Genomic DNA, 56,601 nt, shown 5'->3' with positions numbered 1-56,601 from the left:
GCGAGGGAATGCCGACGCCGAAGCCCTGCGCATGGAACTGCAGGATCGTCACGGCGCCAAAGAGATAACCGCCGGCCAGAACGCGCATCGGCCGCCAGGATGCGAAGACGACCAAGGCCAGCGTCACCCAGCCGCGGCCGGCGGACATGTTCTCCACCCATTGCGGTGTGTAGACGAGCGACAGCTGAGCGCCTGCAAGCCCAGCGCAGGCGCCGCCGAACATGACGGCGAGATAGCGCGTGCGGATGACGTCGATGCCGAGAGCATGGGCCGAACCATGGCTATCGCCGACGGCGCGCAGCTTCAGGCCGGCACGGCTGCGGAAGAGGAACCAGTTGACGCCGACGAGCAGCGCGATCGACAGATAAAAAGTCAGGTCCTGCTTGAACAGCACCGGGCCGAGGAACGGTATATCTGACAGAAACGGGAAGACGATCTCGTGCAGCTGCACGCCCGGCACACTGACATAGCCTTCGCCGATCATGCCGGAAAGGCCGAGCCCCAGAATGGTCAGCGCCAGACCGGTCGCCACCTGGTTCGTCACCAGCGTCAGGGTCAGGAAGCCGAACAGCAGCGAAAACAGACCGCCCGCGACGATACCGGTCAGCAGGCCGAGATAGGGCGATCCGCTCATCTGCGCCCCGACGAAGGCGGCAACGGCACCGATGATCATCATGCCTTCGACACCAAGGTTCAGGACGCCGGAGCGTTCCACCACCAGTTCGCCCAGGCCGGCAATGACGAGCGGCGTCGACGCAGTGATGACCGTCAGGAGGATTGCTTCAAACACACTCATGCCGCGCCTCCCCGAACCCGCGACCAGACCAGGCGGATTTTGTAATAGATCAGCGTGTCGCAGGAAAGCACGAAGAACAAAAGCAAGCCCTGAAAGACGCTGGCCGCCTTGGCGGAAATGCCGGGTGATAATTGCGCCGCCTCACCGCCGAGATAGGTCAGCGCCAGCACCAGACCGGAGAGGATGGCACCGAGCGGATTGAGGCGCGCGAGGAAGGCGACGATGATGGCAGTGAAGCCGTAACCCGGCGAGATCGCGGGTTGCAGGTGGCCGATGGAGCCCGAAACTTCGGATATGCCGGCCAACCCCGAGAGCGCTCCCGAAACGAGGAAGGCGAACCAGACCATTTTCCGCGAGGAAAAGCCGGCAAAGCGCCCTGCCCGCGCCGACTGGCCGAGCACGCTTATCTCAAAGCCCTTCAGCGTATATTTCATAACGAACCAGGCAAGGATCGCCGCGATCACGGCAAAGACGATGCCCCAATGCGCACGCCCGGAATCCTCCCAGATGGCCGGCAGAACCGCTTCTGGCGGAAAATCGATACTCTGCGGGAAGTTATGGCCCTGCGGATCGCGCCATGGTCCGCGCGACAACCAATCGAGGAAAAGCTGCGCGATATAGACGAGCATCAGGCTCGTCAGGATCTCGTTGGTATTGAAATGCGCCTTCAGAAGCGCCGGAATGGCGGCATAGAGCGCGCCGCCGATGGCGCCGGCGATCAGCATCAAAGGCAGGATTATCGGCGAATGCCAGTCGGTGAAGACGATCGGGATGAATGATCCGACGACAGCTCCCATCGTGAACTGGCCTTCGGCACCAATATTCCAATTGTTGGAACGGTAGCAGAGGCACAGGCCGACGGCGATCAGGATCAGTGGTCCGGCCTTGATCGCCAGTTCGTGCAGTGACCAGACTTCCAGCAGAGGCTCGACAAAGAAGGCATCGAGCGCCTCGACAGGATCCTTGCCCATGACAGCGAACATGATGGTGCCAGCGACAAGCGCCAATGCGAGGGCAAGCAGAGGTGAAAGCAAACCGAACAGCTTTGAGACCTGCGGGCGCTTTTCGAGTTCAATGCGCATGGGCAGGCTCCGAATGCGTCTTCGATTCATGCAGACCGCCCATCAGCAGGCCGATCTTTTCGCGCGTCAGCTCACCGGCGGGATAGGATGGCGACAGCCGCCCTTCCGAAATGACGGCAATATCGGTCGCGACTTCGAAAATCTCATCCAGGTCCTGGCTGATGACGAGCACGGCAGAGCCGTCGCGGGCAAGATCGACCAATGCCTGACGGATACGGCTTGCCGCACCTGCATCGACGCCCCAGGTCGGCTGGTTGACGACGAGCACGCTCGGCTGGCGATCTAATTCGCGGCCGACGATGAACTTCTGTAGATTGCCGCCGGACAGCGCGCCGGCAGCAGGGTCCTCGCCGCTCTTGCGCACATCCATTGCCTCACAAATCCGCTTCGTCGCCTGCTTGACTGCACCATGCCTGATGACATTGAAGAAGCCACCGCCCAGGAACGATTTGCGGTCCGACTGATGCCTGGCGAGCACGAGGTTATCCGACAGCTTCAATGCGGATACTGCAGCATGGCCGTGGCGCTCCTCGGGCACGAAACCAGCGCCGATCAGTCGGCGCGCATTAATGCCCTTGGTACCGACGGACTTGCCGCGCAATTGGACAAGATCATCCGCTGCGACCGTGTACTCGCCGGAAATGACATCGAACAACTCGCCCTGGCCGTTACCGGCAACCCCGGCAATCGCCAGGATCTCGCCGGCGCGCACACGCAGGGAAACTTCCTTCAGTGCCATGGCAAACGGGGTTCGTGCCGGTGCCGAAAGGCCGGCAATCTCCAGGAGAATATCTCCCTTCGCACCAAGGCCCTCGTGCTGCACGCTGGCGACATCGTTGCCGACCATCATACGAGCGAGCGAACCGGTCGTTTCCTGGCGCGGATCGCAGGCGCCAGTGACCTTGCCGTGGCGCAGGACAGTGGCGCGCGAGCAGATGCGCTGCACTTCCTCAAGCCGATGGCTGATGTAGAGCACCGAGCGCCCCTCGTCTCTCAACTTAAACAGGGTCTCGAAGAGACGATCGGCTTCCTGCGGTGTCAAAACGGAGGTGGGCTCGTCGAGAATGATCAGCTTAGGGTTTTGCAGGAGCGCACGGACGATCTCGATACGCTGACGTTCGCCGACCGAAAGGTCGGCCACATGCGCATTCGGATCGAGCGGCAGGCCATAGGCGTGAGAGAGCTTTGCGGCTTCCTCGGAAATTTTTGCGAGCGGGATATTGCTGTCGAGCGAGAGCGCTATATTTTCCGCAACAGTCAGCGCTTCAAACAAAGAAAAATGCTGGAATACCATGCCGATGCCGAGCTTGCGCGCGATGCCCGGCGCATCGATCGCCACAGGCTGCCCCTGCCAGACGATCTGCCCATGCGACGGTTCGAGCACGCCGAACAGCATCTTGACGAGCGTGGATTTACCTGCGCCGTTTTCTCCGAGGAGAGCGTGAATTTCTCCCGGCTGGATTTCAAGATCGATTTCGTTGCAAGCAGTAAAACTGCCGAACAGTTTCGTCAGTTTGCGAACCGACAATAGTGCACCGGTTGCCGGCGCATCGGATGACGACACGTTCCCCTCATTTCCTTCCCACCGTCCTGCCCTTTACGGATCTATGGGATCAGTAGTGTAGTTCCACTCGTTTTCCTGGCTTCCAAATCCGCGTGCGCGCGCCCTGCATCAGCAAGCGGATAAGTTTGATGAATATTGATACGCACTTTGCTGCTTTGCACAACAGCAAATAACGCCTTTGCACTGGCTCTCAACTCCTCAGGTGTGCCGACATAGGCAAAAAGGCTCGGCCGCGTGGCAAAGAGCGAGCCTTTCTGATTGAGGATGGCGAGATTGAAATTCTCGATCGGACCGGACGACTGACCGAAGGTCACCCACATCCCGCGTGGCTTCAGGCAATCGAGCGACTGTGGAAACGTGTCCTTGCCGACTGAGTCGTAGACGACGTCGACACCCTTGCCGCCGGTAATCTCGCGGACGCGCTCGGCAAAATTCTCCCTGCCGTAATCGATGACATGGTCGTAGCCGTGAGCCAGCGCCAGTTCGACCTTTTCGGCAGAACCGGCAGTGCCGATGACGGTACCGGCTCCCAGTGCCTTGGCCCATTGGCCGGCAATCAGGCCAACGCCACCGGCAGCCGCGTGGAACAACAACATCGCTCCGGGACCGACCTTGAAGGTGCGGTTCAGCAGATATTCTGCCGTCATGCCCTTCAGCATCATCGATGCCGCGGTTTCGAGCGTGATATCATCGGGCACCTTGACCAGATGACGCGTCTCGATGTTGCGCTCGACGCTGTAGGCACCGTCGCTGCCGACATAGGCGACGCGGTCGCCTACGGCAAAATCGGTCACGCCAGGCCCGACTTCAGTGATCGTGCCTGCAGCTTCCTTGCCGAGCGGCAATGGAAACTGAGGTGCCTTGTAGAGGCCCGAGCGAAAATAGACATCGATGAAGTTGAGGCCGATCGCGGCGTGACGAAGCTGCACCTCGCCTGCGCCGGGAGGCGGCAGATCCACCTCCTCCAGCTTCATGACCTCCGGACCGCCATTTTCATGAATGCGGATAACCTTGGTCTTCTTCATGATGCACAATCCTTATTGACGTCCGAGGGACGGGAAAAACTGCAGCACGGCGCCGATGCAATAAAGATAGATGCCGCTGATGATGAAGAGGGCAACGGCCCATTGCGGCATGACGAAATGCATCAGCAGCGAATAGATGCCAAGCGCCGACCAGAAGAGAAATATGCCAAGGTTCAGCGGCCGCAAGCGCTTGACGCGCACGGGATGAAGAAAATTGATCGGCAGGAAGGTCAGGACGACGGAAACGCCGACGAGGATCATGGCCGTCGTGGCGCTGGCGCCGATGACGAAAAGCGTAAAGATCACCATGTTCCAGACGACCGGAAAGCCGGAGAAGAAATATTCGTCCGTCTTCATGCCGGTATCGGCGTAATAGATGGCACTGGAAACGACGATCATGCCGGCGGCGACAAAGGACCAGGGTTCGCCGATCATGCCGCTCTCATAGAGCGCGAATGCCGGCAGCAGCACATAGGTGACGTAATCGATGATGTTGTCGAGCGTGTCGCCGGACCAGTTTGGCAGAACTTCCTTGACGCGAACCTTGCGTGCGATCGGCCCGTCTATGCCATCGACCAGCAGCGCCAGACCAAGCCACCAGAACATATCGACAAAGCGATGTTCCGACGCTGCAACGACGCCGAGAAAGGCGAGAAACGATCCGGATGCCGTCAGTATATGAACGGAGAACGCACGCATCTCCGCATAAGGCACCCGCTTGTAATTGAAGATTTTCATCCGCCCCACGACTCGTCAGCTTATTCACCTGCCCCGGCAGGCGGTTTTTCTTGCTAATATGCATCCTTTGGTCGGCATCGCCAGCGCAAAAGCGTTCATTGCGGCAAGCTAGCGCGACTTACTGTCATTTTCACCCGTTGCGATGTTTCATCCCATGGATTTCAACAGGCTAAGCGCTTATTTTCAGAACCAAAGGCAATTGAGGCATCGATATGAAGCAGATTGAAGTGGCCGTTATCGGCGGTGGACTCGCCGGCATGATCACGGCTTTCGCGCTGGCACGCGGCGGGAGATCCGTCGCCCTTGTCGCCGCGCCGCACAACAAGGCCGACAAGCGGACGACGGCGCTGATGGATCAATCGATCCGCTTTCTGGAGCGCCTGACGCTATGGGACAGGATCGTACCTTCGGCCGCGCCGCTGACGACGATGCGCATCATAGACGGCACATCGCGACTATTGCGGGCGCCGACCGTCTCGTTCCGATCGTCCGAAATCGGCCTGGATGCCTTCGGCTACAATATTCCGAATGCCGTGTTGCTCGACAATCTCAGCGAAGCGATCGATGCGGAAGGCAATATCAGCCGCATCGCAGCCACGGCTTCCGATATCACCTTCGGCGATGATGGCGTATCGATCACCCTCGACAATGGCGATTCGATCGATGCGGCATTCGTCGTCGGCGCGGACGGCCGCAATTCGATGGTGCGAGAGACGCTCGGAATCAAGACCAAGGGCTGGTCCTATCCGCAATCGGCGATGGTTCTGAATTTTTCGCATAGCCTGCCGCATCAGAACATCTCTAGCGAATTCCATACCGAAAGCGGCCCCTTTACGCAGGTGCCTCTGCCCGGCCGGCGCTCCAGCCTCGTCTGGGTTCAGAAGCCGGCCGAAGCGGCAGCCAATGCGGAGAAGTCGCTCGAAGAACTCGGCCGGCTGGTCGAGGAGCGGATGCAATCGATGCTCGGCCAGGTCACGATCGAGGACAGCGTGCAGGTCTGGCCCCTTTCAGGCATGACAGCCTATCGCTTCGGCAAGGGCCGCGCCGCGCTGATCGGCGAAGCAGCCCATGTCTTCCCCCCAATCGGCGCGCAAGGCCTCAATCTCAGCCTTCGCGATATATTGGCGTTGTCGGACATTCTCTGCTCGCGCGCCGACTTGCCGATCCCTGTAGCAGCGGGCGACAGTTTCCACCGCAAGAGACGTGCTGATATCATCAGCCGCACGGCAAGCGTCGATCTTCTCAACCGTTCACTGCTGTCGGACTTCCTGCCGGTACAGATGCTGCGCGCGGCAGGTCTGCATGTGCTTTCGGCCATCGCTCCGCTCCGCAACATCGTCATGCGCGAGGGTATCGAGCCGGGTGGCGGCCTGCGAAATTTTTCGTCGGCATTACGTGAAAAGCTGCGCCGGTAAGGTGCCGGACTTTATCAGATAGAGCACCAGCGAAACCGTCACCACGGAACAGGCCGTGGTGACCAGGATGGTGGCGGAGGCCCTCTCCTGCCAGACACCATATTGCTGGCCGATGACGAAGACGTTCGTTGCCGTCGGCAACGCCGCCAGCAATACGGCCGCCTCGATCCAGATCGGATCGAAGCCGCCGACAGCTTTCAGAACGACATAGACGACCAATGGATGCAGGATGAGCTTTGCCGGGACGATATAGCCGATCTCGACTGGAACCCGCCTCAGCGGACGCAGCGCGAGCGTTACTCCCATGGCGAATAGGGCACAAGGCGCAGCCGCTTGCGCGAGATAATTGACAAATCGCTCGAAGGCGATCGGTTGATGCAGCGATAACGCAGCTACGACAAAACCCAGCGCTGTCGACAGGATGAAAGGGTGCAGCAGCACCTTCCGGGCGATATCGGCGGCAACGCGCCATGGCGAGCGCTTATCGCCGCCTTCCAGCGCCATCAGGGCGGGCGCGACGATGAAATGCAGTGCGTTTTCAAAGCATACGATCAGCGCTACCGGAACAGCCGCCTTTTCGCCAAGCGCCAGCAGCGCAAGGCCCGGTCCCATATAGCCGATATTGCCGTAGGCGCCAGCAAAGGCCTGGATGGTGCTGTCGGCAAGCGAATTGCGGCGCAGGAAACGGCCGATCAGGAACAGGAGCAGGAAAATCGAATAGGTCGCAGCGATATCGGTGGCGATGAAGTCTATCCGAGTCAGCTGCTCGATCGGCGTCTGCGAAACGAGCTTGAAGAACAGCGCCGGCAATGCCGCGTAGATGATGAACGTATTCAGCCAGCCGAGCGCTTCTGCCGGCTGCTTTGTAACACGTGCGGCGACATAACCGATCAGGATCAGGCCGAAAAATGGCAGCAGCAGATTAACAATATCAGCCATGGGGGTCAGCCATCGGGCATGTTCCATTTGCCGGGGAAAATGAAGGCGAAAGGTATCGCCCGGCTTAGCCGATTTTCATCAGGATTGGAAAGGTCTGCTGAAACCAGATCGCCATACCGCTGACATAGCCGAAGGTGAAAGCGAGACCGGTCAGCACCAAAAGCGCGCCCATAACCTTCTCAACCGTGCCGAGATGGCGGCGGAAGCGGGAGAGAAACCGCATGAAGGCGCCGGAAAAGCCGGCGGCGATCCAGAAGGGAATGGCAAGGCCCAGCGAATAGACGGCAAGCAGGCCGGCGCCGGCACCGACCGTTTCGCGCGAGGCGGCAATGCCGAGGATGGCGCCGAGAACGGGACCGATGCAGGGGGTCCAGCCAAAGGCGAAGGCCAGACCCATGATATAGGCGCCCGTCAGCGTCGCCGGCTTGCCGCCGCTCTGGAAGCGCGCCTCCCGGGCCAGAAGGCCGATGCGGAAGACGCCGAGGAAGTTCAGCCCCATGATGACGATGATCAAACCGCCGATTTTGGCGAGAATATCGAGATGCTGGCGTAAAAGCATGCCGATCGAGGACGCACCGGCGCCGAGCGCGACAAATACGGTGGCAAATCCCAAGGTGAAGAACAGTGCCGACATCAGCACATTGCCGCGAACGCTCGGGCCAGGAACACTCGGGCCTCCCGCTACGGCCGCACCGCCGCCGCGAAACTGCTCGACCGAGATTCCCGCCATGTAGCAGAGATAGGGTGGCACGAGCGGCAGCACGCAGGGCGAAAGAAACGAAAGCGCTCCGGCGAGTAAGGCACTCAGAAGCGAGATATCGGCAAGCGACACGATGGACTCCGGCTATGTCATTCCGGTTCCCTTCCTAGCGACGCGGGTGTCGGAAAGCCAATCACCTTTTCGAGCGGGCTGGCCATCTTGCCTTAAAGTTGACGGAATTGGGATAGCTGCAGTCGGGCGCAAAACCCCGATTTTCCCCGGTTTTCCGGGCGCGACCAACGGTCACGAAGCTGGCCGATGAACGAATTGCTTTTGTAAAAATATTGGTTCAAGCTGTTGATGTTCGTCGAACAACGTACATTCCACCCCAGCTACTCAGCGGAGGAAAAGCCCCCATGCGTATTGCTACTATGTTCACGACTGCAGCCTTTGTCGCACTCTTCAGCGTAAGTGCCATGGCACAAACGGCGACCACCCCCAGTACGACCACAACAACCCCGAGCGCAACGACGACGCCCGCCCCATCGACGACCAATACGATGAAGCCGAAGGCAACGAAGCCGGCGCAGACCGCCGTTTCCAAGGCATGTTCGACTCAGGCTGACGCCAAGGGTCTGCATGGAAAGGCACGTGCCAAGTTCCGAAGCGATTGCAAGAAGAACGGCGGCAAGGCCTAAAACTCGTTTCATTCTCGAATCGTGGTCAACTTTGCCGTCCAGCTGACGGTAGAGTTGACCATCACGGCGCTCCCATCAAATAATCCCGACGGAAAGACCGAGCTGCGGCATCTGAATGCTGTTTGCTTGCGATGATAGCTTGTGCTGCCATCCTCTGGTCGGACATATCCTGTTTTCTTGCGGAATTCCGGACGGAAAACCGTTGCCACCTTTTCTGAGATGACCCTGCAGGTCGGCGCCATTGATGCCGGGAGAGCAAATGTGCGTTATCCGGATTTACCCACTCACTGTCGACATCGATTGCGGGCTTGGCTCTGTCGCAGCCGTAGCAACGTTCTGCAATAAACGAGACAAACCCGGGAAACCGGCTGACATTACAGTCCATCCCTATCCGGTCAAATCAATAGACGGAGCAGGAAGTTGAGACCCGCCATAAACCCTCCCCCTTCAGAAGCATCACAGACTAACTATCTGACAGCCTGCCTTTTCGCCCTGGAGCCCTCCATGGAGAGCCTAGTTGCTGCGGCGATGAAATCTGGCTGGAAGCGCGAATATGTTCTTCTTGCCATCATGGCCATCGCGCTGAACAACGGCAGCACAAACCGATCGTCCCCTAAGTCATTGCATTCATGAATGATGGAGAATGAAGTCGGTGACGCAAACAGCACCGTCGCTACCGAAACGATGATCGCGTCGCGATCGTCGTTGCGCTACTTTTGCCGGACTGCGCGATTATCTTTCCATGAGAAACGGCGCATGACGCGCACGAGCAGCCATCCGACATCGGTGTATTGCTCAGACGCCGCTAGGGCTCATGCGTTCCTGGGCTTACGCTCTTTTGTCACCGGATCGACTTTACCCTCAGCGAGCCTGTTGCGAGGATCGGCAACGAGGGAAGCCCCGTCCTTTTCTTTATGCAGCCGGTCGTCCTTACGAATCTCGCTATGCTGTATCTTCGCCAGGGCTTGCTTCTTCTCACGTCCGCCATGCGATTCACTTTGTCGATCCTGTGCCAAGATTCGCCTCCTGTGTTTTGAAAAGGGAACTCAATTGATGCGATTAGGTTCCGATGGAAATAACGACACCACCATAATCGGCGATCTCTCATTCGACTGCCGAGCGAGTTTCGGAGGATTTTCGTCTCTGGAAGCGGCAAAGCGCCACCTCACTGTACTTTTAGCGACACATAATATAATAATGCGACGATAGACGTGAAACGAATCATGAATTTCATGCGTTTAAGCTTCACTGCCATGTGAGGAAGCTGATCATGACGTCGGTCGAAAGGAAAAAGCTCGCGCGGCTTGTTATGCTGAAGCTGCTACCGATCTTCGGTGGCCTCACTGCGGTCGCCGTCGTCGCACTTTCGACAATCGCATAGACCCACAATCGTATAGATATTGGCCACAGACCCTGCATCGTCTTGCCCGTCCGAATGTCAGGAGCAGTCGGTGCTGTCGACTGAAAATGAATAGTCCCTTCCCTTCAGCTGATAGATGTAATTTGCCAGAGATGCTTCGCCGGAACTGAACTTCGGCAGCAGGAAGTCGCAGAGGTCCGTCAGCTGCGCGGATTTGACGAGAGGCGGATCGAAATCGTCATCATCGTCGTCAAGATCGTAGAAATAGCTATAGATATGATCGGTAAGGTCTATCTTCGTCAGCGTGGTTTTCTGATCGATCTTCCTGGGCAGATCCTTATTGGCAAAGATCACGGGATAGCGCTCCGTCAGGTAAGGGATCACAATTCGCTCCGTTACCGGTGTCGTGATCGCAATGCCCATCAGTGGCAGAACGCGTAAGGCTATCGAAAACTTCCTGCCTGCGATCAACCCAAACAAAAGCCCCAGAGAACCCAACAACCCGCAAACGATTGCATAGATTTCCCATAGGGACAGCTCTGCCACGAATTCCATCATTCGCCCGTCGTCTTCGCCAACCATTTTATTGATGAGATTATGGTACTATCGAATCCGCATTTTTCGCCAGTTAATTTGCACCAGATGTCATCAACAACCTGTGCGTTACGGCAGGCCAGAAAAATCGGCACCCAGGGTCGCGCAATCAACGAGATTCAACAATGCAGACATAGCCGAGAAAGTTGCACGTTTTTATCGCTTCGTTCGAAACTGAAGGACAGGCGCTGACCTACTCCCAGCCGCACTGGGAGCCAGAACCGAGCGAGGAAGATTCTGACGAGGAATATCAAGCCTGGGAGGATCGCAACCCTTTATGGCTATGAAACGGGAACTCGGAGACGCCGAGTTCGATGAAGATCATCGAAACCATTTGGGCAGTCGACGACGACCTAACCGGCCCAGATTGGAAATATCTATCCGGGGCCTCTCGAAACGGCTGACGTCGAAGCGTGTAAAGCCATTGCACCATTAAGGAGCAGCACATTGATATTGATCGATGAGCTGGCGCTGGGCGCGCTCGATTTCAAACCCTCTTCGACGTCGACGATCACCTATTGCGGAAGCTACCCGCAGCGATCCTAAATATCGCTTATGGCTATTGTTTCCGTATCGCCAGCAAAAAGCGGCAATATCCCGCAGTTCAGCTTTCCGATCTAGGCCACACATCAAAGCGAGGATTGCTGACTTCCGTTCGATTGGATCGGTCCTTGGCCGAGCCAACTATTCCGATTCAATGAACCAGCTTCGCAATCGGTGGGACAGTTTGCATCCCGCTCTCGTGCCGCCCCGAAGTCGCCCCGATGATAACCGCAACGACAGCAACCATTATGTAAATAATGGCTCCTTTAGGCTTTCGGTCCGATACGCAATGCCTTGTCGACTCTAGTGAACGCAGATGCTCAGACATCATGATCCTTTAGGTATTGAAGTGCACTCATTTAGTCGATCAGTGGTCCCTAATGAATATCCCGATTCGCGCATCTCCCTTGCAGCAGGCGAATACCGGGTCTTTTCTCGGATCCAAATTGTCCGGAGAAAAAGCCAACCTCATTCCCGCACCCGGCAAATAGGGTCGAAACCAAGACCAGAAAAACTGCGGAATCGATGAAGCTAATGGTGAGAGCGATGGGATTCGAACCCATGACCTACTGATTAAAAGTCAGTTGCTCTACCGACTGAGCTACGCTCTCCCTCTCCGCAGGCAGAGACCGCCTCGGCTGGAAGTGCGCGGAACATATGCAGACGCCCTATTGTGGTCAACCCATAAAATGGTGGTTGCGAGCGACCGAAGATGCTTTTCCTCAGCTGGCTGCCGCGAAATGACGGCCTCGAGCCGAAGAAATCGCCTACTATTAAGGAAAATCAGAAATCCGACACAGCACGCGGATGAGCTTCAACAAGGCAAACGATTCTCAAAGACACAAACAACCGTAACAATTTCCCATAATAATCAGGGTTGCAATGAACGGATCGATCGGCTCGCCATCCGCAACAGTTGGGGTGCGAATCGTTTTTGGTGTATATCAGCTATTGTTAACAACCTGTCGGGCCCTCAGGAGGTTCTTTTATGGAAGACGCAAACGTCGGTTGGATTGCAGCAATTATCATCGGCGGCCTAGCTGGCTGGTTCGCCGAGATGATCATGAAAAGCAACACGGGCATCATCATGAACATCATCCTCGGCATTGTCGGCGCGCTCGTTGCCAGCTGGCTTTTCCGTACGCTCGGCATCGTCCTGCCGTTCCATGTATGGCTGAACTACCTGATCACAGGTTTCATCGGCGCCTGCATCCTGATTTTCGTCGGCCGACTGATCAGACGTTAGCAGCGCATCGGGCTGCGAAAGCCCGAATTGGGAAGAGGAAAAAAAGGGAAGGCGGGCCACACCGCCTTCCCTTTTTTGTTGTGCTCACCAGGTGAGATGCAAGACCGCGAAAATGCGCCGTGGCCTTTTTAGGTCTTTCCAAGCGTGACCTCGACGCTATGTACCAAAAGGGAACCGAAAGGAGGTTGGAAACATGACGGAAAACGCCAATCGGACAACCACCCGCAAAGTCATCCGCGGCCGCCCCTACAGTATTGCCGAGTTTGCACGGAAATATCGCCTCGATGATGCCGAGGCAAAACGCCTCTTCTACAAGTTCGGCCCGTCATCCACCGAATTGGACCTGCTCATGGCTGCCAAACGAAGGCCGCCCAGTCTTGCAACCGCAATCGGTCGATAACGCGCGGCTTTTCAAGCCAGGCTTGCGAAATGCCGCTGAGATCGGCGACCGCAAAGCGACGATCCGGCACACACGATAGTCAGGCACCGCTGCATGGCCATGATACATGGCTTTGCAATATACTGATATATCACATCCGATTGCCTTCGGAGATGCTAAATGACACTGTGTGCCACTCAAGCATAAGCCGGATGCAGCCCCGAATGCAGAATTCGCTTAGCCACCTTGCCTATCTCGCGTTGGAATACGCGATCGTGACGCTTGCGCTGAAGCCAGGCTCCCTCGTCACCGAAAAGCAGCTGATTGAAGTGGCCGAGCATGGGCGAACACCGGTGCGCGAAGCAATCCAGAAACTTGCATGGCAGGGATTGATCCATGTGCGGCCACGCGTCGGCCTGCAAATCGCGGAGATTCGCCGCGAAGACCATCAATATGTCATGCAAGTGAGACGTGAATTGGAGCCGATTGCAGCCGCGCTCGCCGCCACCCATGCCGATCAGCAGCAGCGCGAGCAGTTGGAGGAATGCGCTCGCCTGATGACGGAATGTGCCGTTACAGGCAACCTTCCCGGCTTTTTTGCTGCCGATAAGGCCTTCGACGAAATTCTCGAAGCCGCCTGCCCCAACAATTTCATCACAACAGCGCTCGCAACCGTGCAGACGCACGCACGCCGGCTATGGTATTCCACTGGAACACATGATCGCATGGGCCTGGCGATCACTATGCATGTCCAAGCCATCGAAGCCATTCGGGGCGGTGATGCCAAGGCGGCCGAGACTGCAATGGCCTCGCTCATCGATTACCTCAGCGGCGCATGAAAAAAGGCGGCCCCGTTACCAAAGCCGCCTTTAAATCTGGATTTTGGGTTCGATTAGCCGACGAAAGCGCGTTCGATGACGAACTCGGCCGGATTGTTGTTGGCACCTTCGTTCAGGCCGGCCTTTTCGAGCAGCGACTTGGTGTCCTTCAGCATGGCGGAGGAGCCGCAGATCATGCCGCGATCGATCGCGGGATCAAGCGGCGGCACGCCGAGATCGCTGAAAAGCTTGCCGTTTTCGATGAGATCGGTAATGCGGCCCTTGAAGGGAAACTCCTCGCGGGTCACGGTCGCATAATGACGTAGCTTGTCGCCGACGACTTCGCTCAACAGCTCGTCGTTGCGGATTTCCTCGACGAGATCGAAGCCGTATTTCAGCTCGGCAACATCGCGCGTGGTATGGGTGAGGATGACCTCCTCATACTTCTCATAGGTCTCCGGGTCGCGGATGAGGCTCGCAAATGGTGCAATGCCGGTGCCGGTAGAGAACATGTAGAGCCGCCGGCCGGGGGTCAGCGCGTCCAGAACCAGCGTGCCGGTCGGCTTCTTGCGCATCAGCACTTCGTCGCCGGGCTTGATGTTCTGCAGGTGCGAGGTCAGCGGACCATCCGGCACCTTGATGGAAAAGAATTCAAGCTCATCGGCCCAGGCGGGACTTGCGATCGAATAGGCGCGATAAAGCGGCTTACCATCGACCATGAGGCCGATCATGGCGAACTCGCCCGAGCGGAAACGGAAGCCTTGCGGCCTGGTCATGGTGAAGCGAAAGAGCCGGTCGGTATAATGCGTGACGCTCAGCACCTTCTCGGCGAAGACGCCGGCGGGTACTGCTGAAGCAAATTCATCTGTCTTTGCGGGGGCGTTCATTCTGTCTCGAATCCCGTATTAGTCTTACGCGTTTTTCCTGGTCACGTATTCTCTGGCAGGCTCATTTCGCGACGCTGATATAACAATATAGCCGGTTTTGAAAGGCATTCCATTCCAACCGGTGCCAGAGGACTGAAATATGCATTTTTCAGTCAAGTTTCCAGATTGCCGACATTACATCCTTCGAAAGGCCTGAATACGGCAATCCAACATTGTCAAATTGCCGTAATCCCAAGCCCGCGGCCTCAGGCCGACTTGGCCGGCAATCGCCGCCAGCTATAGGCCTGTCCGCCTTCGGCACGCCGAGCGGTCGGCTGATAGTAATGCGGAATGCCCGGAAGGCGGTTCTCCGACAGGCGCTTCAGCGCCGTCTCGTTGGTCACGGCGAAACTATCGATGCCGACGCGCAGCATCAGCGGAATCTGATCGATCAGCACGTCGCCGACCGCGCGCAGCTCATTGGCATAGCCGAGGCGTTGGCGCAGCAGCGAAGCATGGCTGAAGGCACGGCCATCGTTGAATGCAGGAAAGGCGACCGCGACGATATCGAGACGGTCAAGATAGGCCTGCAGCCGGCTCACGTCATCGGCCGGCTTGATGAGAACGCCGAGGCCCGCCTCATTGCTCTCTTCCGCCTTTGTGATCAATGCATCGAGGCTAAGCAGCGGCTTCTGCGCCTCGGTCGCCTTGACCTCATCGGTCTCGATGACCCACGGATCATTGTCCACGAAGCCTGTTTCACGCCAGATCTTTGTCATGGTCGATCTCCTTACGCCGCTTCCGCTGCCGACGAAGACGCGCCATAGAGCGCGGTCTTGAACGGCTGCGGCCCGACGCGGCGATAGGCGGCGAGGAAGGTTTCGGAAGGATCGAGGCGAAGGCCGAGATAGGTGTCGACGATGGTCTCGATGGCGTCGGTCACCTTGTCGGGCTCGAAGCCGCGACCGATAATCTCGCCGATCGAGGTATTCTCGTCGCCGGAGCCGCCGAGCGTGATCTGATAGAGTTCCGCACCCTTCTTCTCGACGCCGAGCAGGCCGATATGGCCGACATGGTGGTGGCCGCAGGCATTGATGCAGCCGGAAATCTTGATCTTCAGCTCGCCGATCTCCGCTTGGCGCTCGGGCGAACCGAAACGCGTGGAGATTTCCTGCGCAACCGGAATGGAACGCGCGTTGGCAAGCGCGCAATAATCGAGACCGGGACAGGCGATAATATCAGTGATCAGGCCCGCATTCGCCGTTTCCAGGCCGTTGGCCACCAGAGCGCGATAGACGGCTTCGAGATCGGCCAGCGCCACATGCGGCAGGATAAGGTTCTGCTCATGGCTGACGCGGATCTCGTCAAAGGCATATTCCTCGGCGATATCGGCTACGGCGTCCATCTGCGCGTCCGAGGCGTCGCCCGGAATGCCGCCGATCGGCTTCAGCGAGATTGTCACCATGCCGTAATCGGGGTTCTTGTGCGGCTGCACATTCTGCTGCACCCAGCGCGCAAAAGCCGGATCGGCCTTCTTCCAGCGTGCCAGGCTTTCCCAGCCTTCGGGGCGCTCAGGCAGCGTCGGCGGTGCGAAATAGGCTGAGATCGCCTGAACGTCAGCTTCCGGCAGCTTCAGTTCGGTGTCTCGCAGCTTGTCGAACTCGGCCTCGACCTGACGCGCCAGTTCCTCGGCGCCGGTTTCATGCACGAGGATTTTGATACGGGCCTTATACTTGTTGTCGCGGCGCCCATGCAGATTGTAAACGCGCATGATGGCCGTCGTATAGGACAGGAGATCCTCTTCCGGCAGGAAGTCACGGATCAGCTTGGCAACCAGCGGCGTGCGCCCCTGCCCGCCGCCGACGTAAACGGCAAAGCCGATCTCGCCCTTGTCGTTCTTCTTCAGATGAAGGCCGATATCATGCACCTGGATCGCAGCGCGGTCACGCTCGGCGCCGGTGACGGCGATCTTAAACTTGCGCGGCAGGAAGGAAAATTCCGGATGAACGGAGGACCATTGGCGCAGGATTTCGGCATAGGGCCTGGGATCGGCGACTTCGTCAGCCGCAGCGCCGGCGAAATGATCGGCAGTCACGTTGCGAATGCAATTGCCGGAAGTCTGGATCGCATGCATCTCGACGGAGGCTAAATCAGCCAGCGCATCGGGCATTTCGGAGAGCTTCGGCCAGTTGAACTGCAGGTTCTGGCGCGTGGTGAAATGACCATAGCCGCGGTCATAGGTGCGCGCGACATGGGCGAGCATGCGCATCTGGCGCGAACTCAGCGTGCCGTAGGGAATGGCAATGCGCAGCATATAAGCATGCAGCTGCAGATAAACGCCATTCATCAAGCGCAGCGGCTTGAAGGCATCTTCCGAAAGCTCACCCGAGAGGCGTCGCTCCACCTGATCGCGGAACTGGGCAACCCGTTCCGCAACAAAGGCGTGGTCGAATTCATCGTAACGATACATGACTTCCTCGGGACTTCTCAGACTGCAATGAAATCGGGATCGGCCGGGGCATAGCCCGGCGCATATTCCATGGTGGGGCCTTCGGCGCGGATGCGCTCGCGCAGGCGCAGCGGCCAAAGCTTGCCGCCGGTTTCCTGCACGTCGATCAGATTGACGTCGACGACCTTGTTGTCAGCATAGGCTTGCTTGCCGATCGCTTCCAGTGCAGCTTCCGCTTCGGAATGACGAGCGACCAGCGCCTCCTGCAGCGATGTCACCCACTCACCGTTAGCGTTCAGCCAGACGGCGACGCCATCGGTGAGCCGGTTTGCGGTCAGAACCTTGTCGACCATCAATCAGTTCCTTGCATAGTCTTGAGCAGCGGTCTCGCGACGGACCAGCGGCTCGGATTGTTCAAAATTCGCACCAGCGACGGCATCGCCGATAATGACCATGACCGGCCCGCCCAGCTCATCGCGGTGCTCGAGATCGGGCAGATCCCGCAGGATGCCGTGCATCAAGCGGCGATCGCGCCGGCTGGCATTCTCGATGATGGCAACGGTCGTCTCGGGCGGCAAGCCGGCTTGCATCAGGCGGCCGGCGACGGAAGCAGCGACCGTGCGCCCCATATATACGGCAATCGTGGCGCCGGATACGGCCAAGCTCGCCCAATCGGGCAGCACATCGCCCGTGAGATCGTGACCGGTCGTAAAGACCAGCGACGAGGCGACACCACGCAGCGTCAGCGGCAATTCGAAATCGGCAGCAGCGGCGAAAGCCGAGGTGATGCCGGGAACAATCTCATAGCCGATACCGGCAGCGCGCAAGGCTGCCATTTCCTCGCCGGCGCGGCCATAGACCAGCGGATCGCCCGACTTCAGCCGCACAACACGCTTGCCTTCGCGACCAAGCTGCACCAGCAGATCGTTGATCTCTTCCTGCGACTTGCTGTGGCAGCCCTTGCGCTTACCGACGGAGAGGCGCTCGGCATCGCGGCGGCCCATGTCGACGATCGCCTGCGGCACCAGCGCATCATATACGATGACATCGGCTTCCATCATCACGCGCTGCGCGCGCAGCGTCAGGAGATCTTCGGCGCCAGGACCGGCGCCAACCAGCCAGATACGGCCCTCTACCTTACGCGACGACCGCAGCAGCTCATCGGCCACCCGCTCCGCCTGCGCGATATGACCGGCATTGACGGCATCGGCGACCGGTCCGGAAAAGAACTGCCGCCAGAAGATGCGGCGAGCAACGCCACGCGGTACAAAACGCTCGACCGGCTTACGGAAGCGCGTCGCGAGCTCCGCCAGTTTGCCGAGCGACGGCGACAGCATCTGGTCGATCTGCGCGCGGATCATCTGCGCGAGGACAGGGCCGGCGCCTTCCGTGCCAATGGCAACGGCCACGGGCGCGCGGTTGACCAGGGCGGGCGTATAGAAATCGCAATAGTCGGGCTGGTCGACGGCGTTTGCCGGGATACGCTCAGCGCGGGCAGCATCGACGATACCGCGATCAGCCTCGGCATCACCGGTGGCGGCAAAAACGAGCGTCGCGCCCTTGACCTGATCGGATGAAAAATCGCCGCGTATGGTTTCGATGCGGTTGGCGATGAGGAAAGCGTGATAATCAGCCTCCGGCGCCTGCGCAAAGGCAACGACTTTCGCCTGCGTGTTCAAAAGCAGCCGCACCTTGGCGAAAGCTTCATCGCCATTGCCGAAGACAGCCGCTACCCTTCCTTCCACACGGAAGAAAGCGGGAAACACCGAAAGCTGTTCAGTCCTGGGAGGCATCACTATTCCACTTCGAGATTTGGCGAATATCGCCCCTGCGGCCAAGAGATTGAAGAAACAGAAATTCTAATGCCCATGCATGCGCGTATTCTTTTGCTCGACTTGACAAGGATTTGAGCAAAACTCACCAGGCGAGCAGATTGCAATAAGCCTATAAAATCTATAGATTTTTACGACTCGACCCCGTTGTCGAGCTGCTTTATTGCTTGTGGCAAACACAGTTTTTAAGTTATTTACGCATACCGCCGCATTTGCAACCCCTATAGACTGCAGCGAAAATCGTTGGAGAAAGCCCTTGTCTGACAATAGCATCGCTGCACGCCTCCTCAACGTCGTCGAGCATGACATCCTGCCCCTGACCCGCAAGGGCGTGGCTGCCGGTAACAAGGTTTTCGGCGCGGCCATCTTGCGCAAGTCCGATCTCTCGCTCGTCATCGCGGACACCAACAATGAACTGGAAAACCCGCTCTGGCATGGAGAGGTTCACACCCTCAAGCGCTTCTACGAACTCGGCGAGAAACCCGCGACCAAGGATCTGATCTTTCTGTCGACTCACGAGCCCTGCACCATGTGCATGTCGGCGATCACCTGGGCGGGCTTCGACAATTTCCACTATTTTTTCAGCCACGAGGACTCCCGGGATGCTTTCGCAATCCCGCACGATCTCAAGATCCTGAAGGAGGTCTTCGGCTTGGAACCAGGCGGCTATCGCCGCCAAAACGCATTCTGGAATAGCTTTGCAATCTCCGACCTCGTGGAGACGGAAGCCGATCCGCGCAAGGGCGAGCTGAAGAAGCAGACCGCGCGCATCAAGCAAGCCTATGCCGATCTCTCCGAGAACTACCAAGCCTCTAAGAACGGCAACGACATTCCTTTGAACTGACAGAGCAAAACCCGAGGCAACGATGGAAGCATCGCGAGACATTTCCGGCCTGATCGACATCATGGCGGCGCTGCGAAACCCGGAGAGCGGTTGCCCTTGGGACATCGTCCAGACCTTCGAGACCATCAAGCCCTATACGATCGAAGAGGCCTACGAGGTCGCGGATGCGATCGAGCGCAAGGATAACGACGATCTCTGCGACGAACTCGGCGATCTCTTGCTACAGGTCGTTTTCCATTCCCGGATCGCCGAGGAGGCAGGCGCGTTTTCCTTCGGCGATGTGGTGCACGCCATCACCCGCAAGATGATCCGCCGCCATCCGCATGTCTTTGCCGTCTCCGATGCCAAGACCGAAGACGCGGTGACGCTGCAATGGGACCGGATCAAGGCCGAGGAGAAGCGGGAACGCGCCGAACGCCGCGCCACGAGCGGCATCACCGAAGATTTCAAGGCCGGTTTCCTGGGTTCGGTGCAGCGGACTTTCCCTGCTCTGACCGAAGCCTTGAAACTGCAGGAGCGCGCCGCCAAGGTCGGCTTCGATTGGTCGGCGCCGGAACCGATCCTCGACAAGATCGAGGAGGAGATCGGCGAATTGCGGGCAGCGCTTGCAAGCGGCGACAAGGCCAAGGTCAGCGACGAACTCGGCGATCTGATCTTCGCCGTCGTCAATATCGGCCGGCATGTGAACACGGATCCGGAGCAAGCCCTGCGCGGCACGAACACCAAGTTCCGCCGCCGCTTCCATCATATCGAAACGACGCTGGAAGCTGAAGGCGAGACGCTGGAGGGCGCCTCGCTGGAGCGGATGGAAGAAATCTGGCAGTCAGCAAAAGCCATCGAGCGGCAGCTGGCAGGCGTCAAGTCGGCGTAAAGCCCACCTATTCCCAGTCTTCGCGTTGCGGCTTCGGGCCGTTGCCCATGCGCCGCTCCAATTCAGCCGCCTCGGTCTCGGTCAGGCGAACATCGAGCGTCACCGTCCCGTCCTCATTATCCTCGCGGTTGTCGACGACAGCATGATTGTAAAGCCAGGGCAGCAGTGCCAGCTTTTCCACCGGCAGTGTAATCGTCGTTTCCGTCAACACGCCGGAAAGACGTCGGCTGATTTCGTCCATCAAACGATCGACGCCCTCGCCTAATATCGCCGAGACGGCAATGACGTTTTCTGTTGTCGAAGCCTTCTGGACGATGGCGTCATGCGCTTCCGGCTCCAGGCGGTCGATCTTGTTCCAGACCTCGAGGATGCGCTTGGCGCCTTCAGCTTCGCCGATGCCGAGATCGCCGAGAATGCGCATGACGTCAGCGCTCTGGGCCTGATTGTCGTCATCGGAGAGATCGCGGACATGCAGGATCAGGTCGGCTTCCAGCACCTCTTCCAGCGTCGCGCGGAAGGCGGCCACCAGGTGAGTCGGAAGGTCAGAAATGAAACCGACGGTATCTGAGAGGATAACGGTGCGGCCATGCGGCAGCTTCATGCGACGCAACGTCGGATCGAGCGTCGCAAAGAGCATGTCTTCCGCCAGAACGCCGGCGCCGGTGATGCGGTTGAACAGCGTCGATTTACCGGCATTGGTGTAGCCAACGAGAGCCACGATCGGATGTGGAACCTTTTTTCGCTTGGCGCGATGAAGCTGGCGGGTGCGAACCACCTGCTCCAGTTCCCGCTCCAGCCGGATGATCCGCTCCTGCAGCATGCGCCGGTCGGCTTCGATCTGGGTTTCACCCGGGCCGCCCATGAAACCGGCACCGCCGCGCTGGCGTTCAAGGTGGGTCCAGCTTCGAACCAGCCGGCCTTTCTGATAGTTCAGATGTGCCAGCTCGACCTGCAGCGTGCCTTCCTTGGTGGAGGCGCGGCGGCCGAAGATTTCCAGGATGAGGCCGGTACGGTCGATGACCTTGGCGTTCCATGCCTTTTCAAGATTGCGCTGCTGCACCGGCGTCAGAGGATGATCGACGATGACGAGCCCAGCATTGAACTCGTCGAGCAGCGCGCGAATCTCTTCGATTTTGCCGGTCCCAAGCAGGGTTGCCGGCCGCGGATCATTGATCGGAACGATAGAGCCGTTGACGACATCGAGGTCGATGGCGAGCGCAAGGCCCTTGGCCTCTTCCAGCCGGCTTTCGGGCGGTCGAGTGACAGAGATGGCATTGTCGGCTTGAGCTGTCCGTGTTGCACGCGCCTGTTTGAGCACAGGGACGACGACAACAGCGCGCATATCATCCCGGTGTTTTACGGTTTCCGGGATGAGGGAATCATTTTTGGTATCGCGTGTCGTGATAACGGCAAGTCCCAGTTAGGATGCGGCTTCTTCGCTCTCGAACATCTGCATGGGCTGACCCGGCATGATCGTCGAGATCGCATGCTTGTACACGAGCTGCGAATGGCCATCGCGGCGGAGCAAGACACAGAAATTGTCGAATGAGGTTACGACACCTGTGAGCTTCACGCCGTTAATCAAGAAAATTGTGAGTGAAATCTTTTGCTTGCGAACAGTATTGAGAAACAAGTCCTGCAAGTTCTGAGAACGTTCCGCCATCGCGCCGCTTCTTTCTTTTTTGCCGACCTGAGCCGGTTGAATGTCATGGTATACAGAGGTCCCGGACGGGAGATACCCTCATTCTCTCCCCCCAGCGAATGTTGGTATCAAATCGCAGTCTTTTCCGCAACGTCGAAAAAGGCTTCACGAATTTTCTGTGACATGCTGCCCGGATGACCGTTCGCTATCGTCTCGCCATCGATAGAAACGACCGGAAAACAGATACTTGTCGCCGCCGTTATGAAGACTTCGCGGGCTTTCATCATCTCCTCGACCGAGAAGAATCGCTCGACGATCGTCACATCGAGCTTGGCTGCGACGTCCATCAGCGTCGTGCGGGTAATGCCGCGCAGGATGCCGTGTTCGGCCGGGCGAGTGACGAGATTCCCGTCGTGATCGACGATCCAGACGTTGGTCGCCGCACCTTCCTTCACCATGCCGTTGTGATCGATATAGATCGCTTCCTGCGCGCCAGCCTCCTTGGCCTGCTGACGGGCCATCGCGTTCGGAAGCAGACCGACCGACTTGATATCCACGCGATCCCAGCGGTTGTCGCGGACGGTGATCGCCTTGATGCCATCGGCGTTCTTCTTGGCAATCACGGACTGATCGGTGCTCTTGGCGGTGACGACAATCGAGGATGGCGTGCCGGCCGGTGGGAAGACGTGATCGCGCCGGGCAACGCCGCGCGTCACCTGCAGATAGAATAGGCCATTGCGGACATGATTGCGGCGCAAGGTCTCGCGAATCACCAAGATCAATGCCTGACGCGTCATCGGCCAGGCGATGCGCAGCTCGCCCAGCGAACGGTTGAGGCGATCGAGATGGCGCGTCATATCGACAATCACGCCATGGCGAACCTCGCACACCTCGTAGACGCCATCTGCGAACTGATACCCGCGGTCTTCGATATGCACCATGGCATCGCGGTGCTTGACGTAGCGGCCGTTGACGTAAGCTATTCTCGGCATGGAAGCCCCTGATCCGAATTCTGTAATGTTTGAAATGTCGGGCGCCTGATCAGACGCCCAACGACTTCAGCTTGCGGTGCAGCGCCGAGCGCTCCATACCGACGAATTCCGCCGTGCGCGAGATATTGCCGCCGAAACGGTTGATCTGAGCAATGAGATAATCGCGCTCGAACATTTCGCGGGCTTCGCGCAGCGGCAATGTCATGATGTGATAATCGTTCTTGGCGGAGACCTTCGGCAGCATGTCGCCAAGGTCGGTCGGCAGCATTTCCGCCGTGATCGGCGTTTCCGCGCCGTCCGAGCGCGCCAGGATCATCAACCGCTCGATATTGTTGCGCAGCTGGCGGATGTTGCCCGGCCAGTCATGCGCTTGCAGCACGGCCATGGCATCATCGCCGATCCGGCGTGGACGGATGCCGGCCTGCTCGGATATCTGGCGCATCAGCTGATCGACGAGGAAGGGGATATCTTCGCGGCGCTCGGCAAGGGCCGGCACACGCACAGGCACGACGGCGAGGCGGTGATAGAGATCCTCGCGGAACAGCCCCTCGGCAATGCGGCTCTCGAGGTTATAGGCGGTAGACGAGATGATGCGCACATCCACCTTCACGCGCTTCGAGCCGCCGACACGCTCGAACTGCTGGTCGACGAGGACGCGCAGGATCTTGTTCTGCGTCTCGCGCGGCATTTCCCCGACTTCATCGAGATAGAGGATACCGCGGTGGGCCTCTTCCAGGGCGCCGATCTTGCGCGCCTGCCCCGGCGAGCCTTCGGTGCCAAACAGGGCAATTTCCATGCGCTCCGGCGTGATGGTGGCGGCGTTCAACGCCACGAACGGACCATTGGCACGGGTCGACTTCTTGTGGATCATACGGGCCACAAGCTCCTTGCCGGAGCCCGACGGGCCGAAGATCATGATGCGGCTGTTGGTCGGCGACACCTTATCGATGGTCTGGCGCAGCTGCGAAACGGCCACCGAAGTGCCGATCAATTCCACAGCGTCGCCGGTGCGGCGCTTGAGCTCCGAGACCTCACGCTTCAGCTTGGAATTTTCGAGCGCGCGCTCTGCAATCAGGATGAGGCGATCGGCCTTGAACGGCTTTTCGATGAAATCGAAGGCGCCGCGCTTGATGGCGGACACGGCCGTTTCGATATTGCCATGACCCGAAATCATAACCACGGGCAGCTCCGGATGGCGCGCCTTGATCTCATCCAATAGCGCCAGACCATCAAGCTTGCTGCCTTGCATCCAGATATCGAGGAAGATCAGCCGCGGCGCGCGATCGGAAATCGCGGCGAGCGCGCTGTCGCTGTCATGCGCAGTGCGGGTTTCGTGGCCCTCATCCGAAAGAATTCCCGAAACGATTTCGCGAATGTCTTCCTCGTCGTCGACTACGAGAATATCAGATGCCATAGACGCTTTCCTTGTCATTTTCTGTATGGGCGACGGCGGCTTGCTCACGGCGCGGCAAATGCACGCGGATCATGGCCCCCCTGCCCTGGTCGAAATCGGCTGGCGCGTCGTGGAGTTCGATCTGCCCGCCATGGTCTTCAATGATCTTCTTGACGATGGCGAGGCCAAGGCCCGTGCCTTTCTCGCGCATCGTCATATAGGGTTCGAGAATGCTGTGCCGGTTTTCCACCGGCAGGCCGCGGCCATTGTCGATGACGTCGACAGTGAAGCGATCGCGATCCGGATCGAGCGATGAGCGCACGAGGATCTTTGGCTGCTCGCGAGCCTGGTCGCTCGGTACGCCTTCAATTGCCTCGACGGCATTCTTGATGAGATTGCCGAAGGCCTGGCCGAGCATTCGCGCATCGAACATGCCCTCGAGCCGTTCGTCGCCCAGCTCACGCCCGAACTGGACATGTGTATTGCCCATTTCGCGCAGGAACACGGCGTCGCGCAGAATATCGCGCAGATCGGTCGGCTCCATGGTCGGCTTCGGCATGCGGGCGAAGGAGGAAAACTCGTCGACCATGCGGCCGATATCGCCGACCTGCCGGATGATCGTATCCGTGCATTGGTCGAAGACCGGACGGTCGGCATCGGCGATATTCTTGCCGAAACGGCGGCGGATGCGCTCAGCCGACAGCTGAATGGGTGTCAGCGGATTCTTGATCTCATGGGCAATGCGGCGCGCAACGTCGGCCCAGGCTGTCGAACGCTGCGCAATGACCAGATCGGTGATGTCGTCGAGCGTGATCACATAGGATTCATTGGCGTCGCGCGATTCCTCTCGCGTTACCTGAACGCTGAGCGTGCGCACAGTCCCACCGCGAACAAGGCTGATCTGCTTGCGGAAGTCGCTGCGATGGCGCGTCGTCGCTTCCGTCACGACTTGGTCGACCTCTGGTGAGATATCAGACAGATTCTTGCCGATGAGCTCGTCACTCTTGAGCGTCAGCAGGTCTTCGGCCGAGGTGTTGACGATGGTGATGCGCCGATCGTGCTCGACACCGATCACGGCCGCCGTCACACCCGAAAGCACAGCTTCGATGAAGCGGCGGCGGTCATCGACCTCGTCCTTCGCTTCAAGGATTTCATCGCGCTGCGTGCGAATTTCCGAGATCATCTTGTTGAAGGTGCGCGACAGGCTGCCGACGTCGCCGTCAGCCGAGCGTACCGGCACCAGCACGTTCATGTTCCCCGAAGCAACATTGTCCGCAGCACTGATGAGGAGACGGATGGGCCTGACGATGCGATCAGCGATCGCGATAGCGGTCCAGATTGCCGCCAAAAGCACGATCAGAGCAAAGCCGATATAGAGAACGGCGAAGGCAATCTGAAGCGACATGCGGCCGGCTTCCATCGCCTTGTATTCGACGGTGTTGTCTTCAACCATGCGCATGGCATTCATGACGCGTGGGTCGACAGCGCGCACGGTGTAGAGGAACGAACCCGGAAGCTCATCCAGCTTGATGACCGCGCCGACGAGGTTGGTCACACCCGGCGGGATGAGCGTCGGCTGGCCATTGGCTGAAGAGTCCAACGCATCCTTCGGGATGGCCGGCAGCGGGCGTTCGGTCTTGATATCAGCCTGAACGATGGCGGTGCCGTCGCGCCGCACGAGGAAGGCGCCCAGCAAGCCGCGTCCCCGCGCCTGCCGGGTCATCAGATCAGCAAAACCGGTGCGATCGAGGTTGAAGAGCGAGCGGTTGCGCTCCAGGTCATTCGCCATCGAGACGGTCTGGCCCTGTAGATAACTCGCATTCTCCATCAAATAGGCCTGAGCGACGTTCTGCGAGGAGCTGATGATCTGTTGCGTGCGCACGCCAAACCAGCGATCCAGGCCAACATTGAGCGTCAGGCTGGCAACGATGGCGACGAGAATGGCCGGTGTGATCGCGACGATCGAGAAAAGAACGACGATGCGGATATGAAGGCGGGCTGCCGCACGGCCACGGCTGCGCGCCTTCATCAGCCGCGCCACTTCGCGGGCGATCAGAGCGATCAGACCCAGAACGAAAAGTCCATTGATAACGACCGAGGTGAAAACGACAGATGATGTTGGGGCAACCGGTGTCAGCCCAAGAAGCATCAGCAAGGTCGCGATGGCGCACAAAAGCGCGCCGCCGGCCAGGATCAGACCAGGTAGGGCAAAGGAAGCACGACGATCCGTCACCTTGACAACCGTCTGGTCGCTCGCCGCCGGCGACACCGCGTCCTGTATCATTCCCATCAATCTCCACGCCCGAGCGACGGTCGGCGCCCTGGTCAAATGCATGGCCAATTACGACCTTCATGCGAGTGACAGGCAGAGGCGGGAACTGTCGTCCGGCTTCGCCAAGGAGCGAAACCTTTACTTCAGGTCGTCGTTGCAAGTAGCTGAAAAATCGGACAAACTCTTGCCTTTTGGAGAGCTGGCCAGACGAATCGCCACTGCAAAAACGACGAATCAACTGCGTGACCTTTAAGCAACGCATTGTGGCGAAAATGCAACGCATCGGATTGCATTGTCAAGCCGTGCGGGAGCTTCTGTAAACTGAAACACCCAGTTCTCTAATCTTTTTGCGCAGCGTATTGCGATTCAGGCCCAAAAGATCTGCCGCCTTGATCTGATTGCCGCGTGTGGCGGTCAGGGCGGCGAGAATCAACGGGTATTCCATTTCGGTCAACACGCGATCGTAGAGACCTGGCGGCGGCAGATTTTCGCCGAAACTGGCGAAATAGGTTCGCATGTTTTCTTCCACCGCCTGCGCAATGGTCATGGAGCCGGTGCGAACAGGCCCTTTTTCGATCGGGCTGTCAGGCACATCGGCACGCAATTCCGCATCGATGATCTCCTTGGTAATGACATCCTGCGGATAGAGCGCCATCAGCCGGCGAATGAGGTTTTCCAGCTCGCGGACGTTGCCCGGCCAAGGATAAGCTTTCATCAGCTCCAGCGCTTCCTGGTCGAAACGCTTGGAACCCAGCCCCTCTTTTTCGGCCTGCTGGATGAAATGGCGCACGAGATCAGGAATATCCTCGGCGCGATCGCGCAGGGGCGGGAGACGGAGCGGCACGACGTTGAGGCGATAATAGAGATCCTCGCGGAACAGGCCTTGATTGATCGCCTGCTTCAGATCCTTGTTGGTGGCGGCGACGATGCGGACGTCGGTGCGGATCGGGGTGCGGCCGCCGACGGTCGTGTATTCGCCCTGCTGCAGCACGCGCAGCAGGCGGGTCTGCGCATCCATTGGCATGTCGCCGATTTCATCGAGGAACAGCGTGCCACCTTCGGCCTGTTCGAAACGGCCCGTCGAGCGGGTCTGCGCGCCGGTGAAGGCGCCCTTTTCGTGGCCGAACAGCTCCGATTCGATCAGGTCGCGCGGGATGGCCGCCATATTGATGGCCACGAAAGGGCCGTTGCGGCGCTTGCCGTAGTCATGTAGGGCGCGCGCCACCAGTTCCTTGCCGGTACCGGATTCGCCGGTGATCATCAGCGTCAAGTCGGTCTGCATAAGGCGTGCGAGCACGCGATAGATTTCCTGCATGGCGGCGGAGCGGCCGACAAGCGGCATACCGTCCTGCATATCGTCATCGATCTTCGCCGGCTTGCGCTTCGGTTCCGACAAAGCGCGACCGACGATCGCGATCAGTTCGGTCAGGTCGAAGGGCTTCGGGAGATAGTCGTAGGCGCCCTTTTCCGATGCCTTGATGGCCGTCATGAAGGTATTCTGCGCACTCATGACCAGAACAGGCAGATCCGGCCTCGCCTTTTTGATGCGCGGCAGCAGATCGAATGCGTTTTCGTCGGGCATGACGACGTCGGTTACGACAAGGTCGCCTTCGCCGGCGGAAACCCAACGCCAGAGCGTGGCAGCGTTCGATGTGATGCGTACATCGTAACCCGCGCGGCTCAAAGCCTGGTTGAGCACGGTGCGGATGGCCGCATCGTCATCGGCGACAAGGATCGTGGCTGTCATCGAGTAGTCCCTGTAGAGTTCGGAAGTGGGGCATCTTCTGAGGTGATGCCCTTGGAGGCAGGCATCAAAACGCGGAAAGTGGTGCGATGGTTCTGGCTGTCGCATTCGACGATGCCGCCGTGGTCGCCAATGATCTTGGCGACCAGCGCAAGGCCGAGACCGGTTCCGTTCGTCTTGGTGGTGATGAACGGATCGAAGAGATGCGGCACGAGATCGGCCGGCACGCCCGGGCCATTGTCGATGACGCAGAATTCCAGCGGCAGCGAGATCTTCTCGCGCGTGCCGGCAACCGAAAGCCGGATGCCGGGGCGATAGGCCGTCGTCAGCATGATCTCGCCATCCTGACGGTCGCCCACCGCTTCAGCGGCGTTCTTCACCAGATTGAGGAAGACCTGCACGAGCTGATCCCGGTTTGCGAAGACCGCCGGCAGAGAAGGGTCATAATTCTCTGAGATCTTGATGTTTCGGGCAAAGCCGGCCTTGGCGACAGCCTTCACATGATCGAGCACGGAATGGATGTTGACGGGGAAGCGATCGACCGGCCGCTCGTCGGAGAAAACCTCCATGCGGTCGACCAGCGAGACGATGCGATCCGTCTCGTCGCAGATGAGGCGCGTCAGCGCGCGATCGTCGTCCTCGACCGACTGTTCGAGCAGCTGTGCCGCACCGCGGATTCCCGAAAGCGGGTTCTTGATCTCATGCGCCAGCATGGAGGCAAGGCCCGTGACCGAACGAGCCGCGGCGCGATGCGTCAGCTGCCGGTCGATCTTGTCGGCCATGGAGCGTTCCTGGAACACGACCACAACGGAACCAGGGTCGCTGGAAACCGGCGCGACATAAATATCCACCAGCTTATCCTGCCCAAGGCGTGGTGAGCTCAGATCGACGCGGTATTCGTTGACGGGCGCCCGGCGCTCACGCACCTGGTCGATCAGCGCCAGCAAAGGGCTGCCAAAGGGAATGAAGCTCGAAATCTTGTAGCGCGACAGATGCGACGCACTGGCGCCGAAGAAAGCTTCCGCCTCCCAATTGGCGAAGGCAATCAAGCCCGCCTCATCGACCATGACGACGGGATTCTGGATCGCATTGAGAACCGCCATTGCCATGGAATTGGCCGAGATATCACCGGCGCCGGAGCTGGTTTTCGAAGTCATGCAGCCTCCTGAATGCGGTGAGCGAGATCAGCGCCTGCCTGCAGCGCGGCTTGGAAGGTTGCCGCCACCTCGCCGCCCTCTTTCGACGTCATGATTTTCGCCTTGTCAGCGCCCGTGGTCGCCGGCGCATAACGATCGAGATACCAAGCGAGATGCTTGCGGGCATGGCGAATACCGACCGCTTCGCCATAGAACTCCAGCATCATCCGGTAGTGTTCGAGCGCGATATCGACGATCTCCTGGCGGCTCGGCCCGCGATGCCCTGCCAGCACACCCGCGTGCCACGGGCGGCCCTGGCAACCGCGGCCGATCATCACGGCGTCGGCACCGGAGCGGTGCAGGATTTCGTCGGCATCCTCAGCCGTTTCGACATCGCCATTGGCCACAAGCGGAATGGAGATCGCGTCGCGCGCAGCGCGGATCGCATCCCAATCCGCCCTGCCCTCATAGAATTGCATGCGCGTGCGGCCATGAATTGTGACGAGCTGGACACCGGCCTCTTCGGCCCGGCGCGCGATATAAGGCGCATTGATGGAATTCTCGTCCCAGCCCAGCCGCATCTTCAGCGTGACGGGAATGTTCACCGCACGGACAGTCGCTTCGATCAATGTCAGCGCATGGTCCGGGTCGCGCATCAGTGCCGAGCCGGAATAGCCGCCAATCACCTTCTTCGCGGGGCAGCCCATATTGATATCGATGATATCGGCGCCATTATCCGCAGCGATCTTTGCAGCCTCGGCCATCCAATGCGCTTCACGGCCGGCGAGCTGCACCATATGCGGCTTCAAGCCGGCGCTCTTCAAACGCGCCCAGGATTCGGCCGTATCCTGAACTAGCTCACGACTAGCGACCATTTCCGTGACGACCAGGCCGGCGCCATAGCGTAAAGCGAGCTGCCGGAAAGGAAGATCGGTCACACCCGACATCGGTGCCAGGATCACACGATTCCGGATGGATACGGAACCGATGGAAAATGGAGCTGCAAGCTTGGAAGAAAGCAAATGATTATCTTTCGGGCACACTATACATCTGCACTATTTTTAGACACGCTTTGAAAGTTTGCCAAGGGGTTTCGAAGTATCCCGATATTTTTTGGGCAGATGCTGGAAAATACTCAGTCGAGGCGATAGACCCTGCTGGAGCAGGATCCCGTTTTGGCGATCTATTTAGCATGTGCTTATTCAAAAAGCTCTACGCTTTTCAAAGCATGCCGCAGACGGAGCCTTTCATCCTTCGGGGGTTTATGACGCAAATGCATTCAAAGCAACCGTTGTCGGTGGGAATCGTGATCGTTGCCGCCGGGCGCGGCGAACGGGCGGGCTCTCCGGAAGAAGGCCCCAAGCAATATCGCCCGATCGGCGGCAGAGCGGTTATTGCGCATACGCTTGAAAAATTCGTGACATGGCCGCAGGCGTCGAAGATCGTCGTCGTCATCCACCGCGATGATGAGAAGCTGCTCCGGGCGGCACTGGAACAGGTTGGCGGCCGGCCTGATATCGGAATCGCCTTCGGTGGCGCAACCCGTCAGCAATCCGTGCTTGCCGGGTTGCGCGCGTTGAAAGACAGCGGCGTCACGCATGTGATGATCCATGATGCTGTCCGCCCCTTCTTCGACCATGATCTGCTGGATCGTGTCGCCGCAGCGCTTGCAGACGGCGCGCCAGCGGTGCTGCCCGCTATGCCCGTCACAGACACGCTGAAACGCGGCAATGCCGATGGGCTAGTCGTCGACACTGTACCCCGCACCGGGCTTCACGCCGCGCAGACACCGCAATCCTTCCGTTTCGCCGATATTCTCGACGCCCATGAAAAAGCCGCTGCCGATGGCAGAATCGATTTCACGGACGATGCGGCAATCGCGGAATGGTGTAACCTACCGGTGACATTGGTGATCGGCAGCGCCGACAATGTGAAGCTGACGATCAAAAGGGATATTGCCATGGCCGATGAAAAGCTCAGTGCCGCGCTGCTGCCCGATGTGCGCACCGGCAACGGCTATGACGTCCATCAGCTGGAGCCGGGCGACGGCGTCACCCTTTGCGGTGTCTTCATCCCGCATGACCAGAAGCTGAAAGGGCACTCGGACGCCGATGTCGCGTTGCACGCGCTGACGGACGCGCTTCTTGCCACCTGCGGCGCCGGTGATATCGGCGATCATTTTCCGCCCTCCGATCCGCAATGGAAGGGTGCACCGTCGCGCATCTTCATCGAGCACGCGGCAAAGATCGTGCGCGAACGCGGCGGCACCATCATGAATGCTGATGTCTCGCTGATCGCCGAGGCGCCGAAGGTCGGGCCGCATCGCGACGTCATGCGCGCCAAACTGTCGGAGTTTCTGGGCATCAGCATCGATCGCTGCTCGGTCAAGGCGACGACGAACGAGAAGATCGGCTTCGTCGGCCGCCGCGAAGGCATCGCGGCCATCGCGACGGCGACTGTGGTCTATCGCGGAGGCAAGGCATAATGCATTTCCCTGATGAGATTCTTGCACTGGCGCAAACGATCGTGACGGATTTCACGGCAAAGGGCTGGATGGTCGCCACAGCCGAATCCTGCACCGGCGGGCTGATTGCCGGCGCCCTGACGGAAATTCCAGGCTCGTCCGCTGTCGTCGATCGCGGCTTCGTCACTTATACCAACACTGCTAAGATGGAGATGCTCGGCGTTCAGGAGCAGACGCTGGCGCAGTTCGGCGCTGTGTCAAAGGAAACGGCGCTGCAGATGGCGCATGGCGCCCTCTTCCGCTCCCGGGCCGATTTTGCCGTAGCGGTAACTGGTATTGCCGGCCCTGGCGGCGGCTCCGCCGAAAAGCCCGTCGGGCTCGTCCACCTCGCCGCCAAGACGCGCGGTGGTATGCTGATCCATCACGAAATGCGCTATGGCGATATCGGCCGCGACAAGGTTCGGCTCGCTACGTTACGGACGGCGTTGGAGATGCTCGTCACGCTAGCTCAATGACCGGCCGCGGCTTCAAGCATAAATTTTGTTCGCGCGCGTCTCGAAGGCATCCGTGAACATGCGGAAGGCCCGATCGAACATTGATCCCATCAAAGCGCCGAGAATGCGGCTCTTGAACTCGTAGTCGATGAAGAAGTCTATAACGCTGCCGCCATTCTCCGCCGGCTGAAAGCGCCAGCGATTGTCGAGATATTTGAACGGTCCATCGATGTATTTCACGTCGATCGCACGCTCCGCTTTGTTCAGCAGCACCTGTGTGGTGAACGTCTCGCGGATGGCCTTATACCCGACCGTCATATCGGCAACGAGCAAGGTCTTGCCGTCCCGCTCCTTGCGGCTGCGGACCGTGAGCGCCTCGCAAAGCGGCAGGAATTCCGGATAGCGCTCCACATCGGCGACGAGGTCGAACATCTGGTCGGGCGAATGCGGAACGGAGCGATGAGTTTCAAACTGAGGCATGAGCCGCAATTAAGCAGGACGGCCGAGAAGATCAAGAAGCTGACGCATTTCGCCGCGGGATTTCAGCTGCAAAACGGGGACATCGGGACCATGTTGCGCGAGACCAGCCAACACGCGCGGCGCGAACTTCTCCTCAAATGTCCAGATGTAGCGCAGAAACTCCCAGTCGATGCGCTCGGGACAGCCTGGCGCCATATCGGGGCGCGACCGCCCAATCCATCGCAGCGCCCTCGAAAGAGCTCCCCACACACATAACCAGCGCGGTACACGCACCCAGAGCACAAGCTGTGTACGCGGTAATCTGAGATCGAAGCTGGATGGTCCCGTTCCATCGATAAGCCAACGATCCTCGGCAACCTTCGCCGCAATGAGAGCCCGCTCTTCTGCCCTGTCTCTCTTCACCCAACCCGGCAGCCAGAAAAACTCTCGATCCATGGAGACATAGGGCAAGTCCAAGAAGGCAATGATCTTTTGCGCCAGTGTCGTCTTGCCGCCGCCGGAGCAGCCCATGATGAGGATGCGGTCTGATGTCCTGAGGCGTGCGACGGCATCGGATAGGCTGCTCAGTTCTGGCATGTCTCACCTCTCATAATCGAACGAGCCGATGCCTTGAAGTTTGATTGCAATCAGGCGGAGATTGCAAGCAAATCGAGCAGCTCGCGCATTTGCCATCGGCTGGTCAATTGCAGAACGGCACATCGGGACCGTGCTGCGCGAGACCAGCCAACACACGTGGCGCGAACTTCTCTTCAAACGTCCAGATGAACCGCAGGAATTCCCAATCGACTTTCTCGATGCAGCCTAGCGCCATTTCCGGGCGCGTGCGACCCATCCACTTGATCCAGCGAGAAACGGCACCCCAGATGCATAGTAGGCGAGGCATCCGCACCCATATGACCAAATCCGTGCGCGGCAGGCGTATGTCGAATGTCGAGGGATTGGTCCCGTCCATGATCCATCGCTCTCCCTGCACCTTGGCGACGATGATGGCGCGCTGCTCTTCCCTATCGCGCTGAACCCAACCCGGCAGCCACAGGACGTCACGATCGATCGAGACATAGGCAAGGCCAAAGCGGGCGGCAATCTTCTGCGAGAGGGTTGATTTGCCACCGCCGGAGCAGCCCATGACAAGGATGCGATTTGCGCGGCGGATATGCTCAGCGGCTACCTCACGGTCGCGTATCTCGCTGCGCAACGGCGGCACCAAAAACTGATCCATGACGGCCTCTCAGATATTGCTTCGGAGACGCGAAAGCAGGTCTTCGCCATCGCGGTAGGATTTCAGCGTCACGACGGGCACATTGCGGCCGTGTCGTTCGAGCATCTCCTGAAACTGCGGCGCTTCGTCATGCTCGAATGTCCAGATGTAGCGCAGGAATTTCCAGTCCAGTCGCTCGGGGCATCCGGGCGCCATCTCGGGCCGCGACCGGCCGCGGTAGCGCAGCCAGCGCGAAATGACACCGCGGAGTGCCACGTATCGCGGTGGGCGTCGCCATATAACGAGATCGGTGCGCGGCAACCGCAAGGGCAAGGTTCCGGGGCTGTTGCCGTCAATGATCCAGCGCGGTCCGGCAACCGCCTGTTCGATCAGCGCGATGGCTTCCGGGCGCGGGCGCGATTTCCAGCCGGGCAGCCAGAAGATATCGCGATCCATCGAAACATAGGTCAACCCACGCAGCGACGCGATGGCCTGCGCGAGCGTGCTCTTGCCTGTGCCGGAACAGCCAATGACAAGAATTCGCTCTGCCTTATGCAGGATAATAGATGCTGCCTCTTCAATATCGACGGCACGCGAAAGCGCCGACGGCGCGATAGTCTGCTCCACGGTCCAGCTCCATGATTGAATCTAAAGCGCCGATACCGGTAACAAACGGCGGCGTGTTTCCTAGGCCGCTTCGATGACAAATGAATGACAGAACGAAGAAACCGCGACGCATTCGCCGCGGTTTCTTTTGAAAGTAAATTCATCCGGCTGGGCTTATTCGGCAGCCAGCAGCAGCTTCTTTTCGCGGGCAGCACGAAGCCGCTCGAAATCATCGCCGGCGTGATGCGACGAGCGCGTCAGCGGGCTGGAGGCGACCATCAGGAAGCCTTTGGTGTAAGCCACGGTCTCGTAGGACTTGAATTCCTCCGGGGTCACGAAGCTCATCACCTGATGATGCTTGCGCGTCGGCTGCAGATACTGGCCGATGGTCAGGAAGTCGACGTCTGCGGTGCGCAGGTCGTCCATCAGCTGCAGCACTTCGTTGCGCTCCTCGCCGAGGCCCACCATGATGCCCGACTTGGTGAACATCGTCGGATCCAGTTCCTTGACCCGCTGCAGCAGGCGAACGGAGTGGAAGTAACGAGCCCCAGGGCGAACCGTCAGATAATTGCCAGGCACGGTTTCCAGATTGTGATTGAAGACGTCGGGCTTGGCGGCGACCACACGCTCCAAAGCGCCAGGCTTCTTCAAAAAGTCCGGCGTCAGAATCTCGATTGTGGTCGAGGGCGAAGCGGCGCGGATCGCCCAGATCACCTTCTCGAAATGCTCGGCGCCGCCATCTTCCAGATCGTCGCGGTCGACGGAGGTGATGACGACGTGGCTGAGGCCCATCTGCTTGACGGCCTTGGCGACGTTTTCGGGCTCGGCCATGTCGAGCGCGTTCGGCTTGCCGGTCGCGACGTTACAGAAGGCGCAGGCGCGCGTGCAGATCTCGCCCATGATCATGAAGGTGGCGTGCTTCTTATCCCAGCACTCGCCGATATTCGGGCAGCCGGCTTCCTCGCAGACCGTGACGAGCTTGTGCTCCTTCACGATCGAGCGAGTCTCGGCATAGCCCTTGGATGTCGGCGCCTTCACGCGGATCCAGTCCGGCTTGCGCATGACTTCCGTATCCGGCCGATGCGCCTTTTCCGGGTGTCGCACGCGCTTGGCGTCCGGGTTGATCGTGTCGAGAATGGTGACCATGGAACGTCTACTTTCCGCCGCTTGAAATGCGGCCCTTCATCGCCGAGCGAATTTGGCGAGGAATATCAGAATGCATGCACCGATGAAACCGGTGATGAAAAAGCCAAGCCGGCCGCCGGGAACGCCGACATGCAAGGCCACCATCAGCGCTGCAGCCACGACCGAACCGGCAATGCCGAGGATGATGTTCAGGATGATGCCGTAACGCGCGTCCATCAGCTTGCCCGCGAGCCAGCCCGCAAGACCGCCGATGATGATCAGACCCAGCCAACCTACGCTTTCCATCAAACCCTCGTTCAGGCGCCCTTTAGGACAGTTCTGTCGGGCATCGCCTTGCGTCTTAATGATGATGCTCTAGGCGATCAATCTCGCCAAGAGCACCACGACGATTGCACCGACCGTGGCGTGGATGATCTCCACGACAAGCGCATTTTCAATGCCGAGCGATATCCCGAAATAATGGAACAGGAAACCGCCCACGAAAGCACCGATCACGCCGCTCACCAGACAACTGATGAGCCCGCCTCCTCCAACGATCAGGCTCGCGAGGAAACCCGCGACTAGGCCGATGAGAAGAAAGACGATCCAACCTTCCGCCGTGATAGACATGTTGATTTCCTTTCCTGTTTTCCACCCCCTGGATAAAGGGCATGGCAGGAAATTATCAAGCGTTCAGCACCCGGCCGTAGGCATCCAGCACGGCTTCCTTCATCGTTTCCGAAACGGTCGGATGCGGGAAGATCGTGTGCATCAGCTCTTCTTCGGTTGTCTCCAGGTTCATGGCGACCACGAAGCCCTGAATGAGTTCGGTGACTTCCGCACCGACCATATGCGCACCCAGAAGCTCGCCGGTCTTCTTGTCGAAGATGACCTTGCAGAGACCCTGATCTTCACCAAGAGCGATCGCCTTGCCGTTAAAGGCGAAGGAGAAGCGGCCGACGCGGATATCGCGGCCGAGCTCCTTGGCCTTGGCTTCAGTCAGGCCGACGGAGGCAACCTGCGGCTGGCAATAGGTGCAGCCCGGGACCTTGCTCTTGTCAGTCGGATGAACGTTCGGCAGGCCAGCGATCTTCTCGATGCAGACGACGCCCTCGTGCTCCGCCTTGTGAGCGAGCATCGGGGGACCGGCGACATCGCCGATGGCGTAGATGCCGGGAACATTGGTCTTGCCGTAGCCGTCGATGACGACGCAGCCGCGGTCGGTCTTGACGCCGAGCGCCTCCAGGCCGAGGTTCTCGATATTGCCCTGAACGCCGACGGCCGAGATCATGCGATCGGCGACGATCTGTTGCACCTTGCCGTCTTCGGTTTCGACGTGGGCCGTGATGCTGTTGGCAGCCTTATCGACCTTCGTGACCTTCGCCTTGGTGAAGATCTTCAGGCCGCGCTTTTCCAGCTGCTTGCGAGCGATGCCGGAGATTTCGGCATCTTCCACCGGCATAATCGTCGGCATGACTTCGACGACGGTGACATCGACGCCCATGGAGCGATAGAAGCTTGCGAATTCGATACCGATGGCGCCCGAGCCCATGACGAGCAGCGACTTCGGCAAGAAATCCGGCTTCAGCGCTTCGAAATAGGTCCAGATCAGCTTGCCGTCCGGCTCGATGCCTGGCAACGCGCGCGGACGCGCGCCGGTCGCAACGATGATGTGCTTGGCGGTATAGGTGCCTTCGCCCTTGACGTTCTTCGGCAGCGGATGCTGCGGCTCCACGACCGGCTTGGTCGACTTGCCGACGACGATTTCGCCTGGCTTGGTGATCTTGGCTTCGCCCCAGATCACGTCGACCTTGTTCTTCTTCATCAGAAAGCCGACGCCGGTATTCAAGCGGGCGGAAACGCCGCGCGAGCGGGCAACCACGGCCTTCACATCCGCGCTCACCTTGCCTTCGAGAATGAGGCCGTAATCTTTGAGATGGTTGGAGTGATCCAGGATTTCAGCCGAACGGAGCAGCGCCTTTGTGGGTATGCAGCCCCAGTTGAGGCAGATGCCACCCAGATGCTCGCGCTCGACGATCGCGGTCTTCAGGCCAAGCTGGCCGGCGCGCACGGCAGCGACATAACCGCCCGGACCGGAGCCGATGATAATGACGTCGTAATTCTCAGCCATGTGTTTCCTGCCTTATTGGTGGCGGCGGATCGAAGCCGGCGCCTTGAATCTATCAAAGACCGAGCATCATCCGCACGATCGGCTCGAGGCCGCGACCGAGCGCCCGGGTGTTTTCCGCATCGAGATGAACGCCATCGAGCGGCGTGGTGACGGCGACCGTATTGGCATCGAAAAAGCCGCAACCCAATTCGTCGGCCAGATCGCTGTAGAGCGTCGGCAGCTTGCTCGATTCCTTGACCGCGCCGAGAAAGCTTGCAGCAAAGGCGGCATTCGCCGTCTCAGTAATTGCCGGCGGGGCGACAATGAGGATATCAGGCACCTCGTAGTCGAACCCCCAGGCATGATTGCGCACGAGCTGGACCAAGCGGCTGATGCCCTGCAGAGCGGCAAAGGCCGAACCGGCGACGACCGGCTTCATGTCGTTCGTACCGAGCATGATGATCACGAGATCGAGCGGATTGTGGGTCTGCAGGATCGTCGGCAGGATTCTCGCACCGTTGCGGTCGCAATCGGCGAGATGATCGTCAAACGCCGTCGTGCGGCCGTTCAATCCTTCCGGGATCACGCGCACCTGGTTGCCGAGCGCCTTTTGCAACACGCTCGGCCACCGGTCTTCATAGGCATGACGGCCAACCGTTTCGGCACTGTAGCCCCATGTCAGCGAGTCGCCGTAACACAGAACAGTCTTGGTCATTCATGCCCTCCGTGTTGCCAAAGCTCAGACGAGCATCCCCATCGGATTTTCGATGTAGCCCTTGAAGGCTGCCAGAAGCTCGGCGCCGAGCGCACCGTCGACGGCGCGATGGTCGGTCGACAGCGTGACGGTCATCACGTTGGCAATTACCATTTCGCCCTTTTTGACGATGACGCGCTGTTCGCCCGCGCCGACGGCCAGGATGGTCGCATGCGGCGGGTTGACGACGGCGGCGAAGTTCTTGACGCCCATCATGCCCATGTTCGACACCGCAGTCGTACCGCCCTGATATTCCTCAGGCTTCAGCTTGCGCTCCTTGGCGCGCTTGCCGTAATCCTTCATCTCGTTGGAGATAGTGGAGAGCGTCTTCTGGTCGGCGCTACGGATGATCGGCGTGATGAGGCCGCCCGGAATGGAAACGGCAACGCCAACATCGGCATGCTTGTGCTTGACCATGGCGCTGTCGGTCCAGGAGACGTTGGCATCCGGAACATCGCGCAATGCCAGCGCCAGGGCCTTGATGACCATGTCGTTGACCGAAAGCTTGTAGGCAGGCACGCCGTCCTTCGACTTCGGAGCGGAATCGTTGAGCTGCGTGCGGAGCGCCAGCAGCGCGTCGAGTTCGCAATCGACCGAGACGTAGAAGTGCGGGATCGTCTGCTTGGATTCCTGCAGGCGCTTGGCGATCGTCTTGCGCATGCCGTCATGCGGCACGAGCTCGTAGGACCCCTGCTCGAACAGCTTGAGGACGGCATCGTCGGACATGCCCTTCGGTGCCGCCGGAGCAGCGGTTGCTGCCGGCTGTGCAGCCGGGGCTGCCGCGGGAGCAGCCTTGGCGGCGCCGCCGGAAACAGCAGCTTCGATGTCCTTCTTGACCACGCGGCCATGCGGGCCGGTGCCGGAAACTGCGGTCACATCGATGCCGGCTTCCTTGGCAAGACGGCGAGCGAGCGGCGAAGCGAAGGTACGATGACCGTCGTTTGCTGCCGGAGCCGATGCGGCGGGAGCCGGGGCGGGTGCGGCAGGAGCAGAAACGCTTGCCGGAGCCGGGGCAGCAGCAGGTGCTGCTTCCACCTTCGGGGCTTCCTTCGCAGCCGGAGCAGCAGCGGCGCCAGCGCCGGAAGCTGCCGCAGCGACATCTTCGCCATCAGCGGCAAGCACGGCGATCAGGGCATTGACCTTCACGCCTTCGGTGCCAGCGGGAACGACGATCTTGGCGACGGTGCCCTCATCGACAGCCTCGACTTCCATCGTTGCCTTGTCAGTCTCGATCTCGGCGATGACATCGCCGGACTTGATCTTGTCGCCTTCCTTGACCAGCCACTTGGCGAGGTTACCCTCTTCCATGGTCGGCGAGAGGGCAGGCATGGTGATGTTGATAGGCATCGATGAGCCCTCCCCTTACTTGTAGCAAACGGCCTTCACCGCATCGACCACTTCGGCGACGCTCGGGAGCGCCAGCTTTTCGAGGTTGGCGGCGTATGGCATGGGTACGTCCTTGCCGGCGATCGTCAGGATCGGCGCATCGAGATAATCGAAGGCCTGCTGCATGACGCGGGTGGCGATTTCCGTGCCGACCGAGGACTGCGGATAGCCTTCCTCGACGGTGACCAGGCGGCCGGTCTTCTTGACCGATTCTATGATCGTCGGAAGATCCATCGGACGGATCGTGCGCAGGTCGATGAGTTCGACATCGACGCCCTGGGCTTCCAGCTCGGCGACGGCCTTGGTGGCATAGGTCATGCCAATGCCGAAGGAGACCACGGTAACGTCCTTGCCAGGACGGTGGATACGGGCCTTGCCGATCGGCAGAACGAAATTATCGAGCTTCGGCACATCGAAGTGCTGACCGTAGAGGATTTCGTTTTCGAGGAAGATGACCGGGTTCGGATCGCGGATGGCAGCCTTGAGCAGGCCCTTGGCGTCGGCTGCCGTGTAGGGCATGACGACCTTAAGGCCCGGAATGTGGCTATACCAAGCGGCATAGTCCTGGCTGTGCTGAGCGCCGACGCGAGCAGCAGCGCCGTTCGGGCCGCGGAAGACGATCGGAGCGCCCATCTGGCCGCCGGACATGTAGAGCGTCTTGGCGGCGGAGTTGATGATCTGGTCGATCGCCTGCATGGCGAAGTTGAATGTCATGAACTCGACGATCGGCCGAAGACCCGCCATCGCAGCGCCGACGCCGATACCGGCAAAGCCGTGCTCGGTGATCGGCGTGTCGATCACGCGGCGTGCGCCGAATTCCTGCAGCAGGCCCTGGGTCACCTTATAGGCACCCTGATATTCCGCCACTTCTTCACCCATGACGAAGACGTCCGGGTTGGCGCGCATTTCTTCGGCCATGGCGTCGCGCAGCGCTTCACGCACCGTCATCGACACCATTTCGGTGCCAGCCGGGATTTCCGGATCGACAGGAGCGGCAGCCTTCGGCTGAGCGGGAACGGGTGCGGCAGCCGGCGCCGGAGCAGCAGCGGCTGGCGCCTCGGTCTTTGCCGGCTCGGCAGCGGGAGCAGCCTTGGCGGATGAAATGGCGTCGGCGGATTCGCCATCCTGCAAGAGGATAGCGATCTTGGTGTTGACCTTGACGCCTTCGGTGCCGGCGTCGATCAGCAGCTTGCCGATCGTGCCTTCGTCGACGGCTTCCACTTCCATGGTGGCCTTGTCGGTTTCGATTTCGGCAATGACGTCACCGGAAACGACCTTGTCGCCTTCCTTCTTGAGCCATTTCGAAAGGGTACCCTCTTCCATCGTCGGAGAAAGGGCGGGCATGAGAATGTCGATGGGCATAGTGTCCCTCCCCGATTTAGAGCAGAATGTCGGTGTAGAGCTCGGATGCATCCGGCTCAGGATCGTTCTGGGCGAAATCGGCGCTGTCAGCTACGATGTCGCGGACATCCTTGTCGATATCCTTCAGATCGTCCTCGGTCGCCCAGCCCTTTTCGAGCAGGCGAACACGGACCTGCTCGATCGGGTCGTGCTCCGAGCGCATCTTCTGCACTTCGTCCTTGGAGCGGTACTTGGCCGGATCGGACATGGAGTGACCGCGGTAGCGGTAGGTCAGCATTTCCAGGATGATCGGGCCTTTGCCGGAACGGCAATGCGCAACGGCTTCGTCAGCCGCGGCCTTGACGGCGCGTACGTCCATGCCATCGACCTGAATGCCGGGAATGCCGAAGGAGGCGCCGCGCTTGGAGAAATCGGCCTGCGCGGTGGCGCGAGTGGTCGAAGTGCCCATGGCGTAGCGGTTGTTTTCAATCACGAAAATAACAGGCAACTTCCAGAGCTGCGCCATGTTGAAGCTTTCGTAGACCTGGCCCTGGTTGGCGGCGCCGTCACCGAAATAGGCAACGCTGACATTGTCATTGCCGCGGTACCAGTTGGCAAAGCCGAGACCGGTGCCGAGCGAAACCTGGGCGCCGACGATGCCGTGACCGCCGTAGAAATTCTTTTCCTTGGAGAACATGTGCATGGAGCCGCCCTTCCCTCGGGAATAGCCGCCCTGGCGTCCGGTGAGCTCGGCCATGACTCCACGTGCGCTCATGCCGGTTGCCAGCATATGGCCGTGGTCGCGATAGCCGGTGATGACCTGGTCGCCATCCTTCAGCGCCATCTGCATGCCGACGACGACAGCTTCCTGGCCGATGTAAAGGTGACAGAAGCCGCCGATGAAGCCCATGCCGTAAAGCTGGCCGGCCTTCTCTTCGAAGCGGCGGATCAGGAGCATCTCACGATAAGCCTTGAGCTCCGCATCACGATCGAAATCTGCGATCGGGCCGCCATTGGTTTCCTTGGCAGGCCTTGATGCTGTCTTACGGCTGGAAACGGTCGCGTTTTTTCGCGGCGCCATTCAACCCTCCCTGTCTGAGTAGCCTCGTTTTATGGTGAGGCGTAACATAAGGAAGATTGCCCGCCACAGCAATGCTATAATTGCATGGCTCATATTCTTCGTAAGTTCTTGATATAACTTACAAAAACACGATTAACCGGAATTCAGTTAATTATGGCTATTTGTTGAAGATGACGATCTCGTTCGCCTTGGAATAGGTCAACTGATAACGCGCATACTGATCGAGCATATCCTTATCCAGAGAGCCGTCACTCAACAGCGCGACCTCCTTTTCAAGGTGCTCCCGCTTGGCGACAAGCTCAGCCAATTCCTTGGCGCGATCGATGCGGCGCCGCTCGAAAACTTCGGTCGCCTTCAGGCCGTAATCGCCATGAATGCAATGATAACCGAAGTAGCTCACGAAAGCGATGGTGATGGCGGGAAGGATGAGGCGGCCGAACCTTCTCTTCTTATGATACTTTGTCCACATACTCGCTCGTCACGCTCTGGCTTTACGCAATCTCCCCAAAGCCAATGCGCTTCGAACAAGATCACATCAAATCAAACACCTAGAGCTAATTTAACCTGCAGAGATTAACCGTCCGTTGACTCTAACAGTCGGGGCCAACAAAAAACCGCGCCCGAAGGCGCGGTTCGACCCAAGCGATAATTTGCCGCGGATCCGGATGGATCCGACAGGTCAGATATCAGCCACGCAGGATGGAGCGGCCGGCATATTTTGCCTGCGGGCCGAGTGCTTCCTCGATACGGATGAGCTGGTTGTACTTGGCAAGGCGGTCGGAACGCGACAGCGAACCGGTCTTGATCTGGCCGCAATTGGTGGCAACGGCGAGATCGGCGATCGTGGAATCTTCCGTTTCGCCCGAGCGGTGCGACATGACGGCGGTGTAGTTGGCCTTGTGCGCGGTTTCGACTGCGTCGAGAGTTTCGGTCAGCGAGCCGATCTGGTTGACCTTGACGAGGATCGAGTTGGCAACGCCCATGCGGATACCGTCGCGCAGGCGAGCGGAGTTGGTGACGAACAGGTCGTCGCCGACGAGCTGGGTCTTCTTACCGATCAGGTCGGTCAGCGTCTTCCAGCCTTCCCAGTCGTCTTCAGCCATGCCGTCTTCGATCGAAACGATCGGGTACTTGGCCGCGAGTTCTGCAAGGTATTCAGCCATGGCGCCGGATTCCAGCGTGCGGCCTTCGCCTTCGAGAACGTACTTGCCGTCCTTGAAGAATTCGGTCGAGGCGCAATCGAGGCCGAGAGCGATTTCGTCACCCGGCTTGTAGCCGGCCTTCTCGATGGACTTCATGATGAAGTCGAGGGCTGCCGGAGCGCTTGAAAGGCCCGGTGCGAAACCGCCTTCGTCGCCGACGTTGGTGTTGTGACCCTGCGATGCCAGTTCTTTCTTCAGAACGTGGAAGACTTCCGAACCCATGCGGACGGCTTCGCGAATCGAGTCAGCGCCGATCGGCAGGATCATGAATTCCTGGAAGTCGATCGGGTTGTCGGCATGGGCGCCGCCGTTGATGATGTTCATCATCGGAACCGGCAGCAGACGGGCGTGAGCGCCACCGACATAACGGTAGAGCGGCAGGTTGGCGCTCTGGGCAGCAGCCTTGGCGACGGCGAGCGAGACACCGAGAATGGCGTTTGCACCGAGACGCGACTTGTTCGGCGTGCCGTCAAGCTCGATCATGATGTTGTCGAGCTGGATCTGGTTTTCAGCGTCCATGCCGCCGATCGCGTCGAAGATTTCCGAATTGACGGCTTCGACGGCCTTCTCGACACCCTTGCCATGGTAGCGCTTGCCGCCATCGCGAAGCTCGACTGCTTCATGTGCTCCGGTCGACGCGCCCGACGGAACCGCCGCACGGCCCAAGCTGCCATCTTCGAGGTAGACATCGACTTCGACAGTCGGATTGCCACGGCTGTCGAGAATCTCGCGGGCGATAATGTCGGTGATTGCGGTCATGATAGCTTCCTGCTCGCTGGTTTATAAATCGATTTAAATCGTCTTAATCGAAGGCGCGGAAATTACAATGGCGATCCGCGCCGCGATTTGGCACTCCTGCAGGCCCGTAACGCAAATTCATGTCAGCCTGTTGAATGCCGGCTACGTTTCAAGCCTTGGCGATGGCGTCGAAGGCCAGCAGCTTCTCGAGAAGCCGCGGCATGTCTTTCAGATAGACCATGTTCGGACCGTCGGACGGTGCATTGTCCGGATCCTCGTGCGTCTCGACAAAAACACCTGCGACGCCGACGGCGACGGCAGCGCGCGCCAGCGTCTCGACGAAGCGGCGATCGCCGCCACTGGAGCCGCCCTGTCCGCCGGGCTGCTGCACGGAATGGGTCGCATCGAAGATGACGGGGGCGCCCATCGCCGCCATGATCGGCAGCGAGCGCATATCCGAGACCAGCGTGTTATAGCCGAAGGAAGCGCCGCGCTCGCAAAGAAGGATGTTCGGATTGCCGCTGTCGTTTAGCTTGGCAAGCACGTTCTTCATGTCCCATGGCGCAAGGAACTGGCCTTTCTTGACGTTGACCACGCGGCCAGTCTTGGCAGCGGCAACCAAAAGATCGGTCTGGCGCGACAGGAAGGCTGGGATCTGAAGGACATCCACCGTCTTGGAAACGATGGCACACTGCTCTTCAGTGTGGATATCGGTCAGAACCGGGAAGCCATATTCCTTCTTCAGGTCTTCAAAGACTTCCAGCGCCTTTTCCAGGCCGATGCCGCGCTTGCCGGACAGCGAGGTGCGGTTCGCCTTGTCGAAGGAAGATTTGTAGACAAGGCCGATGCCGAGCTTGCCGCAGAGCTCCTTGAGCACGCCGGCAATCATGAAGGCATGATCGCGGCTTTCCATCTGGCAGGGACCGGCGATCAGCGACAGCTTCGCGGTATTGGAAAAGAGAACCTTGGAGGCACCCTCGCCGACGGTGACTTCGGAATTCGTGCTCATATTATCTCCTCGAAGGCGAATAGCGCGCCCTGACCGGGTGCCAACCTCGCCAATAGACGATTGTTCTTACGCGTATAGGTGACGCCGTTAGCAGTGAAATGCGACGATGTCACGGAAAGATCGCGCGTTTTGAAAAGGATTGCCCTCGCCCTGAGCCCCTGATCATTCGTGCAAACAGGTAGATCATAGAATGCCTCCATTCCTTCCGGCGTCAAAATCTCCAGATCGGCGTTGGCGGCCTTGATCGTCAGGCCAAAGGAATGCTCCATAATGCGCGGGCCACCGACAAGCTCCTCGAAGAAGCCGCGATAGGCCCCCGGCTTCGGCGTGCAAAGCGCTACCCGCGCGATACCAGTCACGCCGTTCTCGTGACGCTCGAGCACGCCGCGGTCAGCCGGCAGCGGATTGACGCGCTGACAGCAGAAAGCGAGAAAATCCGGCGCACGCAGATCTGCGGCGAAAGCAAGACGAAAGCCGGCCGTGGTTTCCGTTCCATCCGGCATCTTCATCGGACGCGAAAAATCCAGCATTCGACCCGCCGAAATAGCAGCTGCTTTGAAACGCTTATCATCCACCACCGCGTCATCCGTACCGAATACCACGGCCGAGAAGCCATCCTCCCCCACCCGGAAACGATAAGCCTGGTCGCGCGCGACGAAAACATTGCCATCCACGATGCTCTTCTCGCATTGCTCCGGAGATGCGACGCCCAGAGGTTCGAGATAGGTTTTATCGGCAAGGAAGACGCAGGCATTCTGCGTGCCAAAGGGGTGGCACGCATCCGGAGCCACCGTGAAACCGAGCTTGCCGAGGCGTTCGCGTGCCAGAGCGATGTTGACGGTCGGCAGCACGAGATGATCCAGCGGATGCGGAGACGAAATCATGGCTTCTCCTGTTTGCTTGCGGAAGCAGATTTGCGCCCATCGCCCGCGCAATTCAAGATGGAAGCATGGAACACCCGGAGCACACGACATGGATCGAAGGCAATCTCGCAAACGTGATTGCTGATTCTCTGCCATGGCCGGCTCATGCAGTCGCGCGGCACGTTCGTCCAAATGCTCGGCGCACGGGCTGAACGACAAAGTCGCGGAAGCGAGTAGAGCGGCATTTCCCTTATTTTTCTGTGGGTTAACGCAGATACAGCGCCCCGATGTTCCGAGCCGATCCATTCGCAAATGGTAATTATTTAACTGACCTCACAAGGCTTTACCGAAATTTAAGCACTTGCGGAACACATATGGAACATATAGTGTCCGTTCTGGATTTGTTTCACAGCTTTTCTTGATTCTGGGGTTCCAAGACGATGTTGACGCGCAAGCAGCAGGAACTGCTTCTGTTCATTCACGAACGCATGAAGGAATCCGGTGTTCCGCCATCTTTCGACGAGATGAAGGATGCATTGGATCTGGCATCGAAATCCGGTATTCATCGCCTGATCACGGCGCTGGAGGAGCGAGGCTTCATCCGCCGGCTGCCGAACCGGGCCAGAGCGCTCGAAGTCATCAAGCTTCCCGACGCCTATAATCCGAGCCTGCAGCAGCGCCGAGGCTTTTCACCGAGCGTCATCGAGGGCAGCCTCGGCAAGCCGCAGTCCGTTGCCCCGCCCGCTCCGTCGAAGGTGGCAAATGACGATCACAATAGCTCGGCGTCGGTGCCGGTGATGGGCCGCATCGCTGCTGGCGTTCCGATCTCGGCCATCCAGAACAATACGCACGACATCACCGTTCCCGCCGACATGCTCGGCTCGGGCGAACATTATGCGCTTGAAGTTCGAGGGGATTCGATGATCGACGCCGGAATTTTCGACGGCGATACGGTCATTATCCGCAATTCGACGACGGCCAATCCCGGCGATATCGTCGTTGCACTCGTCGACGATGAAGAAGCGACACTGAAGCGCTTCCGCCGCAAGGGTGCCTCCATCGCGCTCGAAGCCGCAAACCCGGCCTATGAAACCCGCATCTTTGGGCCGGACCGGGTCAAAGTTCAGGGCAAGCTCGTGGGCCTTATTCGTCGCTATCACTGACCGGTGAATTGTCGACGACGGGTGACGCTGGCGCAATTGGCGCGTCGAATGTGCCTGTGCGCCAATTATAAATTCGATGCCTGGTCCATGGACGTTGCGGGTTCTCGAATGCGGCTGAGATAATGGGCTTGTCTGCGGTAAGTATCATTTCGATGGAGCCGGTTTTACGCAATGTCGCACCCGTTATGAGCATTGCTCCGGAACGGCAGTAGTTCAACCGCAATCGGATTGGCGTTACGACGATATTCGCCATATCGCAGGCAGAGGGTAGATAGGCTGCGTTCTCGATGGTGACCAATATCGCGCCGTTTTCGAGGATGGCTGCGCACCATGCTCCTTTCTGGCAGGCGAAACTGCCCTGCATGGTGCGGTCCAGGGCCTCCTCCATTGCCGTGCGGACAGCCTTCTGTTCTTCACTGTTCAATCGCTTATGGCGATCTGCCTTGCCGATTTGTGGAAGTCGGTTGTCGGCAGGGAGCATGGTCGGAGGCTGATGTTCCGCCGCAACCAATGCCTTTTGCCATTGTTCGAAAATGAAGGCCTGCGGTCTCTCGCGATTGGTCGCGAGTATATCGTCCTGGCGCAAGGCGACCAGGACGCCATCTTCGGAGATCATCAGGTCGGGTTTCGGTATGCCGGATCCGAATGCCGCCAAGCCTATGGACAAGAGTGATAATAGCAGGCCCAGATGGCGAAGCCGGGTCCGCAATATGCTCATGATCAGGAAGCCGATAATGAATGTCGGCATCAGCCAGGCCGGCTGGCGGCCGAAGGTAATGTCGCCTCCCCAACCAGCTACGGTTCTCGCGATCACGATGACGAGCTCCAGTCCCTCTCCGGTGACTTTCCAGAAAGGTCCGTCGAGACCGAGCGGCATGAGCAGCATCGCCGCCATGCCGAATGGCATGACGACAAAGGAGACGATGGGCATAGCCGCGAGATTGGCGGCGAGTCCGTATGTCGCCAACCGGTGAAAATGCTCGATCGAGAAGATGGCTGTCGACGCGCCGCCGATGAACGAGGTCGACGTCACGCCTGCGAAGAAGCGCATGACGAACAATAGCGGACTTAATAGACGGACGCGCGGCAAAATGTTTTCGCGATGCCGCCGCCGCTTCCACAGCGAATATCCCGACACCAGCGCCAGCGTCGCCGCATAGGACATCTGGAAACTCGGGCCGAGCACTTGCGACGGCGACAGTACAAGAATGATAATGGCCGAAAGTGCGACGTTGCGCAGGCTGATCGATGGCCGATCGAAAAGCACGGCCACGAGCATGATCGCCATCATGATGAAGGCACGCTCGGCGGATACGCCGAAGCCGGAGATGAGATAATAGGCCGTTACAGTGAGAAGCGCGCCGAGAGCTGCGAACTTCTTGGTCGGCCAAGCCTGCGCGACACCGGGAAACAGGCTGAACAAGTAGCGTAGGCCGATGTAGAAAATGCCGGCCGACAACGCCATGTTCAGGCCGGAAATTGCAATGATGTGGGTCAGGCCAGCAATTCTTAGGGCCTCGGTCGTATCCTTCGAGATCGCACGTCTCTCATCGGTGACAAGTGCTGCTGCAAAGGCGCCGCTATCTCCAGGCAGAGTTTGCCTGATCCTGTCACCTATGCTGTTGCGCAGGCCCGCGAGCCAGATATCAGCGGCGTCCAATAACGAGCCAGCAGAATTATCACTGGATGGAGATAATAATTCCGGCGTTCCGTAGGCAAAGCCGTTCGCGCCGATGCCGTTGAAATATGAGCTGAAGGCAAAATCGTTAAGGCCGGTCAATGCCGGTCCCGCCGGAGGCGTCAGGCGCGCCCTGCCCTGGATCCGATCACCCAAATCGAACGGCTCCGCCTGCTTGCGCACGAAAATCGTAGCCCGTTGCGGCACGCGGCGAATAGAAGGCTTTTCCGTTGCCTCGACGCGGACGACATAGCGCCAGCGTCCGTTGTCGTAGGATTCCCGCCGTTCGATCTGCCCAGTCACGGTCGTCGTCACGGCCGAGTCGAGCATCACGGTGGAAACCCGCCAGCTTTCCCATTGCGCCAGCGCCATGCCCAGGCAGATGAGCATACTGGCGAAAAGAGTATGGTGAAGCAGCTTGCCCGCATCGCGCTTTAGAAAAAAGCCCAAGGCGAACAGAACGAGACCTGCGAAAACCGCCTGCGGGGGCGGATCGGATTGCGCCTCGAACCAGGTAATCGCACCCAACCCCATGTAGATGGGTGCGAAAAGAACAGCGCGGCCATGAGCCGCCTCCTCCGCAATCAAGCCGAGGACAGCGGTGCCAAGATGCTTCGCAACACGCAGGAAACGCGCCGTCAGCGGCGCCTGATCCTGTGTTCGTTCCCATTGTCGCGCTTTGGCGCTAGGGGTAATCGTGGTGGAAAAGGCGCGACCTTGCGGGGACGCGATAACGTCCCTGCTTTCTTCCTGCTGGTCGGATGCCTCCAAATTAGGCACTCGTTGACTGTCCCCGCGCCAAACTACAGCTTCTGCGCGATTTGTGCCGTCACCACACAGTGAATTCAACTGAAATCGGCGGAACAAAGCTCAATTGGGCCGGTTTCCCGGCCTAGCATAGGAAAGGACGCTTCTGCAGTGCCCAAAAGTTGATACTGCATTGCACAATTCAGCGTTAGGATAACTTGGCATTAGGCTCTGGATCATATAGCTAGTCGGTAGTCGCTTAACCTTTTGGCGCTTTTTATGGCGTCAATCCCGCCAAATCTTGGAGGATCAGCATGACGGAACAAAGCGCGAAACTAACTTGGGGCGAAAAGACGGTGGACCTGCCGGTCAAGACCGGAACCATCGGCCCGAGTGTTATTGATATTGGTGCCCTTTATAAGAACACCTCCACTTTCACTTACGATCCTGGTTTCACCTCCACCGCGTCGTGCGAGTCGAGCATTACCTATATCGACGGCGACGAAGGCGTTCTGCTGCACCGTGGCTATCCGATCGATCAGCTGGCCGAACATGGCGATTTCCTGGAAGTCTGCTACCTGCTTCTATACGGCGAACTGCCGACGGCAGCCCAGAAGAAGGACTTCGACTATCGCGTGACCCACCACACGATGGTGCACGAGCAGATGTCGCGCTTCTTCACCGGCTTCCGCCGTGACGCCCATCCGATGGCCGTCATGTGCGGCTGTGTCGGCGCGCTCTCCGCCTTCTATCACGACTCGACCGACATCACCGATCCGCACCAGCGCATGGTCGCAAGCCTGCGAATGATCGCCAAGATGCCGACGCTGGCCGCCATGGCCTACAAGTACCATATCGGCCAACCCTTCGTTTATCCGAAGAACGACCTCGACTATGCGTCGAACTTCCTGCGCATGTGCTTTGCCGTTCCGTGCGAAGAATATGTCGTCAATCCGGTGCTTGCCCGTGCCATGGACCGCATCTTCATCCTGCACGCCGATCACGAGCAGAACGCTTCGACCTCGACGGTTCGCCTGGCTGGCTCTTCCGGCGCCAATCCGTTTGCCTGTATCGCAGCAGGCATCGCCTGCCTCTGGGGCCCGGCTCACGGCGGCGCCAACGAGGCGGCGCTGAACATGCTGAACGAAATCGGCACGGTCGACCGCATTCCGGAATTCATCGCCCGCGCCAAGGACAAGAACGATCCGTTCCGCCTGATGGGCTTCGGCCACCGCGTTTACAAGAACTACGACCCCCGCGCCAAGATCATGCAGAAGACGGCGCACGAAGTTCTCGGCGAGCTCGGCATCAAGGACGATCCGCTGCTCGACATCGCGATCGAACTGGAGCGCATTGCTCTCACGGACGAATATTTCATCGAGAAGAAGCTGTATCCGAACGTCGACTTCTATTCCGGCATCACGCTGAAGGCTCTCGGCTTCCCCACGACCATGTTCACCGTTCTGTTCGCTCTTGCCCGCACCGTCGGCTGGATCGCTCAGTGGAACGAAATGATCGAGGATCCGCATCAGCGCATCGGCCGTCCGCGTCAGCTCTACACCGGCGCTCCGCTGCGCGAATATGTGCCTGTTTCCAAGCGCTAAGCTTCGGTATTGAAACAAAAAAAAACCGGTCAGAGATGACCGGTTTTTTTATGGGCTAGAACGTCCAGAACAATCTGCGCCGCCTTATCACCGGGGGGCTCCTTGGTCTGCATTCGCTCCCAGACCAGATCGTAACCCGCCAACATCGCCGCACGCTCCGGCGTCTCGCTCGCCAGCCGCTCCATATAGCGGGCCAACATTCCCGGCCGCAGAACATCATTGATGAGCTCCGGCAGTACAGCATAGTCGGCGATGAGGTTCGGCAAGGCGGCCGTCCAGATCTTGATCCGCGACAGCACGAATTTCGCCAGCCACTCGGTCTTATAGGTCGAAACCACCGGAACCCCGGCTAGGCCCAATTCCAGGATCACGGTTCCGGAGGCTGCCATGGCAGCATCGGCCTCGGCAAAGGCGCTCCACTTGGCACCCTGCCCGACAAATATATCCGGCTTGACCTGCCATTTTTCCGTCAGCGAGCGAACCAGCGCCTCCTGTTTCGGCACTGTCGGCAGTACAAAACGAAGATTACTATTTCTCCGGCTAAGTTCTTCGATAGCCTGCTCAAAAACCGGGAGCAGCTGCCGAATCTCCGATGCACGAGATCCGGGCAGAAGCAAGATCCTCTTTTGCGCATCGGGGACTGCCAAACCGCGCAAGGCGCGCTGACGGCGAGTTTCCAGCAGATTAGCATCGACCGTCAGGCGGTGGCCGACATAGGTGGTTGCCGGGCCGCCCAGGCGCTCCATAGCAGCAGGCTCAAACGGCAATACGGCCAACACATGGTCGACATAGGCGAGCATCTTCTGCGCGCGATATTCCTTCCATGCCCAGACACTGGGGCAGACGTAATCAATGATTGGCAGATCGGGCAGCACCTTGCGTACCCGCTTGGCAACGCGATGCGTAAAATCGGGGCTATCGATGATCACAAGCACATCCGGCTTTGCAGCAATGATCGCATCTGCCGTCTGCCGGATGCGGGCCAGTAGCTTTGGCAGGCGCTTGATGACCTGAATGAAGCCCATGATCGAGAGCTCGGAGTAATCGAAGAGCGAGCGCAGACCTTGTGCCTCCAACGCCTCGCCGCCGACACCTATCAGCTCGACCGGACCATTATGGCGCTTCAAGGCTGCGACCAGATCGCCACCCAGCAGATCGCCGGAGACTTCTCCGGCAACGACGGCAAGCTTCAAAGGCGCGCTGCTCACATGAAGCCCTCCGCGCTGAGCCCACGATCAATGCCGCAGACAAAAATGCCGGCCTCGTCGGCAGCAGCAATGACAGCCTGACGGTCGAGGATCAAAGCCCTGCCAGCTTCGACGGCGACACCAGCCAGCCCCGCCTTCTTGGCGTTTGACACCGTAGACACGCCGATCGATGGTAGATCTGCGCGTATATCCTGCTGCGGCTTGCACAGCTTGACCAGCACACCGCGCCGACGGGTGGAAATGCGCCCAGCCGCGCGCAGTTCGGCAACCCGCTCGATCATCTTGTCCGTGCCTTCAGCGCCTTCAAGCGCAACGACACGGCCGCCGACGCTGACCGCACCCTGCCCCACATCCAGAAATCCCAGCGCATGGGCCGCCTTCGCACCCTGTGCAATATCGCGCAGATCCTCTTCCGCTGGCGAGAATTTTCCAAGCGGCCCGGTCGTCGCCAAAAGGTCGGGCGCGATTTCATGCGCGCCAACGACGCGAACACCGCCGGCTTCGATCAGGCGAATGACCATCTGCAGGACGGCATTATCGCCGCCCGAAAGAAGCGTGCGGATGGTGGAGGGTAGTTCCTTGATGACACGCCAGGTCGGATGCACCTGCCGCCATGAGGGGCGTCGCGCAACACCGCCCGACATGACGACGCGATCGACGCCATGTCTGCGGAACATTGATTCGAGACCGGCAAAATTGCCGACACCGAGATTGGCGTGATCGAAGGCGGACCAATCGCGGTCCGCCTCGTCAGTTAAAGCGATGATGACGGGGTTTTCACCGGCCTGCCGGGCGGCATCAGCAACATACACCGGCAAAAGGCCGCTACCCGCGATGATCGCCAGCCTGCCCTTTTCGTTTTGGCCGGTTGAAACCACCTCAGGCCTTGCCGCGATTGGGCGACGACAGTGCGCGATCGCTATCGGCAGCGATGAAATCGAGAATTTCCATCGCTTCCTTGCAGTCCGCATATTCATCACGGATGGAGGCTGCATTATCGCGAACCGAACCTTCGGCCTCGAAGATACTCTTGTAAGCGCGTCGAACCCGATGAATGACAGCGCGATCTATACCCGCGCGCGTCATGCCGACGACATTCAGCCCAGATAGCACGCCCGGATTTCCGTTCAGCATGCCATAGGGAATGACATCGTAGCTCGCAGCCGTAAGACCACCAATGAAGGCCTGGCGGCCGATACGGGTGAACTGGTGCACCGCGCAGCCGCCGCCAAGAATGGCGCGATCCTCGATGGTGACATGTCCGGCCAGCATGACGTTATTCGACATGATGACATTGTTGCCGACGCGGCAGTCGTGAGCGACATGCGAGTTGGCAAGGAAAAGGTTGTTGTTGCCGACGATCGTCCTGCCGCCGTAATCGGCCGTACCGGTATTGATCGTCACGCCTTCGCGGATCGTGCAGTTCTCGCCGACATCAAGCGTCGTTTCCTCGCCATGATGATGAACGCTCTGCGGATCACCACCGACCACAGCCATCGGAAAAATTTTCGTTCCCTTGCCGATTGTCGTACGACCGGTCACGACGGCATTGTTGAGCAACCGAATATCGTCATGCAGCACAACCTTGGGGCCGACATAGCAGAACGGGCCGACAACAACATTCTCGCCGATGACCGCGCCGTCTTCGACAACCGCCAGCTTATGGATGCGGGCGCTCTTTGCGATGCTGCTCATGCCTGTTCCTGATCCTTCCGTACGATCATCGCACCGATGTCGGCCTCCGCGACCAGCGAACCGTCGACCTTGGCATCGCAATGGAACTTCCAGATGGTCCCACGCTGCTTCTGCTTGACGACGTGGAATTCGACACGGTCGCCCGGGACGACCGGCCTGCGGAAGCGGGCGTTGTCGATCGTCATGAAGTAAACAAGGTTACCGCCGATGCCGTCCTTGCGGGCGCAGATCGCACCGGCCGTTTGCGCCATTCCCTCGATGAGCAACACGCCCGGCATGATCGGCGACTCCGGGAAATGTCCGGTAAATTGCGGCTCGTTCGCCGTTACGTTCTTGATGCCGATCGCGGAATTATCGCTATCGATCTCGATGATCTTGTCGACCATCAAGAAGGGGTAGCGATGCGGCAAAAGCTTCATAATTTCAATGATGTCAGCCGACGACAGCGACGTCTTGGCTTCCTCAGTCATGCTCCGCACTCCCGTCTTTCTTGTCTCTGGCTCCTGACCGCTTCGCGATCTCCGCCGATTCCCTTAGAAAATCCCATAGCGGCCGCGCAGGGAGACCGGCATAGCGCTCGCCCGCCGGGATGCTGTTCATCACGCCGCTCTTGGCACCGATCTGCACGCCGTCGCCGATGTGGATATGCCCGTTGAGGCCCGCCTGCCCGCCAATCTGCACGCCATCGCCGATCACCGTGCTGCCAGCAATGCCGACCTGGCTGACGATAGCACAGTGACGACCGATGCGGACGTTATGTCCGATCTGGACCTGATTGTCGATCTTCGTGCCTTCGCCGATCACGGTATCATCCATCGTGCCGCGATCGATCGTCGTATTGGCGCCAATCTCGACATTGTCCTGGATGATGACGCGGCCGATCTGCACGATCTTGACCATGCCGCGCGGTCCGGGCGCATAACCAAAACCGTCCTGGCCGATGCGCGTGCCATTATGGATGATGACGCCATTGCCGATATAGGCGCAGAGCACGCTCGCACCGCCGCCGATGCTGCAATTGCGCCCGATCTTGACACCCGGCCCGATGAGGGCGTTAGGGCCGATATAGGTCCCCTCGCCGATCTCCGCACCAGGGCCAATGATCGCACCGGGCTCGATGCCGATATTGGCCTCCAGCTTAGCGGTCGCATCGATGGTCGCAGCGGGTGAAATCGTCGCCGGATTCGCGGTGAACGTAACCGGCCGCATGGCTTGAGGATGCAGCAATGCACCAGCTATCGCGAAATCCGTATGCGGCTTCTTCGACAGAAGGACCGGAATATGATCGGGAACGAAGGATTTCAGCGCCGGAAGACAAATGATAGCCGAAGCCTTGCAGGTCTCCAGCTCAGCGCGATTCTTCCGGGAAAGGATATAACAAATGTCGCCTTCGCCTGCCCGATAGACGGGAGCGATAGATCTGATGACGACCTCCGAAGAGGCCGCATCAGCCAGTTCCGCCCCAAGATGCTCAGCCAGTTGTTTCAAGCTGACGCCACCATGGGGCGGGAAAAAACCAGTATGTTCCATAAGCACCAGCTCCAGAACGGTGTTCAAGCCCGCAGTTCTGGACTGCCGATATCAGAACTGGTTGGCGATGCCAAACCGGAAATTCTCAGTCTTGTCGTAATCTTCCTTCAAGACCGGCACGGCGTAGTCAACGCGGATGACACCGAACGGCGACGACCAGATCAGACCGGCACCGAGCGATGCGCGG

56 protein-coding genes, 1 tRNA gene and 1 pseudogene (2 of these 58 only partly in view) are annotated in these 56,601 nt (G+C 59.1%); 12 read left to right on the top strand and 46 right to left on the bottom strand.

What is annotated here, in order from left to right; genetic code table 11:
- The 5 genes in view from PH558_RS15205 to pcsA are tightly spaced (at most 41 nt apart) and all read right to left on the bottom strand, a layout consistent with a single transcriptional unit that may run on beyond the window.
- Positions 1 to 796 carry the 5' portion of an ABC transporter permease gene (locus PH558_RS15205; protein ID WP_285205167.1) on the bottom strand. It extends 125 nt beyond the left edge of the window, so the window shows 796 of its 921 coding nt (coding positions 1–796); it begins with the start codon at positions 794 to 796; its stop codon lies beyond the left edge, outside the window.
- On the bottom strand, positions 793 to 1,878 hold the full coding sequence (locus tag PH558_RS15200) for an ABC transporter permease (RefSeq protein WP_113409185.1): 1,086 nt from the start codon (positions 1,876 to 1,878) through the stop codon (positions 793 to 795). Before PH558_RS15200 ends, PH558_RS15205 begins: the two co-directional genes overlap by 4 nt.
- A complete protein-coding gene (locus PH558_RS15195) occupies positions 1,868 to 3,442 on the bottom strand; it encodes an ABC transporter ATP-binding protein (RefSeq protein ID WP_285205165.1) in 1,575 nt (524 codons plus the stop codon). The genes PH558_RS15200 and PH558_RS15195 overlap by 11 nt, the downstream gene beginning before the upstream one ends.
- Before the next feature lie 41 nt (positions 3,443 to 3,483).
- Positions 3,484 to 4,467 carry a quinone oxidoreductase family protein gene (locus PH558_RS15190; protein ID WP_285205161.1) on the bottom strand — a complete coding sequence of 328 codons (984 nt, stop codon included), beginning with the start codon at positions 4,465 to 4,467 and terminating at the stop codon, positions 3,484 to 3,486.
- Positions 4,468 to 4,479: 12 nt separating this feature from the next.
- A complete protein-coding gene (gene pcsA / locus PH558_RS15185) occupies positions 4,480 to 5,205 on the bottom strand; it encodes a phosphatidylcholine synthase (protein ID WP_069612134.1) in 726 nt (241 codons plus the stop codon).
- 212 nt (positions 5,206 to 5,417) lie between these two features.
- On the opposite strand from pcsA, the gene PH558_RS15180 reads away from it, so the two are divergent.
- Positions 5,418 to 6,620, top strand: coding sequence for a UbiH/UbiF family hydroxylase (locus tag PH558_RS15180; RefSeq protein WP_285205160.1), 1,203 nt, complete (start codon positions 5,418 to 5,420; stop codon positions 6,618 to 6,620).
- Here the strand turns inward: PH558_RS15180 and PH558_RS15175 are convergent.
- Together PH558_RS15175 and PH558_RS15170 are read right to left on the bottom strand one after the other, a co-directional pair.
- Positions 6,597 to 7,559: an AEC family transporter gene (locus PH558_RS15175; RefSeq protein ID WP_095434848.1), complete on the bottom strand. Its 963-nt coding sequence runs from the start codon at positions 7,557 to 7,559 to the stop codon at positions 6,597 to 6,599. The genes PH558_RS15180 and PH558_RS15175 overlap by 24 nt on opposite strands.
- 64 nt (positions 7,560 to 7,623) lie before the next feature.
- Positions 7,624 to 8,391: a cytochrome c biogenesis CcdA family protein gene (locus PH558_RS15170; protein WP_285205159.1), complete on the bottom strand. Its 768-nt coding sequence runs from the start codon at positions 8,389 to 8,391 to the stop codon at positions 7,624 to 7,626.
- Between the two features lie 284 nt (positions 8,392 to 8,675).
- On the opposite strand from PH558_RS15170, the gene PH558_RS15165 reads away from it, so the two are divergent.
- Both PH558_RS15165 and PH558_RS15160 read left to right on the top strand, forming a co-directional pair.
- Complete coding sequence (locus PH558_RS15165; RefSeq protein WP_113409191.1) at positions 8,676 to 8,957, top strand: PsiF family protein; 282 nt, start codon at positions 8,676 to 8,678, stop codon at positions 8,955 to 8,957.
- A 504-nt stretch (positions 8,958 to 9,461) separates the two neighbouring features.
- Entirely contained in the window at positions 9,462 to 9,590 is a 129-nt protein-coding gene (locus PH558_RS15160) for a hypothetical protein (protein ID WP_285205158.1), read from the top strand.
- 179 nt (positions 9,591 to 9,769) lie between these two features.
- On the opposite strand, the gene PH558_RS15155 is transcribed toward PH558_RS15160, so the two are convergent.
- The 3 genes from PH558_RS15155 to PH558_RS15145 form a co-directional block, all read right to left on the bottom strand.
- The gene (locus tag PH558_RS15155; RefSeq protein ID WP_285205157.1) at positions 9,770 to 9,973 is read right to left on the bottom strand and encodes a hypothetical protein; all 204 of its coding nucleotides are present in this window, start codon (positions 9,971 to 9,973) and stop codon (positions 9,770 to 9,772) included.
- A 422-nt stretch (positions 9,974 to 10,395) separates the two neighbouring features.
- The gene (locus PH558_RS15150) at positions 10,396 to 10,875 is read right to left on the bottom strand and encodes a hypothetical protein (RefSeq protein ID WP_113409254.1); all 480 of its coding nucleotides are present in this window, start codon (positions 10,873 to 10,875) and stop codon (positions 10,396 to 10,398) included.
- Between the two features lie 1,114 nt (positions 10,876 to 11,989).
- Positions 11,990 to 12,065, bottom strand: a tRNA-Lys gene (locus PH558_RS15145).
- A 377-nt stretch (positions 12,066 to 12,442) separates the two neighbouring features.
- On the opposite strand from PH558_RS15145, the gene PH558_RS15140 reads away from it, so the two are divergent.
- From PH558_RS15140 to PH558_RS15130, 3 genes are all read left to right on the top strand, one after another.
- Positions 12,443 to 12,700, top strand: a complete 258-nt coding sequence (locus tag PH558_RS15140; RefSeq protein ID WP_095434844.1) for a GlsB/YeaQ/YmgE family stress response membrane protein — start codon at positions 12,443 to 12,445, stop codon at positions 12,698 to 12,700.
- Positions 12,701 to 12,893: 193 nt separating this feature from the next.
- Positions 12,894 to 13,100 (top strand): hypothetical protein, encoded by a 207-nt coding sequence (locus tag PH558_RS15135; protein ID WP_095434843.1) that lies wholly within the window; start codon positions 12,894 to 12,896, stop codon positions 13,098 to 13,100.
- A 203-nt stretch (positions 13,101 to 13,303) separates the two neighbouring features.
- Entirely contained in the window at positions 13,304 to 13,918 is a 615-nt protein-coding gene (locus PH558_RS15130) for a GntR family transcriptional regulator (RefSeq protein WP_095434842.1), read from the top strand.
- Between the two features lie 53 nt (positions 13,919 to 13,971).
- Here the strand turns inward: PH558_RS15130 and PH558_RS15125 are convergent, their stop codons facing one another.
- The 5 genes from PH558_RS15125 to cysG form a co-directional block, all read right to left on the bottom strand.
- Positions 13,972 to 14,784 (bottom strand): ferredoxin--NADP reductase, encoded by an 813-nt coding sequence (locus tag PH558_RS15125; RefSeq protein ID WP_095434841.1) that lies wholly within the window; start codon positions 14,782 to 14,784, stop codon positions 13,972 to 13,974.
- Positions 14,785 to 15,029: 245 nt separating this feature from the next.
- Positions 15,030 to 15,542 carry a DUF934 domain-containing protein gene (locus PH558_RS15120; protein WP_285205155.1) on the bottom strand — a complete coding sequence of 171 codons (513 nt, stop codon included), beginning with the start codon at positions 15,540 to 15,542 and terminating at the stop codon, positions 15,030 to 15,032.
- An 11-nt stretch (positions 15,543 to 15,553) separates the two neighbouring features.
- Positions 15,554 to 17,233, bottom strand: coding sequence for a nitrite/sulfite reductase (locus PH558_RS15115; protein ID WP_095434839.1), 1,680 nt, complete (start codon positions 17,231 to 17,233; stop codon positions 15,554 to 15,556).
- A gap of 17 nt (positions 17,234 to 17,250) precedes the next feature.
- Positions 17,251 to 17,565: a DUF2849 domain-containing protein gene (locus PH558_RS15110; RefSeq protein WP_095434838.1), complete on the bottom strand. Its 315-nt coding sequence runs from the start codon at positions 17,563 to 17,565 to the stop codon at positions 17,251 to 17,253.
- A 3-nt stretch (positions 17,566 to 17,568) separates the two neighbouring features.
- A complete protein-coding gene (cysG, locus tag PH558_RS15105; protein ID WP_113409195.1) occupies positions 17,569 to 19,005 on the bottom strand; it encodes a siroheme synthase CysG in 1,437 nt (478 codons plus the stop codon).
- 295 nt (positions 19,006 to 19,300) lie between these two features.
- Between cysG and PH558_RS15100 the strand changes: the two genes are divergently transcribed.
- Both PH558_RS15100 and mazG read left to right on the top strand, forming a co-directional pair.
- On the top strand, positions 19,301 to 19,888 hold the full coding sequence (locus PH558_RS15100) for a deaminase (RefSeq protein ID WP_095434836.1): 588 nt from the start codon (positions 19,301 to 19,303) through the stop codon (positions 19,886 to 19,888).
- A gap of 22 nt (positions 19,889 to 19,910) precedes the next feature.
- The gene (mazG, locus tag PH558_RS15095; protein ID WP_095434835.1) at positions 19,911 to 20,759 is read left to right on the top strand and encodes a nucleoside triphosphate pyrophosphohydrolase; all 849 of its coding nucleotides are present in this window, start codon (positions 19,911 to 19,913) and stop codon (positions 20,757 to 20,759) included.
- A gap of 7 nt (positions 20,760 to 20,766) precedes the next feature.
- Here the strand turns inward: mazG and hflX are convergent, their stop codons facing one another.
- The 8 genes from hflX to dusB form a co-directional block, all read right to left on the bottom strand.
- A complete protein-coding gene (gene hflX, locus PH558_RS15090; protein WP_285205148.1) occupies positions 20,767 to 22,101 on the bottom strand; it encodes a GTPase HflX in 1,335 nt (444 codons plus the stop codon).
- 78 nt (positions 22,102 to 22,179) lie between these two features.
- Entirely contained in the window at positions 22,180 to 22,422 is a 243-nt protein-coding gene (hfq, locus tag PH558_RS15085) for an RNA chaperone Hfq (protein WP_003539403.1), read from the bottom strand.
- A 107-nt stretch (positions 22,423 to 22,529) separates the two neighbouring features.
- Positions 22,530 to 23,393 (bottom strand): D-amino-acid transaminase, encoded by an 864-nt coding sequence (locus PH558_RS15080; RefSeq protein WP_285205145.1) that lies wholly within the window; start codon positions 23,391 to 23,393, stop codon positions 22,530 to 22,532.
- Between the two features lie 49 nt (positions 23,394 to 23,442).
- Positions 23,443 to 24,807 carry a nitrogen assimilation response regulator NtrX gene (gene ntrX / locus PH558_RS15075; protein WP_015339830.1) on the bottom strand — a complete coding sequence of 455 codons (1,365 nt, stop codon included), beginning with the start codon at positions 24,805 to 24,807 and terminating at the stop codon, positions 23,443 to 23,445.
- Positions 24,797 to 27,070, bottom strand: a complete 2,274-nt coding sequence (locus tag PH558_RS15070; protein WP_285205144.1) for a sensor histidine kinase NtrY-like — start codon at positions 27,068 to 27,070, stop codon at positions 24,797 to 24,799. Before PH558_RS15070 ends, ntrX begins: the two co-directional genes overlap by 11 nt.
- A gap of 283 nt (positions 27,071 to 27,353) precedes the next feature.
- Entirely contained in the window at positions 27,354 to 28,805 is a 1,452-nt protein-coding gene (gene ntrC, locus PH558_RS15065) for a nitrogen regulation protein NR(I) (protein WP_015339828.1), read from the bottom strand.
- The gene (locus PH558_RS15060) at positions 28,802 to 29,959 is read right to left on the bottom strand and encodes a two-component system sensor histidine kinase NtrB (RefSeq protein ID WP_095434830.1); all 1,158 of its coding nucleotides are present in this window, start codon (positions 29,957 to 29,959) and stop codon (positions 28,802 to 28,804) included. The genes ntrC and PH558_RS15060 overlap by 4 nt, the downstream gene beginning before the upstream one ends.
- Complete coding sequence (dusB, locus tag PH558_RS15055; protein ID WP_285205137.1) at positions 29,956 to 30,981, bottom strand: tRNA dihydrouridine synthase DusB; 1,026 nt, start codon at positions 30,979 to 30,981, stop codon at positions 29,956 to 29,958. Before dusB ends, PH558_RS15060 begins: the two co-directional genes overlap by 4 nt.
- A gap of 221 nt (positions 30,982 to 31,202) precedes the next feature.
- On the opposite strand from dusB, the gene PH558_RS15050 reads away from it, so the two are divergent.
- Both PH558_RS15050 and PH558_RS15045 read left to right on the top strand, forming a co-directional pair.
- Entirely contained in the window at positions 31,203 to 32,423 is a 1,221-nt protein-coding gene (locus tag PH558_RS15050; protein ID WP_285205131.1) for a bifunctional 2-C-methyl-D-erythritol 4-phosphate cytidylyltransferase/2-C-methyl-D-erythritol 2,4-cyclodiphosphate synthase, read from the top strand.
- On the top strand, positions 32,423 to 32,917 hold the full coding sequence (locus PH558_RS15045; RefSeq protein WP_446740047.1) for a CinA family protein: 495 nt from the start codon (positions 32,423 to 32,425) through the stop codon (positions 32,915 to 32,917). Before PH558_RS15050 ends, PH558_RS15045 begins: the two co-directional genes overlap by 1 nt.
- 12 nt (positions 32,918 to 32,929) lie before the next feature.
- On the opposite strand, the gene PH558_RS15040 is transcribed toward PH558_RS15045, so the two are convergent.
- From PH558_RS15040 to PH558_RS14965, 16 genes and pseudogenes are all read right to left on the bottom strand, one after another.
- A complete protein-coding gene (locus tag PH558_RS15040) occupies positions 32,930 to 33,376 on the bottom strand; it encodes a type II toxin-antitoxin system RatA family toxin (RefSeq protein WP_095434827.1) in 447 nt (148 codons plus the stop codon).
- A gap of 9 nt (positions 33,377 to 33,385) precedes the next feature.
- Positions 33,386 to 33,952 (bottom strand): P-loop NTPase family protein, encoded by a 567-nt coding sequence (locus PH558_RS15035; RefSeq protein WP_095434826.1) that lies wholly within the window; start codon positions 33,950 to 33,952, stop codon positions 33,386 to 33,388.
- Positions 33,953 to 34,002: 50 nt separating this feature from the next.
- Positions 34,003 to 34,595 (bottom strand): annotated as a pseudogene (locus tag PH558_RS15030) (P-loop NTPase family protein).
- A gap of 9 nt (positions 34,596 to 34,604) precedes the next feature.
- A complete protein-coding gene (locus tag PH558_RS15025; protein ID WP_113409200.1) occupies positions 34,605 to 35,201 on the bottom strand; it encodes a P-loop NTPase family protein in 597 nt (198 codons plus the stop codon).
- 153 nt (positions 35,202 to 35,354) lie between these two features.
- Complete coding sequence (gene lipA / locus PH558_RS15020) at positions 35,355 to 36,326, bottom strand: lipoyl synthase (protein WP_095434823.1); 972 nt, start codon at positions 36,324 to 36,326, stop codon at positions 35,355 to 35,357.
- Positions 36,327 to 36,362: 36 nt separating this feature from the next.
- Positions 36,363 to 36,611 (bottom strand): GlsB/YeaQ/YmgE family stress response membrane protein, encoded by a 249-nt coding sequence (locus PH558_RS15015; RefSeq protein ID WP_037201967.1) that lies wholly within the window; start codon positions 36,609 to 36,611, stop codon positions 36,363 to 36,365.
- 69 nt (positions 36,612 to 36,680) lie between these two features.
- The gene (locus PH558_RS15010; protein WP_285205122.1) at positions 36,681 to 36,935 is read right to left on the bottom strand and encodes a GlsB/YeaQ/YmgE family stress response membrane protein; all 255 of its coding nucleotides are present in this window, start codon (positions 36,933 to 36,935) and stop codon (positions 36,681 to 36,683) included.
- 55 nt (positions 36,936 to 36,990) lie between these two features.
- Positions 36,991 to 38,436 carry a dihydrolipoyl dehydrogenase gene (gene lpdA / locus PH558_RS15005; protein ID WP_095434822.1) on the bottom strand — a complete coding sequence of 482 codons (1,446 nt, stop codon included), beginning with the start codon at positions 38,434 to 38,436 and terminating at the stop codon, positions 36,991 to 36,993.
- Between the two features lie 52 nt (positions 38,437 to 38,488).
- On the bottom strand, positions 38,489 to 39,130 hold the full coding sequence (locus PH558_RS15000; protein ID WP_069612108.1) for an SGNH/GDSL hydrolase family protein: 642 nt from the start codon (positions 39,128 to 39,130) through the stop codon (positions 38,489 to 38,491).
- Between the two features lie 24 nt (positions 39,131 to 39,154).
- Entirely contained in the window at positions 39,155 to 40,516 is a 1,362-nt protein-coding gene (locus tag PH558_RS14995) for a pyruvate dehydrogenase complex dihydrolipoamide acetyltransferase (RefSeq protein WP_285205118.1), read from the bottom strand.
- A gap of 15 nt (positions 40,517 to 40,531) precedes the next feature.
- On the bottom strand, positions 40,532 to 41,917 hold the full coding sequence (locus tag PH558_RS14990; protein ID WP_285205117.1) for a pyruvate dehydrogenase complex E1 component subunit beta: 1,386 nt from the start codon (positions 41,915 to 41,917) through the stop codon (positions 40,532 to 40,534).
- 16 nt (positions 41,918 to 41,933) lie between these two features.
- Positions 41,934 to 42,977 carry a pyruvate dehydrogenase (acetyl-transferring) E1 component subunit alpha gene (gene pdhA, locus PH558_RS14985; protein ID WP_285205114.1) on the bottom strand — a complete coding sequence of 348 codons (1,044 nt, stop codon included), beginning with the start codon at positions 42,975 to 42,977 and terminating at the stop codon, positions 41,934 to 41,936.
- A gap of 157 nt (positions 42,978 to 43,134) precedes the next feature.
- A complete protein-coding gene (locus tag PH558_RS14980) occupies positions 43,135 to 43,446 on the bottom strand; it encodes an FtsB family cell division protein (protein ID WP_095434817.1) in 312 nt (103 codons plus the stop codon).
- 217 nt (positions 43,447 to 43,663) lie between these two features.
- Positions 43,664 to 44,938, bottom strand: a complete 1,275-nt coding sequence (eno, locus tag PH558_RS14975) for a phosphopyruvate hydratase (RefSeq protein WP_095434816.1) — start codon at positions 44,936 to 44,938, stop codon at positions 43,664 to 43,666.
- Positions 44,939 to 45,086: 148 nt separating this feature from the next.
- The gene (gene kdsA, locus PH558_RS14970; protein WP_095434815.1) at positions 45,087 to 45,926 is read right to left on the bottom strand and encodes a 3-deoxy-8-phosphooctulonate synthase; all 840 of its coding nucleotides are present in this window, start codon (positions 45,924 to 45,926) and stop codon (positions 45,087 to 45,089) included.
- Positions 45,923 to 46,810: a VOC family protein gene (locus PH558_RS14965; protein ID WP_095434814.1), complete on the bottom strand. Its 888-nt coding sequence runs from the start codon at positions 46,808 to 46,810 to the stop codon at positions 45,923 to 45,925. The genes kdsA and PH558_RS14965 overlap by 4 nt, the downstream gene beginning before the upstream one ends.
- Before the next feature lie 419 nt (positions 46,811 to 47,229).
- Here PH558_RS14965 and lexA point away from each other — a divergent pair, with 419 nt between their 5' ends.
- The gene (lexA, locus tag PH558_RS14960; protein WP_095434813.1) at positions 47,230 to 47,952 is read left to right on the top strand and encodes a transcriptional repressor LexA; all 723 of its coding nucleotides are present in this window, start codon (positions 47,230 to 47,232) and stop codon (positions 47,950 to 47,952) included.
- Here the strand turns inward: lexA and PH558_RS14955 are convergent.
- Positions 47,933 to 50,401, bottom strand: a complete 2,469-nt coding sequence (locus PH558_RS14955; RefSeq protein ID WP_095434812.1) for a ComEC/Rec2 family competence protein — start codon at positions 50,399 to 50,401, stop codon at positions 47,933 to 47,935. The two genes, lexA and PH558_RS14955, sit on opposite strands and share 20 nt — an antisense overlap.
- A 290-nt stretch (positions 50,402 to 50,691) precedes the next feature.
- Here PH558_RS14955 and gltA point away from each other — a divergent pair, with 290 nt between their 5' ends.
- Positions 50,692 to 51,981, top strand: coding sequence for a citrate synthase (gene gltA / locus PH558_RS14950; protein ID WP_015339806.1), 1,290 nt, complete (start codon positions 50,692 to 50,694; stop codon positions 51,979 to 51,981).
- 29 nt (positions 51,982 to 52,010) lie between these two features.
- Here gltA and lpxB read toward each other — a convergent pair whose 3' ends face one another.
- The 6 genes in view from lpxB to bamA are tightly spaced (at most 51 nt apart) and all read right to left on the bottom strand, a layout consistent with a single transcriptional unit that may run on beyond the window.
- A complete protein-coding gene (gene lpxB / locus PH558_RS14945; protein WP_285205106.1) occupies positions 52,011 to 53,189 on the bottom strand; it encodes a lipid-A-disaccharide synthase in 1,179 nt (392 codons plus the stop codon).
- Positions 53,186 to 54,067: an LpxI family protein gene (locus tag PH558_RS14940; RefSeq protein ID WP_095434810.1), complete on the bottom strand. Its 882-nt coding sequence runs from the start codon at positions 54,065 to 54,067 to the stop codon at positions 53,186 to 53,188. The genes lpxB and PH558_RS14940 overlap by 4 nt, the downstream gene beginning before the upstream one ends.
- Position 54,068: 1 nt before the next feature.
- Positions 54,069 to 54,884, bottom strand: a complete 816-nt coding sequence (lpxA, locus tag PH558_RS14935) for an acyl-ACP--UDP-N-acetylglucosamine O-acyltransferase (RefSeq protein ID WP_285205102.1) — start codon at positions 54,882 to 54,884, stop codon at positions 54,069 to 54,071.
- A complete protein-coding gene (fabZ, locus tag PH558_RS14930) occupies positions 54,881 to 55,354 on the bottom strand; it encodes a 3-hydroxyacyl-ACP dehydratase FabZ (RefSeq protein ID WP_069612095.1) in 474 nt (157 codons plus the stop codon). Before fabZ ends, lpxA begins: the two co-directional genes overlap by 4 nt.
- Positions 55,347 to 56,414, bottom strand: a complete 1,068-nt coding sequence (gene lpxD, locus PH558_RS14925; RefSeq protein ID WP_095434808.1) for a UDP-3-O-(3-hydroxymyristoyl)glucosamine N-acyltransferase — start codon at positions 56,412 to 56,414, stop codon at positions 55,347 to 55,349. The genes fabZ and lpxD overlap by 8 nt, the downstream gene beginning before the upstream one ends.
- A 51-nt stretch (positions 56,415 to 56,465) precedes the next feature.
- Positions 56,466 to 56,601 carry the 3' end of an outer membrane protein assembly factor BamA gene (gene bamA / locus PH558_RS14920; protein WP_069612093.1) on the bottom strand. The gene runs 2,198 nt beyond the window's last position, so only the last 136 of its 2,334 coding nucleotides appear in the window; its start codon lies beyond the right edge, outside the window; its stop codon occupies positions 56,466 to 56,468.

The sequence above is a fragment of the Rhizobium pantanalense genome (genome assembly GCF_030182525.1).
Lineage (GTDB): Bacteria > Pseudomonadota > Alphaproteobacteria > Rhizobiales > Rhizobiaceae > Rhizobium.
The sequence above is the reverse complement of the archived record's forward strand: the minus strand, read 5'-3'. Positions and strand labels throughout refer to the sequence as shown.

What these genes read in the sequence shown, in the direction of transcription:
- PH558_RS15160 (WP_285205158.1), top strand. Translation starts at nt 9,462, where the DNA reads ATGGAGAGCCTAGTTGCTGCGGCGATGAAATCTGGCTGGAAGCGCGAA.
- ntrC (WP_015339828.1), bottom strand. Translation starts at nt 28,805, where the DNA reads ATGACAGCCACGATCCTTGTCGCCGATGACGATGCGGCCATCCGCACC.
- PH558_RS15175 (WP_095434848.1), bottom strand. Translation starts at nt 7,559, where the DNA reads ATGGCTGATATTGTTAATCTGCTGCTGCCATTTTTCGGCCTGATCCTG.
- PH558_RS15125 (WP_095434841.1), bottom strand. Translation starts at nt 14,784, where the DNA reads ATGAACGCCCCCGCAAAGACAGATGAATTTGCTTCAGCAGTACCCGCC.
- lpdA (WP_095434822.1), bottom strand. Translation starts at nt 38,436, where the DNA reads ATGGCTGAGAATTACGACGTCATTATCATCGGCTCCGGTCCGGGCGGT.
- PH558_RS15130 (WP_095434842.1), top strand. Translation starts at nt 13,304, where the DNA reads ATGCAGAATTCGCTTAGCCACCTTGCCTATCTCGCGTTGGAATACGCG.
- PH558_RS15060 (WP_095434830.1), bottom strand. Translation starts at nt 29,959, where the DNA reads ATGACTTCGAAAACCAGCTCCGGCGCCGGTGATATCTCGGCCAATTCC.
- lpxA (WP_285205102.1), bottom strand. Translation starts at nt 54,884, where the DNA reads ATGAGCAGCATCGCAAAGAGCGCCCGCATCCATAAGCTGGCGGTTGTC.
- PH558_RS14990 (WP_285205117.1), bottom strand. Translation starts at nt 41,917, where the DNA reads ATGCCCATCGACATTCTCATGCCCGCCCTTTCTCCGACGATGGAAGAG.
- ntrX (WP_015339830.1), bottom strand. Translation starts at nt 24,807, where the DNA reads ATGGCATCTGATATTCTCGTAGTCGACGACGAGGAAGACATTCGCGAA.
- PH558_RS15050 (WP_285205131.1), top strand. Translation starts at nt 31,203, where the DNA reads ATGACGCAAATGCATTCAAAGCAACCGTTGTCGGTGGGAATCGTGATC.
- PH558_RS15165 (WP_113409191.1), top strand. Translation starts at nt 8,676, where the DNA reads ATGCGTATTGCTACTATGTTCACGACTGCAGCCTTTGTCGCACTCTTC.
- PH558_RS15040 (WP_095434827.1), bottom strand. Translation starts at nt 33,376, where the DNA reads ATGCCTCAGTTTGAAACTCATCGCTCCGTTCCGCATTCGCCCGACCAG.
- PH558_RS15180 (WP_285205160.1), top strand. Translation starts at nt 5,418, where the DNA reads ATGAAGCAGATTGAAGTGGCCGTTATCGGCGGTGGACTCGCCGGCATG.
- PH558_RS15045 (WP_446740047.1), top strand. Translation starts at nt 32,423, where the DNA reads ATGCATTTCCCTGATGAGATTCTTGCACTGGCGCAAACGATCGTGACG.
- kdsA (WP_095434815.1), bottom strand. Translation starts at nt 45,926, where the DNA reads ATGAGCACGAATTCCGAAGTCACCGTCGGCGAGGGTGCCTCCAAGGTT.
- PH558_RS14995 (WP_285205118.1), bottom strand. Translation starts at nt 40,516, where the DNA reads ATGCCTATCAACATCACCATGCCTGCCCTCTCGCCGACCATGGAAGAG.
- gltA (WP_015339806.1), top strand. Translation starts at nt 50,692, where the DNA reads ATGACGGAACAAAGCGCGAAACTAACTTGGGGCGAAAAGACGGTGGAC.
- hflX (WP_285205148.1), bottom strand. Translation starts at nt 22,101, where the DNA reads ATGCGCGCTGTTGTCGTCGTCCCTGTGCTCAAACAGGCGCGTGCAACA.
- PH558_RS15115 (WP_095434839.1), bottom strand. Translation starts at nt 17,233, where the DNA reads ATGTATCGTTACGATGAATTCGACCACGCCTTTGTTGCGGAACGGGTT.
- mazG (WP_095434835.1), top strand. Translation starts at nt 19,911, where the DNA reads ATGGAAGCATCGCGAGACATTTCCGGCCTGATCGACATCATGGCGGCG.
- pdhA (WP_285205114.1), bottom strand. Translation starts at nt 42,977, where the DNA reads ATGGCGCCGCGAAAAAACGCGACCGTTTCCAGCCGTAAGACAGCATCA.
- PH558_RS15120 (WP_285205155.1), bottom strand. Translation starts at nt 15,542, where the DNA reads ATGACAAAGATCTGGCGTGAAACAGGCTTCGTGGACAATGATCCGTGG.
- lpxD (WP_095434808.1), bottom strand. Translation starts at nt 56,414, where the DNA reads ATGGAACATACTGGTTTTTTCCCGCCCCATGGTGGCGTCAGCTTGAAA.
- PH558_RS15110 (WP_095434838.1), bottom strand. Translation starts at nt 17,565, where the DNA reads ATGGTCGACAAGGTTCTGACCGCAAACCGGCTCACCGATGGCGTCGCC.
- eno (WP_095434816.1), bottom strand. Translation starts at nt 44,938, where the DNA reads ATGACCGCAATCACCGACATTATCGCCCGCGAGATTCTCGACAGCCGT.
- PH558_RS15035 (WP_095434826.1), bottom strand. Translation starts at nt 33,952, where the DNA reads ATGCCAGAACTGAGCAGCCTATCCGATGCCGTCGCACGCCTCAGGACA.
- PH558_RS15150 (WP_113409254.1), bottom strand. Translation starts at nt 10,875, where the DNA reads ATGATGGAATTCGTGGCAGAGCTGTCCCTATGGGAAATCTATGCAATC.
- PH558_RS15080 (WP_285205145.1), bottom strand. Translation starts at nt 23,393, where the DNA reads ATGCCGAGAATAGCTTACGTCAACGGCCGCTACGTCAAGCACCGCGAT.
- PH558_RS14965 (WP_095434814.1), bottom strand. Translation starts at nt 46,810, where the DNA reads ATGATTTCGTCTCCGCATCCGCTGGATCATCTCGTGCTGCCGACCGTC.
- lipA (WP_095434823.1), bottom strand. Translation starts at nt 36,326, where the DNA reads ATGGTCACCATTCTCGACACGATCAACCCGGACGCCAAGCGCGTGCGA.
- PH558_RS15010 (WP_285205122.1), bottom strand. Translation starts at nt 36,935, where the DNA reads ATGTCTATCACGGCGGAAGGTTGGATCGTCTTTCTTCTCATCGGCCTA.
- PH558_RS15015 (WP_037201967.1), bottom strand. Translation starts at nt 36,611, where the DNA reads ATGGAAAGCGTAGGTTGGCTGGGTCTGATCATCATCGGCGGTCTTGCG.
- PH558_RS15070 (WP_285205144.1), bottom strand. Translation starts at nt 27,070, where the DNA reads ATGATACAGGACGCGGTGTCGCCGGCGGCGAGCGACCAGACGGTTGTC.
- hfq (WP_003539403.1), bottom strand. Translation starts at nt 22,422, where the DNA reads ATGGCGGAACGTTCTCAGAACTTGCAGGACTTGTTTCTCAATACTGTT.
- PH558_RS15000 (WP_069612108.1), bottom strand. Translation starts at nt 39,130, where the DNA reads ATGACCAAGACTGTTCTGTGTTACGGCGACTCGCTGACATGGGGCTAC.
- PH558_RS15135 (WP_095434843.1), top strand. Translation starts at nt 12,894, where the DNA reads ATGACGGAAAACGCCAATCGGACAACCACCCGCAAAGTCATCCGCGGC.
- PH558_RS15200 (WP_113409185.1), bottom strand. Translation starts at nt 1,878, where the DNA reads ATGCGCATTGAACTCGAAAAGCGCCCGCAGGTCTCAAAGCTGTTCGGT.
- lexA (WP_095434813.1), top strand. Translation starts at nt 47,230, where the DNA reads ATGTTGACGCGCAAGCAGCAGGAACTGCTTCTGTTCATTCACGAACGC.
- pcsA (WP_069612134.1), bottom strand. Translation starts at nt 5,205, where the DNA reads ATGAAAATCTTCAATTACAAGCGGGTGCCTTATGCGGAGATGCGTGCG.
- cysG (WP_113409195.1), bottom strand. Translation starts at nt 19,005, where the DNA reads ATGCCTCCCAGGACTGAACAGCTTTCGGTGTTTCCCGCTTTCTTCCGT.
- PH558_RS15190 (WP_285205161.1), bottom strand. Translation starts at nt 4,467, where the DNA reads ATGAAGAAGACCAAGGTTATCCGCATTCATGAAAATGGCGGTCCGGAG.
- fabZ (WP_069612095.1), bottom strand. Translation starts at nt 55,354, where the DNA reads ATGACTGAGGAAGCCAAGACGTCGCTGTCGTCGGCTGACATCATTGAA.
- PH558_RS14980 (WP_095434817.1), bottom strand. Translation starts at nt 43,446, where the DNA reads ATGTGGACAAAGTATCATAAGAAGAGAAGGTTCGGCCGCCTCATCCTT.
- PH558_RS15140 (WP_095434844.1), top strand. Translation starts at nt 12,443, where the DNA reads ATGGAAGACGCAAACGTCGGTTGGATTGCAGCAATTATCATCGGCGGC.